Annotated in this window: 64 protein-coding genes (1 of these 64 running past the window's edge); 18 read left to right on the forward strand and 46 right to left on the reverse strand. The window is 57.3% G+C overall.

From position 1 onward, the window contains the following. Positions 1-863, forward strand: partial view of a hypothetical protein gene (locus ACYQ1A_RS09720; RefSeq protein ID WP_499361873.1) — the 3' portion only. It extends 124 nt beyond the left edge of the window; 863 of the gene's 987 nt are visible here — the last part of the coding sequence; its start codon lies beyond the left edge, outside the window; the stop codon is at positions 861-863. Positions 864-1087: 224 nt separating this feature from the next. Here ACYQ1A_RS09720 and ACYQ1A_RS09725 read toward each other — a convergent pair whose 3' ends face one another. Further along, complete coding sequence (locus tag ACYQ1A_RS09725) at positions 1088-1978, reverse strand: 2OG-Fe(II) oxygenase (protein WP_499361874.1); 891 nt, start codon at positions 1976-1978, stop codon at positions 1088-1090. Between the two features lie 237 nt (positions 1979-2215). Here ACYQ1A_RS09725 and purB point away from each other — a divergent pair, with 237 nt between their 5' ends. Then, positions 2216-3586 carry an adenylosuccinate lyase gene (purB, locus tag ACYQ1A_RS09730; protein ID WP_053939924.1) on the forward strand — a complete coding sequence of 457 codons (1371 nt, stop codon included), beginning with the start codon at positions 2216-2218 and terminating at the stop codon, positions 3584-3586. A gap of 63 nt (positions 3587-3649) precedes the next feature. Further along, a complete protein-coding gene (locus ACYQ1A_RS09735) occupies positions 3650-5140 on the forward strand; it encodes a YdgA family protein (RefSeq protein WP_499361875.1) in 1491 nt (496 codons plus the stop codon). Positions 5141-5354: 214 nt separating this feature from the next. On the opposite strand, the gene mnmA is transcribed toward ACYQ1A_RS09735, so the two are convergent. The 4 genes from mnmA to ACYQ1A_RS09755 all read right to left on the reverse strand — a co-directional run bounded on the left by mnmA (position 5355) and on the right by ACYQ1A_RS09755 (position 7894). Further along, on the reverse strand, positions 5355-6413 hold the full coding sequence (mnmA, locus tag ACYQ1A_RS09740) for a tRNA 2-thiouridine(34) synthase MnmA (protein WP_499361876.1): 1059 nt from the start codon (positions 6411-6413) through the stop codon (positions 5355-5357). Continuing rightward, positions 6410-6868 (reverse strand): NUDIX hydrolase, encoded by a 459-nt coding sequence (locus tag ACYQ1A_RS09745; protein WP_062220589.1) that lies wholly within the window; start codon positions 6866-6868, stop codon positions 6410-6412. The genes mnmA and ACYQ1A_RS09745 overlap by 4 nt, the downstream gene beginning before the upstream one ends. A gap of 111 nt (positions 6869-6979) precedes the next feature. After that, complete coding sequence (locus tag ACYQ1A_RS09750; protein WP_499361877.1) at positions 6980-7147, reverse strand: hypothetical protein; 168 nt, start codon at positions 7145-7147, stop codon at positions 6980-6982. A gap of 186 nt (positions 7148-7333) precedes the next feature. Beyond that, on the reverse strand, positions 7334-7894 hold the full coding sequence (locus ACYQ1A_RS09755; RefSeq protein WP_499361878.1) for a pseudouridine synthase: 561 nt from the start codon (positions 7892-7894) through the stop codon (positions 7334-7336). 121 nt (positions 7895-8015) lie between these two features. On the opposite strand from ACYQ1A_RS09755, the gene icd reads away from it, so the two are divergent. Continuing rightward, a complete protein-coding gene (gene icd, locus ACYQ1A_RS09760) occupies positions 8016-9239 on the forward strand; it encodes an NADP-dependent isocitrate dehydrogenase (protein WP_499361879.1) in 1224 nt (407 codons plus the stop codon). A 229-nt stretch (positions 9240-9468) separates the two neighbouring features. On the opposite strand, the gene ACYQ1A_RS09765 is transcribed toward icd, so the two are convergent. After that, complete coding sequence (locus tag ACYQ1A_RS09765) at positions 9469-9672, reverse strand: cold-shock protein (RefSeq protein WP_053939930.1); 204 nt, start codon at positions 9670-9672, stop codon at positions 9469-9471. Between the two features lie 257 nt (positions 9673-9929). Between ACYQ1A_RS09765 and clpS the strand changes: the two genes are divergently transcribed. Next, positions 9930-10241 carry an ATP-dependent Clp protease adapter ClpS gene (gene clpS, locus ACYQ1A_RS09770; protein WP_053939931.1) on the forward strand — a complete coding sequence of 104 codons (312 nt, stop codon included), beginning with the start codon at positions 9930-9932 and terminating at the stop codon, positions 10239-10241. Beyond that, complete coding sequence (clpA, locus tag ACYQ1A_RS09775; protein WP_499361880.1) at positions 10238-12505, forward strand: ATP-dependent Clp protease ATP-binding subunit ClpA; 2268 nt, start codon at positions 10238-10240, stop codon at positions 12503-12505. Before clpS ends, clpA begins: the two co-directional genes overlap by 4 nt. Before the next feature lie 104 nt (positions 12506-12609). On the opposite strand, the gene ACYQ1A_RS09780 is transcribed toward clpA, so the two are convergent. Together ACYQ1A_RS09780 and ACYQ1A_RS09785 are read right to left on the reverse strand one after the other, a co-directional pair. Beyond that, entirely contained in the window at positions 12610-14241 is a 1632-nt protein-coding gene (locus ACYQ1A_RS09780; protein WP_499361881.1) for a diguanylate cyclase, read from the reverse strand. A 2-nt stretch (positions 14242-14243) separates the two neighbouring features. After that, the gene (locus tag ACYQ1A_RS09785) at positions 14244-14639 is read right to left on the reverse strand and encodes a response regulator (RefSeq protein ID WP_499361882.1); all 396 of its coding nucleotides are present in this window, start codon (positions 14637-14639) and stop codon (positions 14244-14246) included. A gap of 191 nt (positions 14640-14830) precedes the next feature. Between ACYQ1A_RS09785 and ACYQ1A_RS09790 the strand changes: the two genes are divergently transcribed. Then, positions 14831-15481, forward strand: coding sequence for a response regulator (locus ACYQ1A_RS09790; RefSeq protein ID WP_499361883.1), 651 nt, complete (start codon positions 14831-14833; stop codon positions 15479-15481). A gap of 60 nt (positions 15482-15541) precedes the next feature. On the opposite strand, the gene ACYQ1A_RS09795 is transcribed toward ACYQ1A_RS09790, so the two are convergent. From ACYQ1A_RS09795 to ffh, 9 genes are all read right to left on the reverse strand, one after another. Beyond that, entirely contained in the window at positions 15542-16105 is a 564-nt protein-coding gene (locus ACYQ1A_RS09795) for a hypothetical protein (protein ID WP_499361884.1), read from the reverse strand. Positions 16106-16242: 137 nt separating this feature from the next. Continuing rightward, a complete protein-coding gene (locus ACYQ1A_RS09800; protein WP_499361885.1) occupies positions 16243-17067 on the reverse strand; it encodes a mechanosensitive ion channel family protein in 825 nt (274 codons plus the stop codon). Between the two features lie 78 nt (positions 17068-17145). Next, positions 17146-18072: a site-specific tyrosine recombinase XerD gene (gene xerD, locus ACYQ1A_RS09805; RefSeq protein WP_499361886.1), complete on the reverse strand. Its 927-nt coding sequence runs from the start codon at positions 18070-18072 to the stop codon at positions 17146-17148. Then, positions 18062-18577: a methylated-DNA--[protein]-cysteine S-methyltransferase gene (locus ACYQ1A_RS09810; RefSeq protein WP_499361887.1), complete on the reverse strand. Its 516-nt coding sequence runs from the start codon at positions 18575-18577 to the stop codon at positions 18062-18064. Before ACYQ1A_RS09810 ends, xerD begins: the two co-directional genes overlap by 11 nt. 96 nt (positions 18578-18673) lie before the next feature. Continuing rightward, entirely contained in the window at positions 18674-19057 is a 384-nt protein-coding gene (rplS, locus tag ACYQ1A_RS09815) for a 50S ribosomal protein L19 (protein WP_053939938.1), read from the reverse strand. Between the two features lie 4 nt (positions 19058-19061). Beyond that, positions 19062-19862: a tRNA (guanosine(37)-N1)-methyltransferase TrmD gene (gene trmD, locus ACYQ1A_RS09820; RefSeq protein WP_499361905.1), complete on the reverse strand. Its 801-nt coding sequence runs from the start codon at positions 19860-19862 to the stop codon at positions 19062-19064. A 28-nt stretch (positions 19863-19890) separates the two neighbouring features. Continuing rightward, the gene (gene rimM, locus ACYQ1A_RS09825; RefSeq protein WP_499361888.1) at positions 19891-20439 is read right to left on the reverse strand and encodes a ribosome maturation factor RimM; all 549 of its coding nucleotides are present in this window, start codon (positions 20437-20439) and stop codon (positions 19891-19893) included. Between the two features lie 5 nt (positions 20440-20444). Further along, positions 20445-20696 carry a 30S ribosomal protein S16 gene (gene rpsP / locus ACYQ1A_RS09830; protein WP_053939940.1) on the reverse strand — a complete coding sequence of 84 codons (252 nt, stop codon included), beginning with the start codon at positions 20694-20696 and terminating at the stop codon, positions 20445-20447. Between the two features lie 129 nt (positions 20697-20825). Continuing rightward, positions 20826-22169, reverse strand: a complete 1344-nt coding sequence (gene ffh / locus ACYQ1A_RS09835) for a signal recognition particle protein (protein WP_053939941.1) — start codon at positions 22167-22169, stop codon at positions 20826-20828. Positions 22170-22250: 81 nt separating this feature from the next. Here ffh and ACYQ1A_RS09840 point away from each other — a divergent pair, with 81 nt between their 5' ends. The 10 genes from ACYQ1A_RS09840 to ACYQ1A_RS09885 all read left to right on the forward strand — a co-directional run bounded on the left by ACYQ1A_RS09840 (position 22251) and on the right by ACYQ1A_RS09885 (position 32172). Then, positions 22251-23057: a cytochrome C assembly family protein gene (locus tag ACYQ1A_RS09840; RefSeq protein WP_499361889.1), complete on the forward strand. Its 807-nt coding sequence runs from the start codon at positions 22251-22253 to the stop codon at positions 23055-23057. A gap of 84 nt (positions 23058-23141) precedes the next feature. After that, positions 23142-24416: an HlyC/CorC family transporter gene (locus ACYQ1A_RS09845; RefSeq protein WP_499361890.1), complete on the forward strand. Its 1275-nt coding sequence runs from the start codon at positions 23142-23144 to the stop codon at positions 24414-24416. Between the two features lie 163 nt (positions 24417-24579). Further along, positions 24580-26289 (forward strand): type IV-A pilus assembly ATPase PilB, encoded by a 1710-nt coding sequence (pilB, locus tag ACYQ1A_RS09850; RefSeq protein WP_499361891.1) that lies wholly within the window; start codon positions 24580-24582, stop codon positions 26287-26289. A 78-nt stretch (positions 26290-26367) separates the two neighbouring features. Beyond that, entirely contained in the window at positions 26368-27597 is a 1230-nt protein-coding gene (locus ACYQ1A_RS09855; RefSeq protein WP_499361892.1) for a type II secretion system F family protein, read from the forward strand. Beyond that, positions 27597-28475 carry a prepilin peptidase gene (locus ACYQ1A_RS09860; RefSeq protein ID WP_499361893.1) on the forward strand — a complete coding sequence of 293 codons (879 nt, stop codon included), beginning with the start codon at positions 27597-27599 and terminating at the stop codon, positions 28473-28475. The genes ACYQ1A_RS09855 and ACYQ1A_RS09860 overlap by 1 nt, the downstream gene beginning before the upstream one ends. 66 nt (positions 28476-28541) lie before the next feature. Continuing rightward, entirely contained in the window at positions 28542-29159 is a 618-nt protein-coding gene (coaE, locus tag ACYQ1A_RS09865; RefSeq protein ID WP_499361894.1) for a dephospho-CoA kinase, read from the forward strand. 164 nt (positions 29160-29323) lie between these two features. After that, the gene (gene zapD, locus ACYQ1A_RS09870) at positions 29324-30082 is read left to right on the forward strand and encodes a cell division protein ZapD (protein ID WP_499361895.1); all 759 of its coding nucleotides are present in this window, start codon (positions 29324-29326) and stop codon (positions 30080-30082) included. 4 nt (positions 30083-30086) lie between these two features. Then, positions 30087-30272: a DNA gyrase inhibitor YacG gene (locus ACYQ1A_RS09875; RefSeq protein WP_062220619.1), complete on the forward strand. Its 186-nt coding sequence runs from the start codon at positions 30087-30089 to the stop codon at positions 30270-30272. 95 nt (positions 30273-30367) lie between these two features. Next, a complete protein-coding gene (locus ACYQ1A_RS09880; RefSeq protein ID WP_499361896.1) occupies positions 30368-31117 on the forward strand; it encodes a GNAT family N-acetyltransferase in 750 nt (249 codons plus the stop codon). A gap of 197 nt (positions 31118-31314) precedes the next feature. Continuing rightward, the gene (locus tag ACYQ1A_RS09885; RefSeq protein ID WP_499361897.1) at positions 31315-32172 is read left to right on the forward strand and encodes a lysophospholipid acyltransferase family protein; all 858 of its coding nucleotides are present in this window, start codon (positions 31315-31317) and stop codon (positions 32170-32172) included. Between the two features lie 16 nt (positions 32173-32188). Here ACYQ1A_RS09885 and ACYQ1A_RS09890 read toward each other — a convergent pair whose 3' ends face one another. Beyond that, entirely contained in the window at positions 32189-33013 is an 825-nt protein-coding gene (locus tag ACYQ1A_RS09890) for a symmetrical bis(5'-nucleosyl)-tetraphosphatase (protein ID WP_499361898.1), read from the reverse strand. 74 nt (positions 33014-33087) lie between these two features. Between ACYQ1A_RS09890 and ACYQ1A_RS09895 the strand changes: the two genes are divergently transcribed. Further along, complete coding sequence (locus ACYQ1A_RS09895) at positions 33088-33981, forward strand: HDOD domain-containing protein (RefSeq protein ID WP_499361899.1); 894 nt, start codon at positions 33088-33090, stop codon at positions 33979-33981. Between the two features lie 48 nt (positions 33982-34029). On the opposite strand, the gene rplQ is transcribed toward ACYQ1A_RS09895, so the two are convergent. The 28 genes from rplQ to rpsJ all read right to left on the reverse strand — a co-directional run bounded on the left by rplQ (position 34030) and on the right by rpsJ (position 48026). Continuing rightward, on the reverse strand, positions 34030-34416 hold the full coding sequence (gene rplQ / locus ACYQ1A_RS09900) for a 50S ribosomal protein L17 (protein ID WP_499361900.1): 387 nt from the start codon (positions 34414-34416) through the stop codon (positions 34030-34032). Positions 34417-34441: 25 nt separating this feature from the next. Beyond that, positions 34442-35425 (reverse strand): DNA-directed RNA polymerase subunit alpha, encoded by a 984-nt coding sequence (locus ACYQ1A_RS09905; protein ID WP_499361901.1) that lies wholly within the window; start codon positions 35423-35425, stop codon positions 34442-34444. Between the two features lie 36 nt (positions 35426-35461). Continuing rightward, positions 35462-36082: a 30S ribosomal protein S4 gene (gene rpsD / locus ACYQ1A_RS09910; RefSeq protein WP_053939956.1), complete on the reverse strand. Its 621-nt coding sequence runs from the start codon at positions 36080-36082 to the stop codon at positions 35462-35464. Between the two features lie 14 nt (positions 36083-36096). Then, positions 36097-36489 (reverse strand): 30S ribosomal protein S11, encoded by a 393-nt coding sequence (gene rpsK / locus ACYQ1A_RS09915; RefSeq protein WP_053939957.1) that lies wholly within the window; start codon positions 36487-36489, stop codon positions 36097-36099. Between the two features lie 32 nt (positions 36490-36521). Next, on the reverse strand, positions 36522-36884 hold the full coding sequence (gene rpsM, locus ACYQ1A_RS09920) for a 30S ribosomal protein S13 (protein ID WP_053939958.1): 363 nt from the start codon (positions 36882-36884) through the stop codon (positions 36522-36524). Between the two features lie 58 nt (positions 36885-36942). After that, on the reverse strand, positions 36943-37056 hold the full coding sequence (gene rpmJ, locus ACYQ1A_RS09925; protein WP_018748524.1) for a 50S ribosomal protein L36: 114 nt from the start codon (positions 37054-37056) through the stop codon (positions 36943-36945). 224 nt (positions 37057-37280) lie between these two features. Then, positions 37281-38588: a preprotein translocase subunit SecY gene (gene secY / locus ACYQ1A_RS09930; RefSeq protein WP_499361902.1), complete on the reverse strand. Its 1308-nt coding sequence runs from the start codon at positions 38586-38588 to the stop codon at positions 37281-37283. A gap of 18 nt (positions 38589-38606) precedes the next feature. Further along, a complete protein-coding gene (gene rplO, locus ACYQ1A_RS09935) occupies positions 38607-39041 on the reverse strand; it encodes a 50S ribosomal protein L15 (protein ID WP_499361903.1) in 435 nt (144 codons plus the stop codon). Next, a complete protein-coding gene (gene rpmD / locus ACYQ1A_RS09940; protein WP_053939961.1) occupies positions 39042-39227 on the reverse strand; it encodes a 50S ribosomal protein L30 in 186 nt (61 codons plus the stop codon). Then, a complete protein-coding gene (gene rpsE / locus ACYQ1A_RS09945) occupies positions 39224-39739 on the reverse strand; it encodes a 30S ribosomal protein S5 (RefSeq protein WP_053939962.1) in 516 nt (171 codons plus the stop codon). Before rpsE ends, rpmD begins: the two co-directional genes overlap by 4 nt. A 20-nt stretch (positions 39740-39759) precedes the next feature. Beyond that, positions 39760-40113, reverse strand: coding sequence for a 50S ribosomal protein L18 (gene rplR, locus ACYQ1A_RS09950; RefSeq protein ID WP_053939963.1), 354 nt, complete (start codon positions 40111-40113; stop codon positions 39760-39762). Positions 40114-40126: 13 nt separating this feature from the next. Beyond that, positions 40127-40660 carry a 50S ribosomal protein L6 gene (gene rplF, locus ACYQ1A_RS09955; protein WP_053939964.1) on the reverse strand — a complete coding sequence of 178 codons (534 nt, stop codon included), beginning with the start codon at positions 40658-40660 and terminating at the stop codon, positions 40127-40129. 12 nt (positions 40661-40672) lie between these two features. Beyond that, on the reverse strand, positions 40673-41065 hold the full coding sequence (gene rpsH, locus ACYQ1A_RS09960) for a 30S ribosomal protein S8 (protein ID WP_053939965.1): 393 nt from the start codon (positions 41063-41065) through the stop codon (positions 40673-40675). Between the two features lie 19 nt (positions 41066-41084). Further along, positions 41085-41390, reverse strand: coding sequence for a 30S ribosomal protein S14 (gene rpsN / locus ACYQ1A_RS09965; protein WP_053939966.1), 306 nt, complete (start codon positions 41388-41390; stop codon positions 41085-41087). A 10-nt stretch (positions 41391-41400) separates the two neighbouring features. Next, a complete protein-coding gene (gene rplE / locus ACYQ1A_RS09970) occupies positions 41401-41940 on the reverse strand; it encodes a 50S ribosomal protein L5 (protein ID WP_053939967.1) in 540 nt (179 codons plus the stop codon). 13 nt (positions 41941-41953) lie between these two features. Beyond that, the gene (gene rplX / locus ACYQ1A_RS09975; protein ID WP_053939968.1) at positions 41954-42274 is read right to left on the reverse strand and encodes a 50S ribosomal protein L24; all 321 of its coding nucleotides are present in this window, start codon (positions 42272-42274) and stop codon (positions 41954-41956) included. 12 nt (positions 42275-42286) lie between these two features. Then, positions 42287-42655 carry a 50S ribosomal protein L14 gene (gene rplN / locus ACYQ1A_RS09980; RefSeq protein WP_053939969.1) on the reverse strand — a complete coding sequence of 123 codons (369 nt, stop codon included), beginning with the start codon at positions 42653-42655 and terminating at the stop codon, positions 42287-42289. Between the two features lie 226 nt (positions 42656-42881). Then, positions 42882-43145, reverse strand: a complete 264-nt coding sequence (gene rpsQ / locus ACYQ1A_RS09985) for a 30S ribosomal protein S17 (protein WP_062220658.1) — start codon at positions 43143-43145, stop codon at positions 42882-42884. A gap of 2 nt (positions 43146-43147) precedes the next feature. Next, positions 43148-43336: a 50S ribosomal protein L29 gene (gene rpmC, locus ACYQ1A_RS09990; protein ID WP_053939971.1), complete on the reverse strand. Its 189-nt coding sequence runs from the start codon at positions 43334-43336 to the stop codon at positions 43148-43150. Further along, on the reverse strand, positions 43336-43752 hold the full coding sequence (gene rplP, locus ACYQ1A_RS09995; protein WP_053939972.1) for a 50S ribosomal protein L16: 417 nt from the start codon (positions 43750-43752) through the stop codon (positions 43336-43338). The genes rpmC and rplP overlap by 1 nt, the downstream gene beginning before the upstream one ends. Next, on the reverse strand, positions 43736-44440 hold the full coding sequence (gene rpsC / locus ACYQ1A_RS10000) for a 30S ribosomal protein S3 (protein ID WP_053939973.1): 705 nt from the start codon (positions 44438-44440) through the stop codon (positions 43736-43738). The genes rplP and rpsC overlap by 17 nt, the downstream gene beginning before the upstream one ends. Before the next feature lie 9 nt (positions 44441-44449). Continuing rightward, complete coding sequence (gene rplV / locus ACYQ1A_RS10005; protein ID WP_053939974.1) at positions 44450-44779, reverse strand: 50S ribosomal protein L22; 330 nt, start codon at positions 44777-44779, stop codon at positions 44450-44452. A 9-nt stretch (positions 44780-44788) separates the two neighbouring features. After that, positions 44789-45064 carry a 30S ribosomal protein S19 gene (gene rpsS / locus ACYQ1A_RS10010; protein WP_053939975.1) on the reverse strand — a complete coding sequence of 92 codons (276 nt, stop codon included), beginning with the start codon at positions 45062-45064 and terminating at the stop codon, positions 44789-44791. A 6-nt stretch (positions 45065-45070) separates the two neighbouring features. Beyond that, positions 45071-45904: a 50S ribosomal protein L2 gene (gene rplB, locus ACYQ1A_RS10015; protein ID WP_053939976.1), complete on the reverse strand. Its 834-nt coding sequence runs from the start codon at positions 45902-45904 to the stop codon at positions 45071-45073. A 12-nt stretch (positions 45905-45916) separates the two neighbouring features. Further along, on the reverse strand, positions 45917-46222 hold the full coding sequence (gene rplW, locus ACYQ1A_RS10020) for a 50S ribosomal protein L23 (RefSeq protein WP_053939977.1): 306 nt from the start codon (positions 46220-46222) through the stop codon (positions 45917-45919). Next, the gene (gene rplD, locus ACYQ1A_RS10025) at positions 46219-46839 is read right to left on the reverse strand and encodes a 50S ribosomal protein L4 (RefSeq protein WP_053939978.1); all 621 of its coding nucleotides are present in this window, start codon (positions 46837-46839) and stop codon (positions 46219-46221) included. Before rplD ends, rplW begins: the two co-directional genes overlap by 4 nt. Continuing rightward, complete coding sequence (gene rplC, locus ACYQ1A_RS10030; RefSeq protein WP_053939979.1) at positions 46839-47483, reverse strand: 50S ribosomal protein L3; 645 nt, start codon at positions 47481-47483, stop codon at positions 46839-46841. The genes rplD and rplC overlap by 1 nt, the downstream gene beginning before the upstream one ends. Before the next feature lie 231 nt (positions 47484-47714). Next, a complete protein-coding gene (gene rpsJ, locus ACYQ1A_RS10035) occupies positions 47715-48026 on the reverse strand; it encodes a 30S ribosomal protein S10 (protein ID WP_053939980.1) in 312 nt (103 codons plus the stop codon). Between the last annotated feature and the right edge of the window lie 8 nt (positions 48027-48034).

Below are 48034 nucleotides of genomic sequence, written 5' to 3' on the forward strand. Positions count from 1 at the left end.
GCACGGTGTCGCCGTTGCAAGTTGCGCCATGGCAGCCCGACCCGGCCTTGCCCGGCATCTTGCGCAGTTTGCGCGGCAGTTGGCCATGCGTGCCGTTTGGCATGACCCAGCCGCCGGCCGATCTGCCCGCCGCTTGGGCCACGCATGCCAGTGACAGCCCGTGGGATCACGGCTTTGCCGCCAATCACGAATGGCAACTGGTGGCGCGAAGTGATTCCAGCCTGACCATTGCGATTGATCTGCCCGCGTCCGAGCCGATTGCGCGGCTGGAGCAGTGCATTGCGGTGGACCCGGATGCCGCTGCGGTCAGCGTTACCTTGCTGGTGCACGCCCGCCGCGCCGTCACCTTGCCGGTGGCCTTGCACCCGACCTTTGCCGTGCCCGCAGAAGGCGTGGAAGTGCTGGGCTGCGGCTTTAGCCACATCGAAACCTATCCGGTGCCGCAAGAACCGGGGGTGTCGCGCATCGCGCCGAATATGCAGGCGCAGGGACTGAACGCGCTGCCGACTGCTGATGGCCCGCTTGATTTAACGCGTTTGCCGTTGCCGATCAAGACCGAAGAGCTGTTCCAGCTGGTCGATTGCAAACCGCCGTTTGTGTTGCGCTACCCCACCGGCACAGTGGAGCTGGAATGGGATAGCAAACAGTTGCCCGATGCGCTGGTATGGATCAGCAATGCGGGGCGTGACCATGCGCCGTGGAATGGGCGGCATTACGCCATCGGGGTCGAGCCGGCGAATAGCGTGTTTGATCTGGCACGGGTAGCGACGCCGCCGGCGGAGCATGGGCTGGCGCAACGCAAGGGCATCGCGTTTAGCCCTGAGCGCGTCACCGAAATCACGTGGCGGTTATCCGCACGATAGCGTCTTGAGAGTAGGGTGCGTTGCCCCTCGGGGGCAACGCACATTTCGGTTATGCCATGGACGGTGGATGGCCCCTTGGGGGCCGAGGCTGGCGCCTCAAAATGTGCGTTGCCCCCAGCGGGGGTAACGCACCCTACGCAGCATTCTTTTTAGATGCGGGTCGGATAACAAAACACCGCCGGTTTTGCCTGGCGGTGTTTTGTTGTAAAGCTAGTGGGCAACGCTTAAGAGAACCTGCGCTGGCGCATCCACTTGGTGGCGATCCACTTCTCGCCTTTCTCTACCGGCGCGCCGCCATGCAATGTGAGCGGGTCGACCTGGCCGCTGCTGTTGGTGTACTCAAAATACACCGCTGCGCCTTTCTTCGGCCCCACTTGCATGCCCAGTTCCGGAAAGGTGGTGGCACCGCCCTCTTCCACATCGTTCAGATACATCACCAAAGTGGAAACACGCTGGCCGCCGTTGCGCAAATGCACCTGGCTGCCCGGGTCGGTTTCGGGAAAATAATCAAAGTGCGGTTTGTATTCGCCCCCGACCTTGTAATTAAGAATCTGTAGCCCCTCGCCATTTTCTACCGGCCAGTTCATCAGCTCGGCAATACGGCGATCCAGCTTGGCAATGAACTCGGTCTCGTTAACGGTAAAGAACGTGCCAAAGCTGGTGCGATCATCAATCACCGCGTCTTTGCCCGTGGTGGGGTCGACGATGGTCGAGCGTTTAAGGCGGGCTTCGGACAAGCGTATCAGCTCATCACATTCTTCATGGCTGAGCACGTTGTCAAAAAACGCCACCACCGGCTTGGCCACGCGTTGCACCACATGGATGGCGCGGTCGTTGGTGTGGATGACGTTGCCGGGCAGCAAGCGCGGGGTTTCGTACTGATAACCGCCGCCAGCGGCTTTTTCCTTGATCGACTGCGCGCCAGGCTTGGCCGCCACGCTCGGGCGCGCCTGATTATTACTGCTGGAAAAGTGAAACACGATGGCGCTTGCGAACATCGGGTCAAAGTTCTTCTCGACCATCACATCTATCAGTGATTGCGGCGTGCAGCCACGGCCAAGGTTTTCCAGCAGCCAGTTTTGCCATTCTGGCGAAATACTGGTGATTTTCTCCATGGACTCTCCATCCTCGATCTGTTTGTGGTACGGCTTGTTGTGACGTCTTTTTAACCTGGCGATTGCCCCCTGTCACCCTCAGCCTGCGTTGCAGTACAGCAAAGCCCGCCCGGCGGCTGCACACTGTGTTCTGCCCAACACTTGCCGTGCCACCTGTAAGTGCGGCAGAGCGGCGGGCTGGCCTGTGTTAAAATTCCGGCCTTCGATTCAACCGCTTAACCGGGCATTTTCATCAAAATGGATCTTTCCGCACTCACCGCACTCTCCCCGCTCGACGGCCGCTATGAAAAACAACTGGCTGACCTGCGTCCTTTCTTCAGCGAATACGCGCTGATCAAACACCGTGTCACCGTCGAGATTGCATGGCTGAAAGCGTTGGCGGCCGATCCGGCCATCACCGAAATTGCCCCGTTTTCTGCGGCGACCATCGCCGAACTCGACCACGTGGTCGACCAGTTTTCGGTCGAGCACGCCCTCGAAGTCAAAACCATCGAACGCACCACCAATCACGATGTGAAGGCCGTCGAGTACTGGATGAAAGAACGCTTGTCCGGCAACCGGGAAATCTCGGCCGCCAGCGAGTTCATCCACTTTGCCTGCACCTCGGAAGACATCAACAACCTTTCGCACGCGCTGATGCTCAAAGGCGCGCGCGATGCCGTCACCGCGCCCAAGCTGCGCGAGATTGTCGCCAAGCTCAAAGAGCTGGCGCACGACCTGGCCGACGCCGCCATGATGAGCCGTACCCACGGCCAACCGGCCACGCCGACCACCATGGGTAAAGAACTGGCCAACGTGGCGTATCGCCTGGAGCGCCAACTGGCCCGCGTCGAAAAGATCGAAGTGCTGGGCAAGATCAACGGCGCAGTTGGCAACTACAACGCGCATCTGTCCGCCTACCCCGATGTGGACTGGGAACAATTCTGCCAACGCTTCGTCGAAAGCCTCGGCATTACGTTCAACCCGTACACGGTGCAGATCGAGCCGCATGACTACATGAGCGAATTGTTCGATACCGTTGCGCGCGTCAATACCATCCTGATCGACCTTAACCGCGACATCTGGGGCTATATCTCGCTGGGCTTCTTCAAGCAGCGCGTTAACAAGAATGAAGTTGGCAGCTCGACCATGCCGCACAAGGTCAACCCGATCGACTTTGAAAACGCCGAAGGCAATCTGGGTATGGCCAACGCCATGCTCACGCACCTGTCGCAGAAGCTGCCGATCTCGCGTTGGCAACGTGACCTGACGGATTCGACTGTCCTGCGTAATATGGGCGTCGGTCTGGGCTATGCGCAACTAGGATATGTGTCGTGCCTGAAGGGTCTGAACAAGCTGCTGGCCGATCGCCAGGCCATGCTGGATGACCTGAACGACAACTGGGAAGTACTGGCTGAACCCATCCAGACCGTAATGCGTCGTTACGGCGTGCCTAACCCGTACGAGCAACTGAAAGAACTGACGCGTGGCAAGAGCGGCATTACCCGCGAAGCGCTGGCGGTCTTCATCGAAGGCCTGGCGATTCCGGAAGCCGAAAAAACACGCCTTAAAGCGCTGACGCCGTGGACGTATATCGGTAAAGCGGTCGAACTGGCTAACAAGATCTAAAAACAGATCGTCGCCACGCGGCCAGCCTATGCTGGCCGTGTTGGTTTGCGGGAGAACATTTCGGTGAAACGTAAAGTACTGGTAGGCGGCTCTCTGGCCGTGGTCCTGCTGGGCGCGGCTTATGTCGGCAGCTCGTGGATGGCGGGGCGCTCGGTGCAACAAACGCTCGACAAGCAAAACCAATGGCTGACCAGCCTGCCGTATTTCATCGTCAAGAACCGCGATTATCAGCGCGGCTGGTTCTCGTCCACCGAGCATGTGACGCTACAGGTCAATCCGCAGCTGTATCGCTTTTTTCTGGAAAAAGAAGGCGAGCCGCTGCCGAAGTTTGAAGTGACGTATACGCAGCACATCGAACACGGCCCGCTGCCGCTGATTAGCCACTTCAATCCGCATCCGTATAAAGCGGTAGTGACCACCGAATTCAATTTCACGCCGGATACGCAAAAGTTTCTGGCGCGTTTCTTTGGCACGCAAAAGCCGATCGAGATGGAAAACCGCATCGCATTTAACGATGACGGCATCATCCATATCACCGTGCCCGCCTTCGATTACGAAGAAGCGATTTCCGGCGTCAAGGTTAAATGGCAGGGGCTGGATTCGACGCTGGATTACGGCGGCGACTTTAACCGCGTCAAATTCCTGGCCACTGCGCCGGGTTTGTCGGGCGAAGCCAAAGGTCATGCCAAATTTGATCTGACCAATCTGACGCTGACCGCCGACCACGTGCGCGGCAAAACCGGCTTGATGATCGGCACCTCGGGCACCAAGGTCGCGGCCTTCAATCTGGAGATGCAAGGCGATAGCCCGTTCAAACTGGCGCTGCAGAACTTTGAATATCAGGGCAAGCTGAGCGAAAACGGTGAGCTGGTCGATGGCAGCGCGCATTTTCTGCTCGACAAGCTGGTGCTGAACGATCAACCGTACGGCCCGGCTGAGCTGCTGGCGGAAGCGACGCATCTGCACGGCCCAACGCTGTCGCGGCTGGGCGATGAATTCAACCGCTTGCAAAAGCAGCAGCTGACGCGCGAGCAACTGTCAGCCGAACTGGTCAAGCTGGCCAAGAGCAACGGCATGCCGCTACTGACGCATGATCCCCGCCTGGCCATCAAGACGCTGGATATCAAACTGCCGGACAGCAGCATCCATCTGAATGCCGAAGTCGGCCTGAAAGGCTTTGAGCCGGGCGATCTGGACCAACCGGCGGTGTTTATGCGCAAGCTGGTGGCCAAAGCCAATTTCCACGTGCCGCGCAAAGTGGTGGCCAATATCGTGACGTGGCAAGCGCGCAATATGTTCGGCAACAACGGCAACGGCGTGTCGCAGGCCGATCTGGATTACCTGGCGGGCCAGTTTGTTGAAGGCCAGATCAACCGGATGGCGGATCAGAAACTGATCAATGTCGACGGCGACAACCTGTCGGCGGATGCCACGCTGGATGCGGGCAAGTTTGTGCTCAACGGCGTGGATGTGCCGCTGCCGTGGGAACAAGCGGCTGCGGCGGCGGGGCTGAAAACCACGCCATCGAATGCCTCGGGCGCGGCGGCTAAATAAGCGGCTGTCGTCAGACGTCGACATAAAAAAAGCGTGGCCATGTGCCACGCTTTTTTACGTATAGGGTGGGTCAAGACCCACCATTCAACGCCGCTGACAAGATTCGCGATCTTTGCGTTTTTCGCCCGGCTTTGGTTGGTGGGTCACGACCCACCCTATGCGTGGTGGATCGCCTTATGGCAAATCTGGCCATCCATACCGAGCGGCCCATGTTTTATTGGATAATGCCGCCACCCAGGCACACATCGCCCTGGTACAGCACCATCGATTGCCCCGGTGTCATCGCCCATTGCGGCTCATCAAACTGCAGCGCCACCCCGCCGTCCACATGCGTTAACGTGCACGCCGCATCTTGCTGGCGATAGCGCGTCTTGGCGGTATAACGGCCTTCCGCGGGCGTCTCGCCCAATATCCACGAGCAATCCAGCGCCAGCAAATCATGCTTCAGCAAGCTGGGATGATCATGGCCTTGCACCACGATCAGCTCGTTCTTGTCCATGTCTTTGCCCGCCACAAACCACGGCAGCCCTTCCCCGCCGATGCCCAGACCCTGGCGTTGGCCAATGGTGTAATACATCAGCCCCATATGCTCGCCCATGACCCGGCCTTCTGGCGTCACCATCGCCCCCGGCACTTTGGGTAGATAGCGATTCAGAAAATCGCGGAAGGGTCGTTCGCCAATAAAACAGATGCCGGTGCTGTCTTTCTTTTTGGCGTTGGGCAGACCAATTTCTTCGGCGATGACGCGCACTTGCGATTTCTGCAATTCGCCCAGCGGAAACACCGCCTGGCTGACTTGTGCCTGGCTTAAGCGATACAAAAAATACGTCTGGTCTTTGCTTTGGTCCGCCGCGCGAATCAGCTCGGTGCGGCCATCGGGGCGCACGCGGTTGGCGGCGTAATGGCCGGTGGCCATTTTGGCGCCGCCCAGCTCAATGGCGTAATCCAGAAAGCATTTGAATTTGATTTCGCTATTGCACAGGATGTCCGGATTGGGGGTGCGGCCCGCCGAATACTCGGCCAGAAAATAGCTGAACACGCGGTCTTTATATTGCCCGGCAAAATTGACCAGTTCGATATCGATCCCCAGCAAATCGGCCACCGCAATGGCGTCCATGCTGTCTTCCTTGATCGAACAGTATTCGTCGTTGTTGTCGTCTTCCCAGTTCTGCATAAAGACGCCGACCACGTCATAGCCTTGCTGTTGCAGCAAATGTGCAGTCACCGAAGAATCGACGCCCCCCGACAGGCCCACTACGATTTTCTGGGTCATGCCTCGCTCCGGTCGTAATCGTGTAGCAGGCTTAGCGCATAACGCTGCCCTGCCTGGTAATCGCGGATACAGCCATTCAGTAACGGACTGCGATGTTCATGCGCGCGCGCCGCCAGCTCTTCCGGCGTCAGCCACACCGCGCGCACGATGCCATCGTCGAGCGCGCGCTCGGCGTCAAAGCCGGTAATCTCGCCGGTGAAGGTAAAGCGCAGATAGGTGAGTTCAGGCCGCTCGGGCGGAGACCATTGATAGATGCCGGTCAGCGCCGTTGGCACAAAATGATGGGCAGTTTCTTCGAGCGTTTCGCGAATCACGGCATCGATCAGCGATTCGCCTTGCTCAAGGTGGCCGGCAGGCTGATTAAGCCGCAACTGGCCCGCGATCATTTCTTCTACCACCAGAAAACGGCCGTCACGTTCAATCACTGCGGCGACCGTCGTGTTGGGTTTGAACATCGTTACCACTCTGAATGCAAAGCGGAATTCTACCCGATGGTCTAACCGGATAACAGAGACAACAACGGGCAGGTCTGGCCTGCCCGTTGCCGCTGAACGCCCCAACCGAAATCAGGACGCGCTGGCTGCTGCCGCCGAAGCCTTCTTGGTCTTTTTGTGTTTAACCCGTTGCTTCTGGGTTTTCTGCACGCTATCCGGCGTGGCAGTAGTCGGCATTTCTTCGGCCAGCGCCGAACCACCAAAGCACAACACGACTAAAGCAGCGATCACATACTTCATCTGTTTCTCCTGGTTTGAATGTCCGTTTCCATGCAACGGCAGCCATCGATCATGGGTTGCGACGTCTGCCGTCAGCAATCAAATTAGGTTACATCCCGGATTACAGCAATCCGCAATACGCGGTTGAGACTCTGGCGCAACACCCGCGTCATTGACGATGGGCTTTTATGAGCGTCGCGCCGCCACTCAGCGCCGACGCGAAGCGGGCGCGGGGAGCTCACGCCACTCGCCGGGGGCCAGATTATCCAGTGTCCAGTCGCCAATCGCAGCGCGGATCAAGCGCAGCGTCGGGAACCCGACCTTGGCCGTCATACGACGCACCTGACGGTTTTTGCCTTCATGAATGCGGATCTCCAGCCAGTGCGTGGGGATATTGGCACGCTGCCGGATGGGCGGATGGCGTGGCCACAAGCCCGGCGGTTCATCCATGATGCTGACAACCGCGGGCCGCGTGACAAAGTCGCCCAGATCCACGCCCACGCGCAAAGGCTGCAAGCGGGCTTCATCGGGGGCGCCTTCTACCTGGGCCCAATACGTTTTCCACTTCTGTGCGCCCGGATCGGTGATGCGATGTTGCAGACGGCCGTCATCGGTCAGCAACAACAGTCCTTCAGAATCGGTATCCAGCCGCCCGGCCGGATAGACGTCTTTGACCGGCACATAATCGGCCAGGCACTGATGTGGCGGGCTGGGCGAAAACTGGCAGATCACGCCATACGGTTTATTCAATAAAATCAGTTTGCTCATTACGTATTGGTCCATTCAACCGGGGCGGTACTGCATCTAACCTTGGCACGCGGCAGGCTTCACGCGATAATCCCTGGTCTACACGCCGCTGAGGCGTTGTCCAACCTGTATGGGAATTCACATGAGTCACATTCAAGTACCCAAAGAGGGCGCACGGATTGTAGCCAACCTGGCTACGCCCGATAACCCGATCATTCCGTTCATCGAAGGTGATGGTATTGGTGTGGACATCACCCCGGTGATGAAAGATGTGGTGGATGCGGCCGTCAAGAAGAGCTACGGCGGTGCCCGCAAGATTCACTGGATGGAAATCTACTGTGGCGAGAAGGCTTCGCGCGTTTACGGTAATGACAATTACCTGCCCGAAGAAACCCTGGCCGCACTGAAAGAATACGTGGTCTCGATCAAAGGCCCGCTGGCCACGCCGGTCGGTGGTGGCATCCGTTCGCTGAACGTGGCCCTGCGCCAGCAGCTCGATCTGTACGTGTGCTTGCGCCCGGTGCGTTACTTTGACGGCGTGCCTTCGCCGGTGAAGCAACCGCATCTGATCGACATGGTGATCTTCCGTGAGAACACCGAAGACATCTACGCCGGTATCGAGTGGGACGCGCAATCCGATGGCGCCAAAAAGGTCATCGAATTTCTGCAGACCGAAATGGGCGTCAAGAAAATCCGTTTCCCGGACAGCAGCAGCATCGGCATCAAGCCGGTCAGCAAGGAAGGCACCGAGCGCCTGGTGCGCAAGGCCATCCAGTACGCCATCGACAACAACCGTAAATCCGTGACGTTGGTCCATAAGGGCAACATCATGAAATTTACCGAAGGCATGTTCCGCACCTGGGGCTACGAGCTGGCCAAGCGCGAGTTCGGCGGCGTTGAAATCGAAGGCGGCCCGTGGCTGCAATTGCCCAACGGCATCGTGATCAAAGACGTGATCGCAGACGCCTTCCTGCAACAGATTCTGCTGCGCCCGGCTGAGTACGACGTTATCGCTACGCTGAACCTGAATGGCGATTACATCTCTGACGCGCTGGCGGCAGAAGTGGGCGGCATCGGTATTGCACCGGGCGCCAACCTGTCGGATAACGTGGCGTGTTTTGAAGCCACCCACGGCACCGCGCCCAAGTATGCTGGCCAGGACAAAGTGAACCCGGGCTCGCTGTTGCTTTCGGCTGAAATGATGCTGCGCCATATGGGCTGGAAAGAAGCTGCCGATCTGATCATTACCGCGATGGAAGCCACCATCAAAGACAAGATCGTGACATACGACTTTGCCCGTTTGATGGATGGCGCGCAGGAAGTCAGCTGCTCGGCATTCGGTAAGGCCATTATCGAGCGCATGTAATGCTTTATCGGTCGAATTGACCGCGCTCTGAAAGCCCCGCCGCGTGCGGGGCTTTTTGTTGCATGAAAGTCGCAATCGCCGTCGGCAGAATCTGCCGTTCAGCCGGAACAATCGCAGCCGTGATTGTTTTTTTGTGGCACCGCACCATCTGCCGTAATGGAGAACAGACGGACGGCAATAAAAAAACCCCGCCGGGGCGGGGTTTTTTATAACAAACAAACGGCGCGGTTTATGCAGCCTGGATGTTTGCTGCTTGCTTGCCCTTCGGGCCTTGTGCGACTTCAAACGTCACACGTTGGCCTTCTTTCAGGGTCTTGAAGCCGGGCATATTGATCGCGGAGAAGTGAGCGAAAATGTCTTCGCCGCCTTCGTCCGGAGTAATGAAGCCAAAGCCTTTAGAATCGTTGAACCACTTGACGGTACCCGTTGCCATATTAGGTCTTTCTCCAGGATAAACAGTTAAAGCGTGCGCCCATCTCCGGGCCGGATGTTTGAAGTCAAGACCTGCACAACGGGTTAGACCGGAACTGCATGTTTACTTGTCCATCAAACGCGCATTCGTTTTACGCGACATTTACGCACAAGGTCAAGCATCTCAAAGGGCCGTTTCGCAAACTGTTGTTTCCAGGAAACGCTTGAAAAAGCGCTCCAACGGGCCAAAATGAAATCGTGAATAACGAATGGATTGTTATGGCGCAACAGCATCAGATTGAGCGGGAATTGCTGGAGAAAGAAGTCCGCAGTGGACCACCCTCCATGTATACGGTCGTTTTACTGAACGACGATTTCACGCCTATGGAATTTGTGGTCGCAGTGCTGCAAGGTTTTTTTGGAATGCAGCTTGAACAAGCGACCGTAGTCATGCTCAAAGTCCATACTGAAGGACGAGGCATCTGTGGCGTGTATCCCAAAGATATTGCCGCAACGAAGGTGGCGCAGGTGATCGAGCATGCCCGCCAACATCAGCACCCGCTCCAATGCATCATGGAGGTAAATGAATGATCGCCCAGGAACTGGAAGTAAGCCTGCACATGGCTTTCATGGAGGCGAGACAGAAGCGCCACGAGTACATCACCGTGGAGCACCTCCTGCTCTCCCTGCTTGATAACCCCTCAGCCGCTGAAGTACTGCGCGCATGCGGCGCTAACATGGATGACCTGCGTCGGCAGCTCTCTGACTTTGTCACCGAGCACACGCCCGTGGTGTCTGGCACCGGTGAGGTTGAAACCCAACCTACCATCGGCTTTCAGCGCGTCATCCAGCGCGCCATTCTGCACGTGCAATCGTCGGGCAAGAAAGAAGTGACCGGCGCCAACGTGTTGGTGGCCATCTTCGGCGAGAAAGACAGCCATGCCGTGTACTTCCTGCATCAACAGGGCGTCACCCGGCTGGACGTGGTCAACTTTATCAGCCATGGCATCAGCAAGAGCGGCCCGGTGGCCTCCACCCCGCCGCGTCAGGAACAAGGCGAAGATCACGAATCCGAAGTGGGCCCCGGCGGCGCACTCGAAAGCTTTACCCAGAACCTCAACCAGCAAGCCCTGACCGGCCGCATCGATCCCTTGATTGGCCGTGATGCCGAGCTGGAGCGCGTGGTGCAGATCCTGTGCCGCCGTCGCAAGAACAACCCGCTATTGGTGGGTGAGGCTGGCGTGGGCAAAACCGCAATTGCCGAAGGTCTGGCGCGCCGCATTATTGAAGGCGACGTGCCTGATATTCTGGCTGATGCCACCGTCTATTCGCTTGATATGGGCGCATTGCTGGCGGGCACCAAATATCGCGGCGACTTTGAGCAACGTTTAAAAGCCGTCATCAAGCAATTGTCGGAAGAGCGCAATGCCATTCTGTTTATCGACGAGATTCATACGCTCGTTGGTGCAGGCGCAGCTTCGGGCGGTACGCTGGATGCATCCAATTTGCTGAAGCCGGCGTTGTCGAATGGCACGCTCAAATGCATCGGTGCGACCACGTATCAAGAATTCCGCGGCATCTTTGAAAAAGACAACGCGCTGTCGCGTCGCTTCCAGAAGATAGACGTGGTTGAACCGACGGTTGAACAGACCGTTGAGATTCTTAAAGGTCTCAAGGACAAGTTTGAGAAACACCACAGCGTTAAATACACCGTTGCGGCTTTGACCACGGCGGCAGAACTGGCGGCCAAATATATCAATGACCGGCATTTGCCCGATAAAGCCATTGATGTGATCGACGAAGCCGGTGCGGCGCAAAAGATACTGCCCAAGTCGCGTCAGAAAAAGACCATCGGCAAAGGCGAGATCGAAGAAATCGTGGCCAAGATTGCCCGAATTCCGCCGAAGAGTGTTTCCAATGATGACAAGAGCACATTGAAAACCCTGGACCGCGATCTGAAAAACGTGGTGTTTGGCCAGGAAAACGCAATCGATGCATTGTCCAGTGCGATCAAGATGTCGCGCGCTGGCCTCGGCAATCCGCAAAAACCGATTGGTGCCTTTTTATTCTCGGGCCCGACCGGTGTCGGCAAAACCGAAGTGGCACGGCAACTCGCTTATACATTAGGCGTGGAGCTGATCCGCTTTGATATGTCGGAATATATGGAACGCCACGCCGTATCGCGTTTGATTGGCGCGCCTCCGGGCTATGTCGGTTTTGAGCAAGGCGGTTTGTTGACGGAACAAGTTACCAAGCACCCGTATAGCGTGTTGTTGCTGGACGAAATTGAAAAAGCGCATCCCGATATCTTTAACGTGCTGCTTCAGGTGATGGACCACGGCACGCTGACGGATAACAACGGGCGTAAAGCAGACTTCCGTAACGTGATTCTGATCATGACCACCAACGCGGGTGCCGAATCGCTGAACAAAGCCATCATCGGCTTTACGGCGAAGAAGGAAACCGGCGACGAAATGGCCGAGATCAAGCGCATGTTCACGCCGGAATTCCGCAACCGCCTGGATGCCACGATTTCGTTTGCACCGCTCAGCCAGGAAATCATTCTGCAAGTGGTCGAGAAATTCTTGATGCAGCTGGAAATGCAGTTGCAAGAGAAGAAGGTCGATGCGCATTTCTCGGACAAGCTGAAAGCCTATCTAGCCGAGAAGGGTTTCGATCCGTTGATGGGTGCCCGCCCGATGTCGCGTCTGATCCAGGACACGATCCGCAAGGCACTGGCCGACGAGTTGCTGTTTGGTCGCCTGGCCAACGGTGGCGAAGTGACCATCGACCTCGACGACGACGACAAAGTGGTGCTCAACATCCACGAGCAAGAAAACGTGGTGCCGGCGTAAGCGTTAAATCCGCGCCGCGCAAAAACAAAGCCCCGACCAGTGCAAACTGGCCGGGGCTTTTTTATGTTGTTTGCCCAGACGTCGCCGGGGCGATGCCCGCGCGCTTATTCGAAACTGGTAAAGACGCGATTGCGCCCCGCTTCTTTTGCCAGCGCCAGCGATTGATCGGCCCGCGCGATCAGTGCGTCAGGCGTTTCGCCTGCGCGCAACGTGGCTACGCCCGCGCTAAAGCTGAATGCCACCGACGGCATGGCAAACGGAAAGCGGATCAGCACAAAGCGGGCACGCAAAGCCTCAACCAGCGCTATGGCGTCGCTCTGGCTGGTATTGGGCAGCACCAGCAGGAACTCTTCGCCACCGTAGCGCCCGATGGCGTCGCTCGCGCGCAAGCGCTGCCGCAGCAAAGAACACAGCGCCCGTAACACCTGATCACCTGCCTGATGCCCGTATTGTTCGTTGCCAGGTTTGAAGTCATCGATATCCAGCATCGCCAGCGTCAACGGCTGGTTATTGCGTCGGCAGCGCGATTCCTCGATCTGCAGCAATTGCAGGATGGCATTACGATTCAGCGCCCGCGTCAAACCATCACGCGTCATTTGTTCGCGTAAGGCGCGGTAGCGCGCAGCGCGGCTCTGGATGGCAGTCACCAGATAATGCGGATCGATCGGCTTAGTCAGGAAATCATCGGCGCCGCGACGCATTGCCTCAAGGCGACTGGAAGCAGTCTGATCAGTCGACAAAAACACGATGGGGATGCTGATATATGCCGATTGCTGGCGAATGACGCTGGCGATTTCCAGGCCGTTCCAGCCCGGCAGATACAAATCCAGCAAGATCAACTCAGGACGGAATTCGGCCAGCTTTTCAAACATATGCACCGGGCCAGTGACCACCGCCGTATGCATGCCAGCCTCCTGCAGCACCAGCGCGTAGTACTCGGCCAGCTGGCGCTCGTCGTCGACGATCAGAACGCGATAACCGGGTTGGCGGCGCCCTTCATCCAGGCGCTGCATCAGGTCGGTCAGCTCTTCGCTCAATACCGGCTTGTGCAAAAACGCATGTGCTCCCAGACGTGCCGCAATCAATCGGGTCGAGACATCAGCGTGCTCGGATAAACACACCATGCGTGCCGGCGCGCCCGGCATGCCCGGTGCCCAGCCCGCAAAGAAATCCAGCGGCTGCGACACACCATCCAGATCAACGATCAGCAGATCGATCGGGCCTTCCGGAATCACGTCGCGCGTCATGGTGATGCTGTCGATACCGAGTAGCGATAGCTCGATCTGCATCAACTCGGCGGTGGCCTCATCCTGACTGAAGATGACGGTTTGGCGCGGGCCTTCAACGGCGGCCGGGTTACGCGCTCCTGCCAGTCCGAGCGGATCAATAAACTGCGCGGCCGCCTGAATCAGCCCGTCAAAGTACTGCCACAGCTGGGCGGCGCGGTCTTCATCCGGGCGTTCCAGCGGGGCCAGATGGGCACGGTAGAATTTTTCCAGCTCGCGCGAGGTGCGCGTCAGTTCGGGTGCGCCAAAGGTGGAACCTGAGCCGGTCAAACTATGAATCTGACGCTGCAGGTCTTCACGAGTCGTCGCATCAAGGCCCTCGGTGACAAAGGTCTCGATTTGCGCACGAATGCCTGCCAGCCGTGCCGGCAATTCGTTTTTGAACCGGACTTGCAGTTCGGCGAGGGCGGCCTGGAACTGCTTTAATTTATCGTCGCTGGCAGCTGCCACGGCTAATCCCCTTTTGTAATGGCGTTTTGCCAGATGCTGCGCACTTCGTCCGCCAAGGTCATCGGGTCGAACGGCTTCGGGATGACACCACTGGCGCCCAAAGCCAACAAGTTGGCGACTTCGGCCGGTTGGGCTTTGGCCGTCATAAAGATCGCCGGGATACCCGCCAAGGCGGGTTGTTCACGCAAACGGCCCAAGGTGGTGGGGCCGTCCATGCCAGGCATCATCACATCCAGCAAAAACAGATCGGCTTGCGCGGTCGGGGCGGCATCCAGTGCGGCCTGGCCGGATGAGCACAAAACGATCTGATAACCGCCTATCATTTCAAGCGCCATGCGCGCCACCAACTGGATATCAGGTTCGTCCTCGACGTACAGAATACGTTGCAACTCGGGCATGACGGTTATCCATCGGGGCCGCAAACGGCGCGGCGTCTACCAAGGGTAGCAGAGACATTGCCGTACCACGGGTACCAGCGGTTATCCCTGCCTGGAAAGATCGCAAATTTAGCTTATACTAACTCTGTTCCTTACATGAGTCTGTAGCCGCAGCGCCTACGCTGCTCCGATCATCTACTACTCTGCGCCCTATGCCGACCCCACACCGCATCATCATCGCCGACGATCACCAATTGCTGCGTCTGGGCATACGCGCCGTACTCGCCACTCGTAATGACCTGGAGATCGTCTCCGAGGCCGCCGATGGTGACACCGCGCTCAATGACATCATGACGATGCGGCCCGATCTGGTGGTTCTTGACATCACCATGCCCGGCAAGTCCGGGTTGGATATCCTGCAAGAAGTCCGCCTGAACGCCCCCGATATACGCGTGATGGTGCTGTCGTCACACGACGAACCGCACGTGGTACTCGATGCGCTCAAACGCGGGGCTCGGGCCTATCTGCTCAAGGACTGCATGCTGGAAGACTTGCATGCGGCGATTATTGCCGTGCTGGACGGCCATGTGTTTTTGAGTCCACAGATCGAAGCGTTAGCCAGCGCCGCCAATGACACTGGCACCGAAACGCTGACCACGCGCCAGCAAGAAATTCTGCGCTGGATCGCCTTGGGCAAATCGACCAAAGAGATTGCGCGCTTGCTTGGGATTAGTCCTAAGACGGTGGAGTTCCATCGCGGCCAGTTGATTCAGCGGCTGGGCTGTCGCGATGTGGCCAGCCTCACCTTGAAGGCCGTACGCAGCGGCCTGGTCGACCCGGCGCGCGATCAGATTTCAGCCTGAGCGCAGCGCGGGTTTGATAAAAAAGGCGAGCCGCGGCTCGCCTTTTTGCATAGCGAACGATTAGCCCTCGGGCGCCACGCCGGCATCACCGGCCAACAACAATTGCGGCACCTGGCGAAAATACCAGGGCTGCGCATGCTCCATTTGCTCGAGCAACCAGATCACGTCAAAGCGTTCGCTAGGCCAGTGCTCGGGCACGCTGACATGCTTGCCGACTATGGCACGCGCCAGACCAGGCAGCGCCTTGTGTTCCCACGCAATCAATACCGTGCCTTCGGTTTCAGTGGCCGCAATCGCCAACGCCGCTTCGTCGCCGCGACCAAATCGGGTATTGATCGGCAGACCCAGTTTGGCCGCCAGCGGTTGCAAGGTCTGCACCGCGCGTTCGCTCTCGCCCGGCTTGCGTGCCGGGCAGGCAAACAAGGCGTTGGGGCTGGCGATGCGGGCGTCGACAATCATCTCGCTCGACGGCGCCAACAAGACCGCAAGCGCGCCAGCGCGCGACCAGCCCCGCACCGACAAGGCCTCGGCATTGACGCCCCCATCGGGATTAACGCCACCTGATAACGGTGTGGCCTCCGGTTTTTCCGCATGGCGAATCAACATGATCCGGTTGGCCGACATCGTGTGCTCCTTAAGGATGGCCCCGGCCGAAAGACCGGGCGCACAGATCTGCATGGTGCCGATATGTGCGTTGTAATCGGCATCGGCAGCGCGCCTATGCCCCTGTCGGACGGCAACCCGCGTCTGGCCGCGTGGGCTCAGGCTGTCTGTTGCAGCAACACGGTTTGCGCGGGCATCGGCGCGGCAAAGCCAGCCTGGCCAAAGCTCTCGCGGATCACCCGGTTGGTCTCGAAATAGACCTGCCAATAGTTATCGTTATGACAATATGGCCGAACTGCCAAGACCGGGCCGACAAGATTGAACTCGAGGATCTCGACATCGACCGCGGGTTCGGCCAGCACATTGGGGATGGCGCTGATTTGCTGCTTGAGCACGGCGATGGCGGCAGCCGGATCGGTCGAGCCAGCCAGTTGCGCTTTCAGATCAACCCGACGATGCGGATTGACCGAGTAGTTCTGGATGCTATCGGAGAAGATCTTGTTGTTGCCCACCAGCGTCAGCACATTGTCCGGCGTGTTGATGGCGGTGACGAACAAACCGATCTCCTTGACCGTGCCGGTCACACCGGCGGCGGTGACAAAGTCGCCCACCTTGAAGGGCCGCAACACAATCAAAAACGCCCCGGCGGCAAAGTTGGCCAGCAAGCCCGACCACGCCAGGCCGATCGCCACACCGCCGGCGGCAATCAAGGCCGCAAACGTGGTGGTCTGCACGCCAAAATAACCAAGGATGCCGATCACCAACAGCACGTTCAAAGTAACGGTAATCACCGAGCCGATATAACGCAGGACGGTGGGATCAAGTTTTTGCCGCTCCAGCGACTTCTCGACCAGGCGCACCGCCAGCCCGATCAGATAACGGCCCACTACCCAAAAGGCCACCGCCGCCAGGATTTTGATGCCAAAAGCGGTGGCGTACGCCATAAAAATATCGCGGTAATGCGTGACTGAGGTTGTATCCATAACAATCGCTCCAGGGGCCGGTTTTCGTTTTTACAAACATGAGGCAAGCGCCTTAGCCTGGCACATGGTGGCGGGAACTCAACCTCGAGGATGATTGGCTTTATGTAGTGCTTGCAGCCGTGCGGTGGCAACGTGGGTGTAAATCTGCGTGGTGCCGATGTCGGCGTGGCCCAGCAGCAACTGCACCACGCGCAGATCCGCCCCATGATTCAGCAGATGGGTGGCGAAGGCATGGCGCAAGACGTGGGGCGACAGCTGCTCGGCATGGATACCTGCCGTGGTGGCATAACCCTTGATGATGTACCACGCGCCCTGGCGCGTCAGCGCATGACCGTCGCGCTGGTTGACCAACACTTGCGGCGCGTGTGAACCGGCCAGCAATAGCGGCCGGGCCTGACTGATGTAGCGCTGCAGCCATTCACGCGCTTCTTCACCCAGCGGCACCAGCCGTTGCTTGCCGCCCTTCCCGCCCATCACCTGCACATAGCCCTCGCTTAAATGCAGATCGGCAATATCCAGACTGACCAGTTCGGAAACGCGCAAGCCGGTGGCATACATCAGTTCCAGCATGGCGCGGTCGCGCAGACCGGCCGGGGTTTCGACATCGGGCGCTGCCAGCAGATTTTCCACCTGCGCTTCAGACAATCCCTTGGGCAGCGGCCGCACGCGCGGCGGAGCGGTCAAGGTGACGGTCGGGTCGTGCTGGATACGGCCATCGTTGAGCCAATGCTGGTAGAACTTGCGCAAGCTGGCCATGCGCCGCGCCAGGGTGGCGGCCTTGGCCGTGCGCGCCGCTTCGGCGAGGAAACTTTGCACATCGTCACGCTGAGCGGCCAGTACGCCACGCTCGCGTGCTTCCAACCAGATGGCCCAGATCACCAGATCGCGCCGATAACTGTCGGCGGTATTGCGTGCCAGCCCGTCCGCAAGCCAGACCTGGTCCACAAAGCGATCAATCAAAGCCTGGTTGGCTTCGTTGGCGACGGCGGCAACGTTACGCGCCACCGTGCGCTCCGGCGAACAGATCCTGCATTTCGTGCGTCAGCAGCCAGCGCTTGATCGGCAACCAGTCGCGGCCATTGCGATTAGCGTTAAAGCCACCCAGCCCATTGGCGGCGACCACGCGATGGCAGGGAATGATGATGGGGATGGGGTTCATGCCACAGGCGCCGCCCACAGCGCGCGCCACTGAGCCCACGTCGTGGGCGACATCGGCGTAGGTGCGGGTCTGGCCCACGCCGATCTCGTAGATGGCCTGCCACACGCGTTGCTGATGCGGCGTGCCGTCCGCGCGCCAGGGAATATCGAACACTACGTCTGGATCGGCAAACCAGGCATGCAATTGACTTTCCACCTCGCGCAGGATGCTGCTTTGCGTCGGCCGCAACGGCAGGTCCTGGGGCAGAAAATCCAGCCGCACCAGCACGTCGCCATCGGCGGCCAAGCCTATCGGTCCTACCGGGGTGGCAATCACGGCTTGATATTCGGGATATTGATCGGGACGGGGCATGAAGAACGCCAAAGCAGAACAGGCGTTGATGTTAACAAACACGGGACGAAAAAAAACGCGAGGACGAGCCTCGCGTTTTTATCGGAGCAGCCAGAATTATTTGGCAGCAACCGGAGCGGCCTTGCGAGCCGGCAACTTTTCCTTGATACGTGCGGACTTGCCCGAACGATCGCGGAGGTAGTACAGCTTGGCACGGCGTACATCACCACGGCGCTTCACTTCGATCGAAGCAACCAGCGGCGAGTACAGCTGGAACGAACGCTCCACGCCGGTACCAGCGGAAATCTTGCGCACGATGAACGCGCTGTTCAGGCCGCGATTGCGCTTGGCAATCACAACACCTTCAAACGCCTGCAGACGTTCGCGGTTGCCTTCCTTCACCTTGACTTGCACAACGACGGTGTCGCCAGGTGCAAATTCGGGGATGGTTTTGTCCAGACGTGCAATTTCTTCTTGTTCGAGCTTTTGAATCAGGTTCATGACCTTACTCCTTTACGAAACTTGTACCTTCTTCTTCAACGGAAGCAGCACGTTGCTCAGCAGCATGCTCGGCCTTGAATTCAGCCAGAAGACGAGTTTCTTCTTTTGAAAGCGGGCGGTCTTTCAGCAAATCAGCGCGCCGCAACCAGGTGCGGCCCAGCGACTGCTTAAGGCGCCAGCGACGTATGTTGGCATGATTACCCGAGAGCAGAACTTCCGGGACCGCCATGCCGCGGTAATCTTCGGGACGGGTGTAATGCGGGCAATCCAGCAACCCATCCGCAAACGAATCTTCTTCTGCACTGGCCGCAGTGTTAAGTACGCCGGGCAAATGTCGCGCCAACGCATCGATCAACACCATGGCAGGAAGCTCGCCCCCTGACAGCACATAATCGCCGACCGAAATTTCCAGATCGACCTGGCGTTGCAGAACGCGTTCATCCACGCCCTCGTAACGCCCACACAACAGGATCAGGCCAGGTTCCGCCACCAGCTGCAGCACACGCTGATGCGTGAGCGGCGCGCCTTGCGGCGACAGATACACCACTTTGGGTGTTAGCCCGAATGCCGCTTGCCGCGCTTTGGCCGCCGCAATGGCGTCTTCCAGCGGCTGCGGCAACATCACCATGCCCGGACCACCGCCATAAGGACGGTCGTCCACGCGGCGGTAGTTGTCATGCGTAAAATCACGCGGATTCCACGCGGCAAAATCGATGATGCCCTGCTCCACCGCGCGCTGCGTAATGCCGTGCCGCGTGATGGCGTCAAACATATCGGGGAACAGCGTAATCGCGTCGAAACGCATGCTCACTGCCGCCCCCGTTGCTGTGGCCTCAGTAGTCAAGGCCCCAATCCACTGTGATGAGTTTTGCTGCAAGGTCTACCTTGAGCACCACCTGCGCCACAAACGGCAGCAGGCGTTCTACCTTGTCATCACGCGCCACGAGCACATCATTAGCGCCCGTCTCAAACAAACGGTCGACCACGCCCAGGCTTTCACCTTGCGTATTGACGACCGCCAGACCGATCAGATCGGCCCAGTAGTATTCATCGTCTTCAGCAGCAGGCATCAGACTGCGCGGTACAGCCACCAGCGCACCTTTCAGTGCAGCGGCGATATCGCGGTCATTGATGCCTTCAAGTTGCGCAGCCAGTTTTTTGGGCTGCACATTGCCTTCGACCAATGTATACGGCTTGAACGCGCCGTCGCGTCCGATCCACCACGTTTTGTAGTCGAACAGACTGTCGGCATATTCGGTATCCGCAACCACATTAATCCAGCCGCGAATACCAAAAGCCCCGCTGATGTAACCCATCACCACCAGATCATCTGGTGTGGCAACGGATTGCGATTGCGGGGCCGTCGGTTTGATGCCAGCCATGAAGCTCAGGCAGCAGCCGGCTTGTAGCCTTTGAGCAGGCGAGCCACGGTGTCGCTGACTTGTGCGCCAACGCCAACCCAGTGGTTCACGCGGTCCAGCTTGAAGCGGACGCCTTCAGCGCCTTCTTTAGCGGACGGGTCATAGAAACCAACGCGCTCGATGAAACGGCCATCGCGACGGTTGCGCGAATCGGTCACCACGACGTTGTAGAACGGACGGTCTTTGGCGCCGCCACGGGAAAGACGAATCACAACCATGATTTGATACCCAGTTTGAAATCGGTTTACGCGAAACCAGCGAGTGTATCTGAAAAGTCAAGGCTTTACAAACCACTGCCGGCATTTATTCTGAATGCCGTTGCATCCATGGACCAGTCGGCCCGGGTTTTACATGCCTGGCAACATGCCCTTCATGCCGCGCATGAGCTTCATCATGCCGCCCTTGCTGAACTGCTTCATCATCTTCTGCGTTTCTTCAAACTGCTTCAGAAGACGGTTTACTTCTTGCACCGACACGCCTGCGCCCTGCGCGATACGGCGCTTGCGGCTGGCCTTGATCAGCTCGGGTTTGCGGCGTTCCAGCGCGGTCATCGAATTGATAATGCCTTCGATGCGGGTCACAGCTTTATCCGTCACCTGATTATTGGCCATCTCGCTGAGCTGGCCGGGCAACTTGTCCAGCAGCGCGCCCATGCCGCCCATTTTCTTCATCTGGCCGATCTGGGCTTTAAAGTCTTCCAGGTCAAAGCCCTTGCCGGACTTGACCTTCTTCATCATCTGCAGCGCTTCTTGCTCGTTGACGCTCTTTTGCACGTCTTCGATCAGCGACAGCACATCGCCCATGCCCAGAATCCGGCTGGCCATCCGGTCGGGATGGAACGGCTCCAGGCCGGTGAGCTTTTCGCCCACACCAATAAACTTGATCGGCTTGCCGGTCACCTGGCGCACCGACAGCGCCGCGCCACCGCGCGAATCACCATCAAGCTTGGTCAGGATCACGCCGGTCAGCGGCAGCGTTTCGCTAAACGCGCGCGCCACATTCACCGCATCCTGGCCTTGCATGGCATCGACCACAAACAGCGTTTCGACCGGATTGATGGCGGCGTGCACGGCCTTGATTTCGGCCATCATGGCTTCGTCGATGGCCAGACGACCCGCCGTATCGACAATCAACACATCGTGGAAATGCCGACGCGCGTAATCCAGTGCGGCCAGTGCAATATCGACCGGCTTTTGCGTGACGTCGGACGGAAACCATTCCACGTCGATCTGCGCCGCCAGCGTTTTAAGCTGTTCAATAGCAGCCGGGCGATATACGTCGCCCGACACCAGCAGCACTTTCTTTTTGTTCTCTTCTTTAAGACGCTTGGCCAGCTTGCCCGACGTGGTGGTTTTACCCGCGCCCTGCAAACCCGCCATCAGTACCACGGCGGGCGGTACGGCGGCCAGATTGAGCGCATCGTTTTGCGCACCCATCAGCTTGGTCAGTTCTTCGTACACCACGCCGATAAAGGCCTGGCCCGGGGTCAGGCTGCCGACCACTTCCTGGCCCATGCCGCGCGTCTTGACGTCGGCAATAAACTGTTTGACCACGGGCAACGCCACGTCGGCCTCCAGCAAGGCCATGCGCACTTCGCGCAAGGCATCCTGAATATTGTCTTCGCTCAGGCGGGCCTGGCCGCGCAGTGTTTTGACAACACTACTCAAACGGTTGGATAAGTTATCCAGCATAAAAACTTTCCCTGCCGGGCTCGACGCGCGAGTCGGCTCTGTTAGACTGTGAATCCCGCAATTCTAACCGATTTAGCCCCTGTGTCCTGGCTCGCTTTGATCGCTCTGTTCTTGTACCTGGCACTTGGCTGGCATTTCTGCCGCACGCGCCTGGCTGGCCGCGGCATTGTCCACGCGGGGATCGAACACGGCTTGCTGTTGCTGGGTCTGGCGCTACATGGTCTGGCCTTGTGGCCCGCCATGGCGGTTCCGCCCTTGCACTTTGGCGCAGGCGAAGCGTTGTCAGTAACCGCCTGGCTGGCCTTGCTGATCTATCTGGTCGGCCATCTGGCATTTCAACTCGAAGGCATGGAACCCCCGGTACTGGCGCTCGCCGTTGTGCTGCTGGGCGCATCGCTTTTGCTGCCGCCCGGCCATGTGCTGGCCTATCCACAAAACGGCGTTTCGCGCCTGCATTTTCTGACCGCAATGCTGGCGTATGGCTTGTTCGCCAATGCGTCCGGCGTGGCCTTGCTGATGCGGCTAGCGGACAAACGCCTGCATCATGCCAATGCCAGCCTGCTGGTGCAAAAGCTGCCGCCCCTGCTGGCGCTGGAACGTCTGCTGTTTGCCTGCGTCTGGGCTGGGTTTTTGCTGCTGACCGTGGCGCTGATTACTGGTGCCACATTCAGCGAAGAAATCTTTGGCAAGGCACTCGAATTCAATCACAAGATCGTGCTGTCGATTGCCGCGTGGGCGGTGTTTGGTGGCTTGCTGATCGGCCGCAAATTGCGCGGCTGGCGCGGTCTGGTGGCTACGCGCTGGACGCTGTTCGGCTTTGTGTTGCTGCTGTTGGGCTATATCGGCTCGCGCCTGGTGTTCGACGTAATTCTGCATCGTCCCGGCTGATCGCCACTGAACCCGCCTTTTGCCTGAAAGGTGGGTCGGCACGGGCTGTTATACTCAGGCCATTGCCATTTCCGGATTGCCGCCTTGGACGACATCCCCCTGAGTGAACTGATCATCGCCCTGGTCGTTTGCCTGCTCTCCTCTGCCTTCTTCTCTGCTTCCGAAACCGCCATGATGGCGGTGAACCGCTTCCGCCTGAATGCCCGCGTACAGCAAGGCCATCGCGGTGCCATCCGCACCCGCGGCTTGCTGGACCATACCGACCGTTTGCTGGGCGTGATCCTGCTGGGCAACACGCTGATCAACACCGCCTCCGCCGCACTATCAACCGTGATCACCGCGCGCATGTTCGGCACCAACCAATATGCATTGCCCATCGCCACATTGATTGTGGCTTTTGCGATTCTGGTGATTTCCGAGGCAACGCCCAAAGTGCTGGCCGCCAATTACGCTGATAAAGCCGCAGTGGCGTTCAGCTACCCTCTGGCCATATTGCAGAAAGTGTTTTATCCCGCAGTCTGGTTTATCAATCTGTTCGTCAACGGCTTTTTAAAGCTGACCCGGCTGTCGGGCAAAGGTCATGAACATACGCCGTTAAGCCCGGAAGAATTGCGATTACTGGTGCTGGAATCCGGCCGGTTTATGGAAAAAAAACATCAGACCATCCTGCTTAATCTGTTTGAGCTGGCCAATATCACGGTCGATGATGTCATGACCCCGCGCCACCATATCGAAGCGCTTGATCTAAGCGCCGACGCCGAAGAATTACGCCGCCAGCTTTATACCTGCCATCACACCCGTTTACCGGTCTATGACGATAATCCGGACAATATGGTCGGCATACTGCATACGCGTAAGGCCTTGTCATTGCGCGAAGAAGAAGTGGATGGCGATACCATCCGCACGCTGATTCGACCACCGTATTTCATTCCTTCCGGTACGCCGCTGTTTACCCAGCTGCAGAATTTTCAGGAAAACCGGCGTCGTATTGGCCTGGTGGTGGATGAATATGGTGAATTAGCCGGGCTGGTTACGCTGGAAGATATCCTTGAACAAATCATTGGCGAATTCACCACCAATGCGCCCAATGCCGCCTCGCGCTATGAGCCCCAGGCCGATGGCAGTTATTTGCTGGACGGCGCCAGCAGCCTGCGCGAACTCAATCGCAAACTGAAGCTGGGTTTTCCGCTGACCGGGCCGAAAACCTTGAATGGTTTGATTCTGGAATATTTTGAAGATATTCCTGATTCCGGCACCTGCCTCACCATCGCGGGCGAGCGGCTTGAAGTGGTGCAAACCCAGGACCGCAGCGTGAAGGTCATCCGCCTGTATCCGCACGTAGCACGGCGCACCGGCTGAGCTGTGGCAAACAGCCGCCTGGCGGTGTGCGCCCCTGCAACGGCTTGCCGCAGAATATGCCCCAGCGAGTAATCACTTTTGCTAGACTGCGGTGATCACGGGAGGCCCCGCGGCCCCTCTTCTCGCTGTCTTGACCTGGCCTGGTTGAATCCTTAACGAATCTATGTCTACTGCTACCGTTCCCATCTCGGGCCTTGCGCGGCTGCTGGTGCAGCATGGACGCCTGGCCGAAGCCGACGCCGAAGCGCTGCAAAGTGCCGCTGGCGATGGTCGCACCAGCTTTATCGAACGCCTGCTCACCAGCAAGAAACTGACGGCCAAAGAAGTCGCCGAGTTCAGTTCGCAGGCGTTTGGTTATCCCCTGCTCGATCTGGATCAGATCGATTTCAGTTATATCCCGCCCAATGTGCTCGACGCCAAGCTGATGCAGACGCAGCGCATTGTGCCGTTGTTCAAACGCGGCACGCGTTTGTTTATCGGGATATCTGATATCACCAACATGCAGGCGGTGGAAGAAGTCCGATTCAAAACCGGCCAGCAGGTGGAGCCTATTGTTGTCGAAGACAACAAATTGCTGGTTGTGATGAACAAGCTGGTTGAGGCCAGCGGTAGCAATTTGCGTGATCTGACCGTGAGCGAAGCTGATCTCGAAATCAGCGGCGGTGACGATGAATCGCAACAAGAGGCCGTCAATGTAGAAGTCGATGACGCCCCGGTCGTTAAATATATCCAGAAGATTTTGCTGGATGCCATTAATGCCGGCGCTTCCGATATTCACTTTGAGCCCTACGAAAAGTTTTATCGCATTCGCTATCGGCAGGATGGCGTATTGCGTGAAATCGCGCAGCCGCCCCTGGCCATCAAGGAAAAGATTGCCTCGCGTATCAAGGTGATTTCCAAACTCGATATTTCTGAGAAACGCGTGCCGCAAGATGGTCGGATGAAACTGGTGTTGTCAAAAAGCCGCGCCATTGATTTCCGGGTTTCTACCTTGCCCACGCTGCATGGCGAAAAAATTTGTATCCGGATTCTGGATCCAACGTCCGCCACGCTCGGTATCGATGCGCTGGGCTATGACCCCGATCAGAAAGAATTGCTGCTGCACGCCATTGGCCGACCGTATGGCATGGTGTTGGTGACCGGGCCGACGGGCTCGGGCAAAACCGTTTCGCTTTATACCTGTTTGAATATTCTGAATCAGCCAGGCACCAATATTTCGACCGCTGAAGATCCGGCCGAAATCAACTTGCCCGGCGTCAATCAGGTTAACGTCAACGAGAAGGCCGGTCTGACCTTTGCCGTCGCGCTGAAGGCGTTTCTGCGGCAGGATCCGGACGTCATCATGGTCGGTGAAATCCGCGATCTGGAAACCGCCGATATCGCAATCAAGGCCGCACAAACCGGCCATATGGTGTTCTCGACGCTGCACACCAACGATGCACCGACCACGCTGACGCGGATGATGAATATGGGCGTGCTGCCGTTCAACATTGCGTCGTCCGTGATCATGATTACCGCGCAACGACTGGCGCGCCGGTTGTGCCCGCATTGCAAACAGCCCGCGGAAATCCCGCATGAAGCGTTGCTGAGTGCCGGTTTCAAAGAAGAACAACTGGACGGCAGTTGGGTGACTTATCGCCCGGTCGGTTGCGATCAATGCAAAGACACCGGCTATAAAGGCCGGCTGGGTATCTACCAGGTGATGCCGATTTCAGACGAAATGAACCGGATCATCATGAAAAACGGTACGGCTATCGATATTGCGGACCAGGCACGTCTCGAAGGTGTGCGTGATCTGCGACAATCCGGGCTGATCAAGGTGCGCCAGGGTTTGACCTCGCTCGAAGAAATCCTGGCTGTCACCAACGAATAACCGGACACCGGTTTCATATAACGCCGCGCGCCTTAGTCGCGTGCGGCGACGCAGTGTTTCCAGGGAGAGCAGCGCATCATGGCCACAGCAGCAAAAGCGGCCCCGGTCAAGGTCAAGGAATATACCTATGCCTGGGAGGGCAAAGACCGGAACGGCAAGATCGTCAAAGGCGAAATGCGCGCCAGCGGCGAAGCGGTTCTTAAAACCCATTTGCGCCGCCAGGGCATCAATGTCCTGCGCGTTAAACAATTGCGCCTGCGCGCGGGCAAACGCATTACCGATGAAGACTTGACCATGTTTACCCGGCAATTGGCCACCATGCTCAAATCGGGTGTGCCTTTGCTGTTGGCCTTCGATATTGTCGGTAAAGGCCATAGCAATCCGTCGGTGACCAAGCTGCTGCTCGATATCAAATCGGATATTGAATCAGGCTCGTCCTTGACCCAGGCTTTCCGCAAGCATCCCAAGTATTTCGATACGCTGTATTGCAACCTGATTCAGGCCGGTGAGCAGGCCGGTATTCTCGATACATTGCTGGCCCGACTGGCTTTGTATAAAGAAAAAATGCTCAGCGTTAAAAAGAAGATCAAATCGGCGATGTTTTACCCTACCGCCGTGATCGTGGCCGCGTTTGTGATTACGGCCGTGATCATGATCTTTGTGATCCCTGCATTCAAAAGCCTGTTCTCCAGTTTTGGCGCCGATTTGCCCGGCCCCACCTTGCTGGTGATGGCCATTTCGGATTTCTTTGTCTCGTATTGGTGGGCCATTTTTGGCGGCATCTTTGGCGGCTTCTGGGTATTCATGAAGGCCTGGCGGCGATCAGAAGCCATGCAGATTGCCATCGACCGCTTTGTGCTCAAGTTGCCGATCCTGGGCGAAATCATGCGTAACTCGGTGATTGCGCGCTGGAGCCGCACCCTGGCCACCATGTTTGCTGCGGGCGTGCCGCTGGTTGAATCGCTCGAATCCGTGGGCGGTGCCGCTGGCAATTACGTGTATCGCCTGGCCACGCGCCGTATCCAGCAAGAAGTGAGCACCGGTACCAGCCTGACCATCTCGATGCAGAATGCCAATGTATTTCCGAATATGGTGATGCAGATGGTTTCGATTGGTGAAGAATCGGGTTCACTCGATGCCATGTTGGGGAAAGTCGCCGACTATTACGAAGAAGAAGTCGACAACGCGGTCGAAGCGCTGTCCAGCCTGATGGAACCGATCATCATGGTGGTGCTGGGTACGCTGATTGGCGGCCTGGTAGTGGCCATGTATCTGCCTATTTTCAAAATGGGCGAGGCAGTCGGTTAATGAACGAGCTCGTATTCGTGTTTCAACAAAACCCGCTGGTATTCAGCGGGTTTTTGTTGGTGCTGGGTCTGTTGGTCGGCAGCTTTCTCAATGTGGTGATTCACCGCCTGCCCATCATGATCGAGCGGCAATACCGCCAGGAATGCGCCGAGCTCGACCGGCCCGACGACTTTGAAGAACCGATGCCGCCCCGCCCGCGCTATAACCTAGTGTTGCCGCGCTCGGGTTGTCCACATTGCGGGCATATGATTACCGAGCTCGAAAATATTCCGCTGCTCAGCTGGTTGGCCTTGCGCGGCAAATGCAGCCAATGCAAGTCGCCGATCAGCATGCGCTATCCGTTCGTGGAATTGCTGACCGGATTGATGAGCGCAGCCGTCGGTTATCACTTTGGCTTTGGTATGGCCGCAGCGGGCGGCATCGTGCTGACGTGGTCGCTGATCGCCTTGTTTTTTATTGATGCCGACACCTTCTTGCTGCCCGATTCGATCACGCTGCCGCTGCTGTGGCTGGGTCTGCTCTTCAATCTGGAGGGGCGTTTTGTGCCGCTGTCCGCTGCGGTGCTGGGCGCGGCGCTGGGTTACCTGATTTTATGGAGCGTCAACAAGGCCTATCGCCTGCTGCGCGGACATGACGGCATGGGCTACGGCGATTTCAAATTATTGGCCGCACTGGGCGCCTGGTTTGGCTGGCAATGCATTCCGGCCATTGTGCTGTTTGCGTCCATCGCTGGCGTGATCATCGGGGGCTATCAGCTGTGGGCAGCGCGCCGCGGCTTCGGTCGGCCATTTCCATTTGGCCCTTACCTGGCCGCCGCGGGCTGGATGACGTTGCTCTGGGGCGGGCAAGTGCAAAACTTTATCTTTGGTCTGAGCTAATCCCTGCCCCGGCTTGCCGCCGCTGCCGTTACAATCGGCCTCTGGTTAACGGCGCGTGGCAAGCACATGAAAGTTTTCGGGCTCACCGGCGGCGCGGGCAGCGGCAAGTCGGCTGTGGCCGCACTGCTACAACAGCATGGCGCGGCCATCATCGATACCGATGTGCTGGCGCACCAGCTGTCTCAGCCCCCTTCCCTCGCACTTATCGCCATCGCTGCACAATTTGGCCCGCAATATATAAACGCCGGCGGCGAGATGAACCGGGCCGCCATGCGCGACCGGGTGCTGGCCGATCCAGCCGCGCGTGCACGGCTGGAAGCAATTTTTCATCCGCTGATTTTGCAGGCCGCCCAGCAACAGTTGCTGGCGTTGCCTTCGGAACTCTCCTATGCAGTACTAGTCGTACCCTTGCTGTTTGAAACGGCGCAATTTATTCCCTTGATTGATCTGTCCATTGTGGTGGATTGCCCCGAAGCCGTACAACGCGAACGTCTGCGATTACGCCCCGGCCTTACCGAAACCCGGATTACCCAATTACTTGCCGCGCAATGTACGCGCGAGCAGCGTTTGGCCCGTGCCGATCTGGTTCTGGATAATTCCGGCACGCTGTTGCAACTCGACGCCGCGGTCGAGCAATTACATGCGCGATTGCTGGCGTATTCGGCCAGCCCTGCAGCAACGTGATTAGCGTTATATAAAGCGAATTGTGGCTGCGTAATTGCGCAGCGCTGCCCAGCCTGATTTCAACTCTTACCCCAATCCGCAAAGGCAAACTTACTAATGGGTTTTCAAACTACCGGCCTTGCTGCAGAATTGCACATCTTTGCCTGCAAACGGCCTCACGTACCGTGATTAGCTACGAATTCCCCATCAACGAGCGCATCCGCACATTACTGCGGCTGGAAGACTTGTATGACCGCACCGCTGTGCTCGCAGCGCGCGACCATGCACTTGACCACCATATGGCGCTGACCGGGCTGTTCGAGATCATGGAAGTGGCCAGCCGCGCAGATCTTAAATCTGATCTGCTGCAGGAACTCGAACGGCAACGCCAGGCATTGGCTGCGTTACGCCACAATCCGCATATCTCTGAAGACGCCCTGGAAAGAATTCTGGCCGACATCGAAGATACCCACGGCCAATTGCTGCAAATGACCGGCAAGGTCGGGCAGTATCTGCGCGAAAACGAATGGCTGATGGCCATCAAGCAGAGAATGGCGATCCCCGGCGGGGCCTGTGAATTTGATCTGCCGTCTTATCATTTCTGGCAACAGCAAGCACCAGAGCGGCGTAAAGCAGATCTGGATCGTTGGCTGTCACCGCTGATGCCTATCCGCCAAGGCATTTCGATTGTGCTGCGTTTGTTGCGTGACTCGGCCAAGGTGTCGCACTTTACTGCGCGGCAAGGGGCGTTTCAGCAAATGTCGGGCGGTAAAACCATCCAGATGCTGCGGGTGACATTACCGACTGATCTGCCCGTGGTGCCTGAATTGTCCGCCAATCGTTACGCCATCAATATCCGCTTTATTCAGCCGTCGACCTCGGGCGAACGTACCCGCCTGGTGGAAGCTGATATTGAATTTGCCCTGAGCTACTGCAATCTATAACGCCATGACCGAACGCCTCGTAGCCTGCCCCATCTGTGGCAAACAAACCGCCTTTGCCCCCTCCAACCCACATCGGCCGTTCTGCAGCGCACGCTGCCGCGCGATCGACCTGGGCCAGTGGGCGAGCGAGGGTTATAAGGTTCCAGCCACCGAATCCACGCCGGATGAAGGCGAATATCCGCACGACTAGGGTCGGTCCGGACGTCATCTGCTGTTCAAATATTTGTCATGGTGTAGTCATCGTTGACGCTTACCTTCTGCGATTATTCGAGGAGGAAAACAACGATGCTTCAAGTACAAAGCAATCCAGCCAAAGCCCCCCGCCGTCAACTCTCCGTCGCACTGGCTCGCTCTGAAGACGACGTCCGCGCGGCGCAATCCTTGCGCTACAAAGTTTTCGCCGAAGAAATGGGCGCCCGCATCGTGACACGCGAACCGGGCCTGGATCAGGACCTGTTCGATACCTGGTGCGATCATCTGTTGGTCATCGATGACCAGACCGGTGAGGTGGTCGGTACCTATCGCATCCTGGCGCCGCATCAGGCGCAAAAACTGGGCAGCTACTACTCGGATACCGAATTTGACCTGACCCGCCTGCAGCATTTGCGCCCGCAGCTGGTCGAAATCGGCCGCTCTTGCGTTCATCCCGACTATCGCACCGGCGCCACCATTACGCTGCTGTGGAGCGGCCTGGCGGCCTATATGCGCGAACGCGGTTACAACTACCTGGCGGGCTGTGCCAGCGTTTCCCTGATCGATGGCGGCCATACAGCGGCCAGCCTGTACCGCAAGCTGACCGAGACCGCCCTCGCCCCGGTTGAATACCGTGTTTTTCCGCGCTGCCCGCTGCCACTGCAGGCGCTGGATCAAAAGCTGGACACCGAAGTGCCGGCCTTGATCAAAGGCTATCTGCGCGCGGGTGCGCAAGTGTGCGGCATGCCGGCATGGGATCCCGACTTCAACACCGCGGACTTCTTTATGCTGCTGGCAATGAACCAGGTGGACCAACGCTACGCCCGCCATTTTTTGCGCTAGATGTCCAGCCACATCGTACACGGGGATACCGCAATTGCTTACGGACTGGCGCGCAGCCTCTGGCGGTATCCTCTCGTCTCCGATTGACGACAGTCAGTAATATGACCATTTATCGCAGCCGCGGTAAGCAGCTACACTGAATTCTGATTTTTTCAGAAACCGTGCCCCGCCGGCCGTTACCGACTGCACCCGACCCCATGATTGTATTTCGCAATGCATTGAGATTTAGTCGCCTGCTACGCTTCGGCCTGCACATGGTCTACGGCTTGCTGCTGGCCGGGCTGCGCTTCGGCAAGCTGGATCAAGCTGAACGCGTGATCTACATCCAGCGCTGGTGCACCCAGCTCACGCGCATACTCGGTATCGAAGTGCGCGTGCAGGGCGTAGCGCCGGGCACCTATCCCGCCAATCACCTGCTGCTGTCCAACCATATTTCGTGGCTGGATATTTTTGTGCTGGATGCGGTGACGGTGTCACGCTTTGTCGCCAAATCCGAGATCGAACAGTGGCCACTGGTGGGCAAGCTGTGTGGTTATACCGGCACGCTGTTTATCCAGCGCGAAAAAAAGCGCGACGCAGCCCGGGTTAACAACGCCATGGTCGAAGCACTGCAAGCGCGCCATTGCGTTGCGGTGTTCCCGGAGGGCACCACCTCGGACGGCTCGAATATATTGCCGTTCCGCTCGTCGCTACTCCAGGCCGCTCTCGAAAGCCGCGCAACCATCCAGCCAGTGTATCTGCGCTACACCGATGCGCACGGCAAGCTGAATCTGTCCCCGGCGTATATCAATGACATCTCGATTGTTAAATCGCTGTGGCAGATTCTGGGTGAGCGCCAGATGCGCGCCGAGATCAACTTTCTGGCGCCGTTTCCGGCCGAGAACGTGGACCGACGCAGCCTGACCCAAATGGTTGAGGCGCGGATCGTCGCGGCGCACAAGGCGCTCAACCACGGCGAGGGCGATTTCGAGAGTCTGTTCACCGCGCCGATCGCCACCAAGGTTTGCGACGACCGCGCCGCATCTCCCTGCCCGCATGGCCATCTTGTCGCTTGAGCCCCGCGCGCAGACCTTAGCCCGCTTCGATTTCCTGATAACTGCGTAGCGCAGGTTGCTGATAAACCGCGCCACTATCGATATCCACGGCAGTGAGCTGGCCGCCCCAGATGCAGCCCGTATCGGTGGCCCAGACGTTCTCCAGCAGTTTCAAGCCAAGCGCGGACCAATGTCCGATTAGTGCACGCGGGGCCGGCGTACGCTCAGGGGCTTCGAACCACGGGTACAAGCCAGCTGGCGCGCTATCCACTTCACCCTTGAACTTGAGTTGCAGATTGAAATCCTTGTCGACAAAGCGCATGCGTGTGCATGCGTTTACAGTAAAGCGCAGCTTGTCGATTTTCGATTTTGCCTCGTCCCAATGCGCTGGCTGATTGCCGTACATTTGCTCAAGAAAACTTTTCCAGTCATTGCCACGCAACACCGCCTCGACCGCTGCGGTTTGCTCCATCGCCTTGGCCTTGCTCCATCCGGGCCAGATACCGGCATGCACCACTACCGCTACATCCAGATCGATCATCAAAGGCTGAAACCGCAGCCAGTCGCAGAATGCAGCACACTGCGGATGTGCCAGGATAGCATCTAGCGTATCGCCCGGTTTACGTTTGGAAATACCCGCTGCCACGGCCAACAAATGCAGATCATGATTGCCGAGGACCGTTTGCACACTGTCCGCATGCGTGGTCACCCACCGCAGCACCTCCAGCGACTTGGGGCCGCGATTGACCAGGTCGCCGACAAAGAAAATCCGGTCGCGAGTCGCATCGAACTGCAGCGTCCCGAGCAACAAATCGAGCTCGTCAAAGCAACCTTGTACATCACCAATCACATATCGTGCCATGCTGATCCTGTCGGGCTACGCGGCTGCTTCGTGGGCAGCCGCCGGAATATCGTACTTAGCGGGAGCGAGTAAAAATGTCAGACCAGAAATCCGTCGCCAACTGGACGGCCAGGTTAACGGGTATCGATCTGCCGGTGCTGGAGTATACGCTGGCCGAAATTGCGGCGTTGCGGGATAAACTTGATGACGTCAGCTATCACCACCTCGCTGACCTTATCCATAAAGACCCCCTGCTGACTGTGCGTGTATTGCGATATCAGCAGGCTCACCGCGCCAGCCATCAAACCCGCGACGTGGTCACGGTGGACCGCACGCTGTTAATGATAGGTACACGCGGCTTCGTTCGCGAGTTTGGCCGGGCACCACCCTTGCAGCTGGTGCTGGCCAACAAGCCCAACGCGCTCTCCGGCGCAACCGCGGCGCTGGAGCGGGCCGCCTTCGCCGCCAGGCTGGCCAAAGCGTTTAGCGATAGACGTTTTGATATCGACCCGCAGGAAGTAACCACGGCAGCCTTGCTCCACAATCTGGCCGAGATCCTGCTGTGGATAGCGGCGCCAGCCGAAGCAGCACGCATCGAAGCATCGCTGGCGGCGCACCCTGGGCTGCGCAGCCAGCAGGCACAGCTAGACGTGCTTGGCTGCACCTTGGCCGAGTTGCAGCTGGAAATCGCCAAAGCATGGCATTTGCCCGCGCTATTGCAGCATCTGATGGATCAGCAATATGCCAGCGAGCCACGCGTGCGGACCGTACATCTCGCTACCGACCTGGCCCGGCATCTGGGGCATGGCTGGTACGATCCCGCCCTCCCCGACGACTATAGCGGGGTGGCCGCGTTAATTAATCTGGATGCCGAAGCGGCCTATGCGCTGGTACTGCAGGTTGCGCTCAAAGCAGCACATGCCTGGCGTATTTATGGCGTATCACCCGCCGTGGCCACCCGCCCCCACCAGGCGCTCGACAAAAAATAAGGGCTGGCACGAATGCCAGCCCTTATAGGGACGTCAAGTCATTGGCGCTTATTCAGCGTCAACGGCCTCAACATCATCCGGACGATCCACGAGTTCGACCAGTGCCATCGGAGCGTTGTCGCCCTGACGGAAGCCGCACTTCAGGATACGCAGGTAACCACCGTTACGGGTCGCGTAGCGCGGCCCGAGGATGTCAAACAGCTTGACCACGATCTCGCGATCGCGAGTACGGTCAAATGCCAGACGGCGGTTAGCCAGGCTCGGTGCCTTACCCAGGGTAATCAGCGGCTCCGCAACGCGGCGCAGCTCTTTTGCCTTGGGCAGGGTAGTCTTGATAACTTCATGACGCAGCAGCGCATTCGCCAGGTTGCGCAGCAGCGCCTGACGGTGAGCCGACGTGCGGTTCAGTTTACGATTGGCAAGACGGTGACGCATTTGTCAATTCCTTTCCGTTGACCGCTCAGGGCTTTTCCAAGCCGACCGGAGGCCAGTTTTCGAGGCGCATGCCCAGGCTCAAACCCTTGGAGGCCAGCACTTCCTTGATTTCGTTCAAGGATTTGCGACCCAGATTCGGCGCCTTCAACAATTCTGTTTCGGTGCGCTGGATCAGGTCCCCGATGTAATAAATGTTTTCAGCCTTCAGGCAATTAGCCGAACGCACGGTGAGCTCAAGGTCGTCAACCGGACGCAGCAGGATCGGATCGATCTGCGGCGCACTCGGCTTCTCTTCTTCAACCGGCGTGCCTTCCAGGTCTGCAAACACAGACAGCTGGTCAACCAGAATACGCGCCGCCTGGCGGACCGCGTCTTCCGGCGTCAACACGCCATTGGTTTCGATATCGAGAATCAGACGATCCAGGTCGGTACGCTGTTCAACACGCGCACTTTCCACTGCGTAGCTCACGCGGCGGATCGGGCTGAACGAGGCGTCCAGTTGGATCGTGCCGATGCTACGGCTTTCTTCGCGGCCCAGACGCGCTGGTGCCGGTTGATAGCCGCGGCCCTTCTCGACCTTGACTTCCATGTTCAGCTTGCCACCCGCAGACAGGTGAGCAATGACGTGGTCGGGGTTAACCACTTCCACGTCATGCGGCACCTGGATATCAGCGGCGGTAACCAGCCCTTCGCCTTCCTTCGAGAGCGTCAGCGTTACGGCATCACGGCCGTGCAGCTTCAGAACGACGCCCTTCAGATTCAGAAGGATATCGACCACGTCTTCCTGGACGCCATCCAGCGCCGAGTATTCATGGACGATACCTTCGATCTTGACTTCGGTCGGCGCGTAGCCAGGCATCGAAGACAGCAGGATGCGGCGCAGGGCGTTACCGAGGGTATGGCCATAACCGCGCTCGAACGGCTCCATAACCACTCGCGCTTGCGCGCTGGTTTGGGCCTGCACGTCGATGATGCGCGGCTTGAGCAACTCATTAGCGAGGTTTTGCATATATTCAGTATCCCTTAGCCTTACCGGGGCTGGTTATCACTTGGAGTAGAATTCCACGACCAGCGATTCGTTGATGTCGCTGGACAGATCGGAACGCTCCGGCATGTTCTTGAAGACACCTTCCATCTTCTTCGAATCAACCTGCACCCAACCCGGGAAACCAATGCCTTCTGCCAGAGCCAGCGCTTCTTGCACACGCGCTTGCTTCTTGGCCTTCTCGCGAACGGCTACCACATCACCGGCTTTCACCTGGAACGACGGAATGTTCACCACGCCGTTGTTCACGACGATAGCTTTGTGGGAAACCAACTGACGGGCTTCGGCACGGGTAGATGCATAACCCATGCGATACACCACGTTGTCCAGACGCGTTTCAAGAATCTTCAACAGGTTTTCACCGGTCGAGCCCTTGCGACGGCTGGCTTGTTCAAAATAACGACGGAACTGACGTTCCAGTACGCCGTAGATACGACGGATCTTCTGCTTCTCGCGCAGGTGGACGCCATAATCAGAGAGGCGAGGCGTCTTAGCGCCATGCTGGCCTGGGGCTTGTTCCAGCTTGCACTTGCTGTCGAGCGAGCGACGAGCGCTCTTGAGGAAAAGATCCGTACCTTCACGGCGTGCAAGTTTGCACTTGGGTCCAATATAACGAGCCATGACTTACTCCGGGATTAGATACGACGCTTCTTCGGGGGACGGCAGCCGTTGTGCGGCACTGGAGTCACATCCGAGATGCTGGTGATCTTGAAACCGAGAGCGTTGAGTGCACGTACGGCAGACTCACGACCCGGGCCCGGGCCCTTGATGCGAACTTCGAGGTTCTTTACACCATATTCCTGGGCAACTTTACCAGCGTGCTCTGCTGCAACCTGTGCAGCAAAGGGTGTACTTTTCCGAGAGCCTTTAAAACCAGCACCGCCCGAGGTAGCCCAGGAGAGAGCATTCCCTTGGCGATCAGTGATGGTCACGATCGTGTTGTTGAAGGACGCATGTACATGCGCAATTCCTTCAGACACGCTCTTTTTGACTTTCTTACGCACACGCACTGTGTTTGCTTTAGCCATTCTAAAATCCTTTAGTTACTGCCTGCCGGTGATTACTTCTTACCGGCGATTGCCTTGCGCGGACCCTTACGAGTGCGAGCATTCGTACGAGTACGTTGACCACGCACCGGCAGACCTTTGCGGTGACGGAAACCACGATAGCAGCCAAGGTCCATCAGACGCTTGATGCTCATGGTTACTTCACGGCGCAAATCGCCTTCGACGGTGTACTTGCCAACTTCGTCGCGCAGTTTGTCGAGTTCAGCATCGCTGAGATCTTTGACCTTCTTGGTCGGCTCGATCGCAGACGCCGCGCAGACTGCATATGCGCGGGTGCGGCCGATACCGTAGATCGCTTGAAGGCCGATCACAGTGTGCTGGTGATTAGGGACGTTAACCCCAGCAATACGGGCCATACTTCTTACCCCAGGTAAAAAAGTTGCAGATTATAACGCTAAAAGCCGATTGCCTCAATCAGCCTTGGCGTTGCTTATGCCGCGGGTCGGTGCAGATCACGCGCACAACACGGTTGCGGCGAATGATTTTGCAGTTGCGGCAAATTTTCTTGACCGATGCTTGAACTCTCATCGTCTGTCCTTCCTGTCAAAATGAAATTCCGGGACCAATGCCCGGAACACGATGCAGTGCCTGGCGAATCACTTTCCGGCTGAGCCGGCCAGTCATTCATCAAGCTCCACATGTCCGATTTCGAGTGATTTTGAAGCATGCCAAAGCGACAACTTCTCAATGATCTCGACCTGCACAAGCGGCGGCAACTTGCGTCACCACCGCCGTGTTAATCAGGTAAGTACTCAGGCCGCGCCCTTGAAATTGGCTTTCTTGAGCAGGCTTTCATATTGATGCGACATCACGTAGGACTGCATTTGTGCCATGAAGTCCATCGTCACGACCACCAGAATCAACAACGAGGTACCACCAAAGTAGAACGGTACGTTCCACTTCAGAATCAGGAACTCGGGGATCAGGCAGATGACGGTGATATAAATCGCACCGATCAAGGTTAACTTGAGAATCAGCTTCTCGATGTAACGCGCAGTATGTTCGCCGGGGCGATAGCCCGGGATCATCGCACCGCTCTTCTTCAGGTTATCCGCGGTTTCCTTGGGATTGAAAACCAGCGCCGTGTAGAAGTAGCAGAAAAAGATGATCGCAGCAGCATACAGGATTACATACAGCGGCTGACCCGGGTGCAGCATGTCACCGATCGATTTGAGCCACGAGAATCGCGCATTGTTACCCGTCCACGACAGAACCGTAGCCGGAAACAGAATGATCGACGAAGCAAAAATCGGCGGGATCACACCAGCCATATTGATCTTGAGCGGCAAATGCGTACTTTGCGCTTGCATGATGCGGTTACCGACCTGGCGCTTGGCGTAGTTCACCGGCACTTTACGTTGCCCGCGCTCTACAAACACAACCGCTGCCGTCAGCAGAATCACACCCACAAACAGACCCAGTACCAGCAATACCGGCAGACCCTGGCTAGCCAGCGTCAGCGTCTTGCCAATTGCAGAGGGCACGCCCGCCGCAATACCTGCACAGATCAGGATCGAAATACCATTACCCAAGCCCCGCTCCGTGATCTGCTCACCCAGCCACATGAGGAACATCGTGCCAGTGACCAGGGTAACCACGGCCACAAACACGAATTGCGCATACGGCAGGACAACCAGATTCGGCTGCTTGTACAGCATTGAAGCAATACCAAAGCTTTGCAGGGAGGCCAGGATGACCGTCGCATAACGCGTGTACTGCGTAATTTTGCGACGACCAGCCTCACCTTCTTTCTTCAGCTGCTTCAACTGGGGCAACACTTCGGCGGCCAACTGCAAAATAATGGACGACGAAATGTAGGGCATGATCCCGATGGCAAACACGGTAAAGCGCGACAAGGCGCCACCCGAGAACATGTTGAACATGTTCAGCAGGCCCGTTTGCGAGGACTCGAACAACCGAGCCAACTCGCCCGGATTGATCCCTGGTACGGGGATGTGTGCACCGATACGGTACACAATCAACGCCCCTACCATGAACCAGATCCGTTTCTTCAGATCTGCAAACTTGCTCGCAGAACCAGCCAGAGCGGGATTCGCCACGTTTCAGCCTCTCAGCAATTACTCAGCGATGCTGCCGCCAGCCGCTTCAATAGCAGCGCGGGCACCCTTGGTTGCAGCGATGCCTTTCAGCGTCACAGCTTTTTCGATCGAGCCAGACAGAACCACTTTGGCGCCCAGAGACAGATGGGACACCAGACCGGCTTGCTTCAGAACCAGCAGATCAACTTCTGTGACCGGCAGTTTTTGCAGCGCGCCGAGGGTGACTTCAGCAGTACGGCCAGCGGTCAGCGAGGTAAAACCACGCTTCGGCAGACGACGTGCCAGCGGCATTTGGCCGCCTTCAAAGCCAACCTTGTGGAAGCCACCAGCACGGGACTTTTGACCCTTGTGGCCGCGACCAGCGGTTTTGCCCAGACCGGAGCCGATACCACGACCCACGCGACGCTTGGCGTGCTTGGAGCCAGCGGCAGGTTTCAGGTTATTCAGTTCCATTTAGCCCTCCACCTTCAGCAGGTAGCTGATCTTGTTGATCATGCCGCGGTTTTCCGGAGTATCGATCACTTCGGCAACGCTGTTGGTCTTACGCAGACCAAGGCCACGGGCGCATGCCTTGTGGCTTTCCAGACGGCCGATCAGGCTTTTAACCAGCTTGACCTTTACAGTTTTGGCGTTAGTCATTCCGCCACCCCCAGGATATCTTCAACGGTCAAGCCGCGCTTGGCAGCAATGTCCGAAGCCGTGTGCAGCTTGGCCAGACCGTCCAGCGTGGCGCGAACCACGTTGTACGGGTTGGTCGAGCCATGGCACTTGGCGGTGATGTTGTGCACGCCCATTACTTCAAACACTGCGCGCATCGGGCCGCCGGCGATAATACCGGTACCTTCAGGAGCAGGCTGCATGAAGACGGTGGTCGCGCCATGCTTACCGATTACGGTATGCGGCACGGTACCGTTCTTGAGCGGCGCCTTGAACATCTTGCGACGCGCTTCGTCCAGACCTTTTTGTACAGCAACCGGCACTTCTTTGGACTTACCCTTGCCCATGCCGATGCCACCATCGCCATCACCAACTACGGTCAGTGCGGCGAAACCGAGGATACGACCACCCTTGACGACTTTGGTTACGCGATTAACGCTAACCATCTTCTCGCGAAGGCCGTCCGTGCGATCTTCCACTTCGTTCTTAGCCATTTATATAACTCCAGACTCAATTAGAAGACGAGGCCGCCTTCGCGTGCCGCATCCGCCAGCGCTTTCACGCGGCCGTGGTATTTGAAGCCGGAGCGATCAAATGCCACATTCTGGATACCGGCAGCTTTAGCCTTCTCAGCGATGCGCTTGCCAATCGCGGTAGCAGCTTCAACGCTGGAACCGTGCTTGACTGCGGTGCGAACTTCAGCTTCAAGCGAAGACGCAGACGCGAGCACCTTGCCACCCGTTTCATCAATGATCTGGGCGTAGATGTGGCTGTTGGTACGATGCACCGACAGGCGCACCACCTTGAGCTCCGCAATCTTGGCACGGGTTTTACGTGCACGGCGGAGTCGAGTTTCGTTCTTGTCCATGATTCAGCCTCGATTACTTCTTCTTGGTTTCTTTGAGCGTCACCACTTCATCCGAGTAACGCACGCCCTTGCCCTTGTAGGGTTCCGGAGCGCGGTAAGCGCGGATATCAGCAGCAACCTGGCCAACGGCTTGCTTGTCAGCACCCTTCAGAACGATTTCGGTCTGAGTGGGGGTAGCAACCGTCACACCAGCCGGCATCTTGTGCACGACCGGGTGAGAGAAACCCAGAGTCAGGTTCAGGGATTCGCCCTGAGCCTGCGCACGGTAACCCACGCCAACCAGGGTCAGCTTGCGCTCGAAGCCCTTGGAAACGCCGGTAACCATGTTGTTGACCAGAGCACGCAACGTACCGGACATGGCACGTGCATCCTTGCTTTCGCCAGTGGCAGCGAACACAACAGCGTTGTCTTCGACCTTGACGTCCACATTGCCGGTCAGCGGCTGAGTGAGGGTACCTTGCGGGCCCTTCACCTGGATTTCAGTGGCGCTGAGCTTAACTTCTACGCCGGACGGGATAGCGACCGGATTTTTTGCTACGCGAGACATTAGTTCACCTCATCAAGCAACGAAACACAGAAGCTCGCCACCAACACCGTTGGCACGCGCTTTGCGATCGGTCATCACACCCTTGGACGTCGACAGAATCGCCACGCCAAGCCCGTTCATTACCTTCGGAATATCATCCGAGCCTTTGTATACACGCAGACCAGGCTTCGAAACGCGGTCGATGCGTTCGATTACCGGACGGCCAGCGTAGTACTTCAGCTCGATCGTCAATTCACGTTTGATTTCGCCTGCGACGCTGAACGACTCGACATAGCCTTCGTCTTTCAGAACCTGAGCGATTGCCACCTTCAGCTTGGAAGAGGGCATGGTCACCGAAGCTTTGTTCGCACGCTGAGCGTTACGAACACGAGTCAGCATATCGGCGATAGGATCATGCATTGCCATATTTCTTCTCCGCCTCCGGTTACCAGCTTGCCTTGACCATGCCAGGGATTTCGCCCTTCATGGCCAGCTCGCGCAGTTTGTTACGTGCCAGACCGAACTTGCGGAACGTGCCGCGCGGACGACCGGTCAGGGAACAACGATTGCGCACGCGAGACGGGCTGGCGTTACGCGGCAGTTGTTGAAACTTCAGACGCGCTGCAAAGCGGTCTTCTTCGCTGGCGTTAACATCGTTGATGATCGACAGCAGCTGTGCACGCTTGGCTGCGAACTTCTCGACGGTAACGCGGCGCTTTTCCTCACGATTGATCAATGAGCGTTTTGCCATGATGTTCGCCTCAATTCTTGAACGGGAACTTGAAGGCGGCCAGCAGCGCGCGCGCTTCGTCGTCGGTCTTCGCAGTCGTGGTGATGGTAATGTTCATACCACGCAGAGCGTCGATCTTGTCGTACTCGATTTCCGGGAAGATGATCTGTTCTTTAACGCCCATGTTGTAGTTGCCACGGCCATCAAAGGACTTGCCACTCACGCCACGGAAGTCACGTACACGCGGCAGCGCAACGGAAACCAGACGATCCAGGAATTCGTACATACGTTCGCGACGCAGGGTAACCTTGCAGCCAACCGGGTAACCGTCACGAATCTTGAAACCAGCGATGGACTTCTTGGCTTTGGTCACGACGGCCTTTTGACCGGTGATCGCTTCCATGTCGCCAACGGCGTGTTCCATTACTTTCTTGTCAGCGACCGCTTCACCTACACCCATGTTCACGGTGATTTTTTCGATGCGCGGCACTTCCATCACGGATTTGTAACCGAACTGTTCAACCAGTTGCGGTACAACTTTCTCTTGGTAAAACTCTTGCAGACGAGACATTTATGCGAGCCCCTTAAGCGTTAACCACTTCGCCATTGGACTTGAAGACGCGGACTTTCTTGCCGTCTTCGAGCACCTTGATCCCAACACGGTCGGCTTTGCCGGTAACCGCATTGAAGATGGCGACGTTGGAAACGTGGACAGAGAGGGTTTTCTCGACAATCCCGCCTTGCTGACCACGCATGGGATTCGGCTTCTGGTGTTTTTTCACCACATTGACGCCTTCAACCACAACGCGATCTTCATCGGGGATCATGCGCAGCACGGTACCGCGCTTGCCCTTGTCCTTACCGGTAATGACGATGACTTCGTCACCTTTGCGAATCTTGTTCATACCTGCCTCTCCTTACAACACTTCGGGCGCGAGCGAAACGATCTTCATGAAGCGCTCGGTACGGAGTTCACGCGTTACCGGTCCGAAGATACGAGTACCAATCGGTTCCAGCTTTGCATTCAGGAGAACGGCGGCATTGCCATCAAACTTGATGAGCGAGCCATCAGAACGACGTACGCCCTTGGCAGTGCGAACCACCACGGCGTTGTACACGTCACCCTTCTTGACACGACCACGCGGGGCAGCATCTTTGATGCTGACCTTGATGATGTCGCCCACAGAGGCATAACGACGCTTGGAGCCGCCCAACACCTTGATGCACATAACAGAACGCGCACCGGTGTTATCTGCAACCTCCAGCATGGATTGCATTTGGATCATGTGAAACAAACCTCCAACTTAACCCGCGAAACTTCGGCATGACCGAAGCAGTGCCCGGCAAAACCGAGCGAATCGCGACCAGTTTTGGACCCCGTACGGGGAAAACAAGCAGTAGCGCAGGCCCGAAAGACCCGTACTATTGCGACAAGGAAAAACGGGCATTGTACGCAAAGTACAATGCCCGTGCAACTACCACTTACGTTTGCCAGCGGCAAACGGCAATACCTTAGACTGCCTGACCCTTTTGCACAGAACCGGTAACAACCCAGGTCTTGGTGCGGGACAGCGGACGACCTTCTTCGATCGTCACCAGATCACCTTCGTGATACTGGTTGGTTTCATCATGCGCGTGGTACTTCTTGGAACGACGAACCACCTTGCCATACAGCGGGTGCTTAACCAGATGCTCAACGAGCACGGTTACGGTCTTGTCCATTTTGTCGCTGACAACACGGCCGGTCAGCGTACGCTTCAGTTTCGCTTCGCTCATGTTCACGCCGCCTTTTCAGCCATGATGGTACGGATGCGCGCAATGTCTTTGCGCACGCGGTTGATCTCGCTGTTTTTTGCGAGTTGGCCGGTAGCGTGCTGCATGCGCAGGCTGAACTGGGCTTTCAACAGCGCAGTCAGTTCGCTCTTCAGCTCGCCTTCGGATTTCTGACGAAGTTCAGCAGCTTTCATCATTGCCCCACTTGACGAGAGACGAAGGTCGTTGCGAACGGCAGCTTGGCCGAAGCCAGGCGGAAGGCTTCACGAGCGATTGCCTCGTCGACGCCGTCCAGTTCGTACAGTACCTTGCCAGGTTGAATTTCGGCGACCCAGTATTCCGGGCTGCCCTTACCGTTACCCATCCGCACTTCAGCGGGCTTGGTCGAGATCGGTTTGTCCGGGAACACACGGATCCACACGCGACCGCCACGCTTGATGTGACGAGTGATAGCACGACGCGCAGCTTCGATCTGACGAGCAGTCAGACGACCGCGGCTGGTCGACTTCAGGCCAAAAGTGCCGAACGCAACGCTGTTACCGCGGGTAGCGATACCGGTGTTACGACCCTTCTGGACCTTACGGTACTTGAGTCTAGTTGGCTGCAGCATTGCGAGGCCCCTTACGTTCACGCTTGCGGGTTTCTACCGGTTCTTGTGCAGCCTTTTCGCCAGGCTTCATTTCACCTTTGTAAACCCAAACCTTGATACCAATGATGCCGTAGGTGGTGCTGGCTTCAGAGGTCGCGTAGTCAATATCGGCACGCAGGGTATGCAACGGCACGCGGCCTTCGCGATACCACTCGGTACGTGCGATTTCGATACCGTTCAGACGGCCTGCCGACATGATCTTGATGCCTTGAGCACCCAGACGCATGGCGTTTTGCATGGCGCGCTTCATGGCACGACGGAACATCACACGCTTTTCAAGTTGCGAAGCGATGCTGTCGGCGATGATTTGCGCGTCAATTTCAGGCTTGCGAACTTCTTCGATATTGACGTGAACCGGCACCTTCAGGATGGCCTGAAGTTGGCCCTTCAATACTTCGATGTCTTCGCCCTTCTTGCCGATCACAACACCCGGACGAGCCGTGTGGATGGTGATCTTGGCATTCTTGGCCGGACGCTCGATCACGACACGGCTAACCGCGGCGTTTGCGAGTTTTTTCTTCAGGAACTCACGGACTTCGATATCTTCAGTCAACATCTTGCTGAAGTTCTTGCTGTTAGCGTACCAGCGTGAGCCCCAGTTCTTGGTGACGGCGAGACGAAAACCCGTCGGATGAATTTTCTGACCCATAATCGCTCCTTAGTCGCCAACAGTCAGCGTGATGTGGCAGGTTTGCTTCTCGATGCGATTGCCGCGGCCTTTTGCACGCGCGGAAAAACGCTTCAGAGACGGCCCTTTGTCCACATAGATCGTGGCGACTTTGAGTGCATCGATGTCAGCGCCTTCGTTGTGCTCGGCGTTGGCAATCGCGGACTCCAGTACTTTCTTGATCAGCACTGCGCCCTTTTTCGGGCTGAAAGCCAGGATGTTCAGAGCCTGCTCCACCGGCTTGCCACGAACGAGATCGGCGACAAGACGCGCTTTTTGTGCGGAGAGGCGAGCATTGCTCAGTACAGCGGATACTTGCATGGCATCACCTTAGCGCTTGGCTTTTTTGTCGGCGGCATGACCTTTGAAAGTACGGGTGAGTGCAAACTCGCCCAACTTGTGGCCAACCATGTTTTCGTTCACGTAAACCGGTACGTGTTGCTTGCCGTTGTGCACAGCGATCGTCAGACCGACGAAATCCGGCAGAACGGTAGAACGACGCGACCAGGTCTTGATGGGGCGCTTGTCGTTCGAAGTACGCGCAGCCTCGATCTTCTTGATCAGGTGCAGGTCTACAAACGGGCCTTTCTTGACAGAACGTGCCATGTTCAATTACCTCTTATTCGCAGGACGACGACGAACGATCATGCCATCGGTACGCTTGTTGTTACGGGTACGGTAGCCCTTGGTCGGCTGGCCCCATGGGCTAACCGGCACACGACCTTCACCAGTACGACCCTCACCACCACCGTGCGGGTGATCGATCGGGTTCATTGCGGTACCACGTACGGTCGGGCGAATACCCAACCAACGCTTGGCACCGGCTTTACCGTAAGAGCGCAGGCTATGTTCTTCGTTGCCTACTTCGCCCAGCGTTGCGCGGCAGTCGATGTGCACCTTGCGGATTTCGCCAGAGCGCAGACGCAACTGAGCGTAAGCACCTTCACGAGCCAGCAATTGAACACTCACGCCAGCCGAACGAGCCAGCTGTGCGCCCTTGCCCGGTTGCAATTCAACGCAGTGGATCGTGGAACCCACCGGAATATTGCGGATCGGCAGTGCGTTACCGGCCTTGATCGGGGCTTCAGCGCCCGACACCAGCACGGCACCAGCTTGCACGCCCTTCGGGGCGATGATGTAGCGACGTTCGCCATCGGCGTAGCACAGCAGCGCGATGTTGGCGGTACGGTTCGGATCGTATTCCAGGCGTTCAACCTTGGCCGGGATACCGTCCTTGTTGCGCTTGAAATCGATAATCCGGTAATGCTGCTTGTGGCCACCACCCTTATGACGGGTCGTGATCACACCGCGGTTGTTACGGCCGGCGGTCTTCGATTGCGCTTCCAGCAGCGGTGCGTACGGCGCACCTTTATGCAGATCAGGGTTTACAACCTTGACGACAGCGCGGCGACCGGGGGACGTCGGTTTTACTTTTACCAATGCCATTTTTCAGTCTCCTTATTGCGCAGCCGAGAGGTCGATTTCCTGGCCGGCTACAAGGCTGATATAAGCCTTCTTCCAGCTAGCACGACGACCGGTGAAACGACCCGAGCGCTTGACTTTGCCCTTGACGTTTACAACCTGCACAGCCTCAACCTTCACCTTGAACAGCAGTTCAATAGCGGCGGCGATTTCGGCCTTGGTGGCATCCGTGGATACGCGGAACACGATTTGCTCGTTCTTTTCGGCAACGAAGGTCGACTTTTCAGAGACCACCGGTGCGCGCAGAACCTGCAGCAGACGGTTTTCAGTAAATTGCGTCATGCGAACATCTCCTCGAAGGCAGCCAGCGCATCGCGGGTCAGCACTACTTTCTTGAAGCGCACGAGGCTCACCGGATCAGCCTGCGACGGCTCGAGCACCAGAACGTTGTTCAGGTTGCGCGAAGCCAGGTACAGGTTTTCGTCCAGTTCCTTCGTGATGATCAGCGCGTTTTCGAGCTTCAGGGTTTCGAGCTTCTGCACGAAAGCCTTGGTCTTCGGGGCTTCCAGCGTAAAGCTGTCAACCACCACCAGACGTTCTTCGCGAACCAGTTGCGACAGAATGGTCGCGATACCGGCGCGGTACATCTTGCGGTTAACCTTGTGGCTGAAGTTCTCGTCCGGGCTGTTCGGGAAAATGCGACCACCACCACGCCACAGCGGCGACGAAGTCATACCGGCACGAGCACGACCAGTGCCCTTTTGACGGAACGGCTTCTTGGTGGAGTGTTTAACCTGCTCACGATCTTTCTGAGCACGGTTACCGCTACGTGCATTCGCGAAGTACGCGGTCACAACCTGGTGAACCAGCGCTTCGTTGAATTCACGTGCGAACAGGGTATCGGAGCCAGCGACAGCAGCTTGCGCTTCGCCGTTTGCATTAATGACTTTCAGTTCCATCACGCACCTGCCTTCACACTGGGGCGAACGATCACGTCATTGCCCTTGGAGCCAGGGACAGCGCCCTTCACCAACAGCAGTTGACGCTCGGCATCCACACGCACGACTTCCAGGTTCTGCACGGTACGCTTGACGTTACCAAGCTGACCCGGCATACGCTTACCCGGCAGCACGCGGCCCGGATCTTGCGCTTGACCAATGGAACCCGGCACGTTGTGCGAACGGGAGTTACCGTGGGAAGCACGGTTGGAGCTGAAATGGTGACGCTTGATCGCGCCAGCAAAACCCTTACCCTGGGTAGTGCCAGTGACATCAACCATCTGACCAATAGCGAACAACTCAACGGACAGCGAATCGCCTGCTTTCAGCTCGGTGATTTTGTCAGCGGGTACACGGAACTCAACGAGACCGAGACCAGCTTCAACACCTGCTTTAGCAAAGTGACCGGCTTCCGCTTTGTTAACGCGATTAGCCTTCTTGGCGCCAAACGAAACTTGCACAGCTGCGTAGCCGTCAGTTTCGGGCGTTTTGACCTGCGTGACGCGATTGGCCGACAGATCCAGCACCGTCACCGGGATGGAAGCACCATCCTCAGCGAAGACGCGGGTCATGCCGACTTTGCGACCGACTAGACCTAAGCTCATAGTTATTTCCTTTTCAGGGCCGATTTCGATTGACCGGCAAATAACCAATTAATAAAAAAAGAAAGCTTGTCACCCAAAAGATGACAAGCTCGCGATATTAGCACTGATTTTCCTGCCCCTGCAAGCACTTAGCCTGCCAAAGCCAAAAAATCCTGCTGATTTATATGGTCTTTTCTGATTTACACCCGATCAGACCACCCCGGCCGCGTTACCGCGACCGGGGCAACTGCATTACTGCAGCTTGATTTCTACGTCCACGCCAGCCGGCAGATCCAGTTTCATCAGGGCGTCAACGGTCTTGTCGGTAGGATCGACAATGTCCATCAGGCGCAGATGAGTACGGATTTCGAACTGGTCGCGGGAGGTCTTGTTCACGTGCGGCGAACGCAGAACGTCGAAACGTTCGATTTTCGTCGGCAACGGAACCGGGCCCTTCACCACAGCACCGGTACGCTTGGCGGTATCAACGATTTCCTGAGCGGAACGGTCGATCAGCGCGTAGTCGAATGCTTTCAGGCGGATACGAATTTTCTGGTTTTGCATTTGGATGC

The organism is Silvimonas sp. JCM 19000, from assembly GCF_054652575.1.

Bases quoted from the DNA above. Each gene is read 5' to 3' on its own strand.
- rplB (WP_053939976.1), bottom strand. From the start codon at position 45,904: ATGGCATTGGTAAAAGTAAAACCGACGTCCCCCGGTCGCCGCGCTGTC.
- clpS (WP_053939931.1), top strand. From the start codon at position 9,930: ATGGCGCAACAGCATCAGATTGAGCGGGAATTGCTGGAGAAAGAAGTC.
- ACYQ1A_RS09750 (WP_499361877.1), bottom strand. From the start codon at position 7,147: ATGAAGTATGTGATCGCTGCTTTAGTCGTGTTGTGCTTTGGTGGTTCG.
- rplQ (WP_499361900.1), bottom strand. From the start codon at position 34,416: ATGCGTCACCGTCTTGCCAATCGTAAACTGAACCGCACGTCGGCTCAC.
- rplW (WP_053939977.1), bottom strand. From the start codon at position 46,222: ATGACGCAATTTACTGAAAACCGTCTGCTGCAGGTTCTGCGCGCACCG.
- rpsC (WP_053939973.1), bottom strand. From the start codon at position 44,440: ATGGGTCAGAAAATTCATCCGACGGGTTTTCGTCTCGCCGTCACCAAG.
- rpsK (WP_053939957.1), bottom strand. From the start codon at position 36,489: ATGGCTAAAGCAAACACAGTGCGTGTGCGTAAGAAAGTCAAAAAGAGC.
- ACYQ1A_RS09795 (WP_499361884.1), bottom strand. From the start codon at position 16,105: ATGTCGGCCAACCGGATCATGTTGATTCGCCATGCGGAAAAACCGGAG.
- pilB (WP_499361891.1), top strand. From the start codon at position 24,580: ATGTCTACTGCTACCGTTCCCATCTCGGGCCTTGCGCGGCTGCTGGTG.
- ACYQ1A_RS09755 (WP_499361878.1), bottom strand. From the start codon at position 7,894: ATGAGCAAACTGATTTTATTGAATAAACCGTATGGCGTGATCTGCCAG.
- rplR (WP_053939963.1), bottom strand. From the start codon at position 40,113: ATGGACAAGAACGAAACTCGACTCCGCCGTGCACGTAAAACCCGTGCC.
- rplV (WP_053939974.1), bottom strand. From the start codon at position 44,779: ATGCAAGTATCCGCTGTACTGAGCAATGCTCGCCTCTCCGCACAAAAA.
- rplC (WP_053939979.1), bottom strand. From the start codon at position 47,483: ATGAGCTTAGGTCTAGTCGGTCGCAAAGTCGGCATGACCCGCGTCTTC.
- trmD (WP_499361905.1), bottom strand. From the start codon at position 19,862: ATGCGTTTCGACGCGATTACGCTGTTCCCCGATATGTTTGACGCCATC.
- rplN (WP_053939969.1), bottom strand. From the start codon at position 42,655: ATGATCCAAATGCAATCCATGCTGGAGGTTGCAGATAACACCGGTGCG.
- ACYQ1A_RS09810 (WP_499361887.1), bottom strand. From the start codon at position 18,577: ATGCCCCGTCCCGATCAATATCCCGAATATCAAGCCGTGATTGCCACC.
- clpA (WP_499361880.1), top strand. From the start codon at position 10,238: ATGATCGCCCAGGAACTGGAAGTAAGCCTGCACATGGCTTTCATGGAG.
- ACYQ1A_RS09885 (WP_499361897.1), top strand. From the start codon at position 31,315: ATGATTGTATTTCGCAATGCATTGAGATTTAGTCGCCTGCTACGCTTC.
- rpsE (WP_053939962.1), bottom strand. From the start codon at position 39,739: ATGGCTAAGAACGAAGTGGAAGATCGCACGGACGGCCTTCGCGAGAAG.
- coaE (WP_499361894.1), top strand. From the start codon at position 28,542: ATGAAAGTTTTCGGGCTCACCGGCGGCGCGGGCAGCGGCAAGTCGGCT.
- rpsD (WP_053939956.1), bottom strand. From the start codon at position 36,082: ATGGCTCGTTATATTGGACCCAAGTGCAAACTTGCACGCCGTGAAGGT.
- ACYQ1A_RS09790 (WP_499361883.1), top strand. From the start codon at position 14,831: ATGCCGACCCCACACCGCATCATCATCGCCGACGATCACCAATTGCTG.
- rpsP (WP_053939940.1), bottom strand. From the start codon at position 20,696: ATGGTTGTGATTCGTCTTTCCCGTGGCGGCGCCAAAGACCGTCCGTTC.
- purB (WP_053939924.1), top strand. From the start codon at position 2,216: ATGGATCTTTCCGCACTCACCGCACTCTCCCCGCTCGACGGCCGCTAT.
- rpsM (WP_053939958.1), bottom strand. From the start codon at position 36,884: ATGGCCCGTATTGCTGGGGTTAACGTCCCTAATCACCAGCACACTGTG.
- mnmA (WP_499361876.1), bottom strand. From the start codon at position 6,413: ATGACCCAGAAAATCGTAGTGGGCCTGTCGGGGGGCGTCGATTCTTCG.
- rimM (WP_499361888.1), bottom strand. From the start codon at position 20,439: ATGGCTGGCATCAAACCGACGGCCCCGCAATCGCAATCCGTTGCCACA.
- ACYQ1A_RS09895 (WP_499361899.1), top strand. From the start codon at position 33,088: ATGTCAGACCAGAAATCCGTCGCCAACTGGACGGCCAGGTTAACGGGT.
- ffh (WP_053939941.1), bottom strand. From the start codon at position 22,169: ATGCTGGATAACTTATCCAACCGTTTGAGTAGTGTTGTCAAAACACTG.
- ACYQ1A_RS09745 (WP_062220589.1), bottom strand. From the start codon at position 6,868: ATGTTCAAACCCAACACGACGGTCGCCGCAGTGATTGAACGTGACGGC.
- rplD (WP_053939978.1), bottom strand. From the start codon at position 46,839: ATGGAACTGAAAGTCATTAATGCAAACGGCGAAGCGCAAGCTGCTGTC.
- rplX (WP_053939968.1), bottom strand. From the start codon at position 42,274: ATGAACAAGATTCGCAAAGGTGACGAAGTCATCGTCATTACCGGTAAG.
- ACYQ1A_RS09800 (WP_499361885.1), bottom strand. From the start codon at position 17,067: ATGGATACAACCTCAGTCACGCATTACCGCGATATTTTTATGGCGTAC.
- ACYQ1A_RS09765 (WP_053939930.1), bottom strand. From the start codon at position 9,672: ATGGCAACGGGTACCGTCAAGTGGTTCAACGATTCTAAAGGCTTTGGC.
- ACYQ1A_RS09890 (WP_499361898.1), bottom strand. From the start codon at position 33,013: ATGGCACGATATGTGATTGGTGATGTACAAGGTTGCTTTGACGAGCTC.
- ACYQ1A_RS09875 (WP_062220619.1), top strand. From the start codon at position 30,087: ATGACCGAACGCCTCGTAGCCTGCCCCATCTGTGGCAAACAAACCGCC.
- rpsN (WP_053939966.1), bottom strand. From the start codon at position 41,390: ATGGCAAAACGCTCATTGATCAATCGTGAGGAAAAGCGCCGCGTTACC.
- ACYQ1A_RS09860 (WP_499361893.1), top strand. From the start codon at position 27,597: ATGAACGAGCTCGTATTCGTGTTTCAACAAAACCCGCTGGTATTCAGC.
- rpsJ (WP_053939980.1), bottom strand. From the start codon at position 48,026: ATGCAAAACCAGAAAATTCGTATCCGCCTGAAAGCATTCGACTACGCG.
- rplS (WP_053939938.1), bottom strand. From the start codon at position 19,057: ATGAACCTGATTCAAAAGCTCGAACAAGAAGAAATTGCACGTCTGGAC.
- rpmJ (WP_018748524.1), bottom strand. From the start codon at position 37,056: ATGAGAGTTCAAGCATCGGTCAAGAAAATTTGCCGCAACTGCAAAATC.
- ACYQ1A_RS09855 (WP_499361892.1), top strand. From the start codon at position 26,368: ATGGCCACAGCAGCAAAAGCGGCCCCGGTCAAGGTCAAGGAATATACC.
- rpmD (WP_053939961.1), bottom strand. From the start codon at position 39,227: ATGACTAACGCCAAAACTGTAAAGGTCAAGCTGGTTAAAAGCCTGATC.
- rplE (WP_053939967.1), bottom strand. From the start codon at position 41,940: ATGTCTCGTCTGCAAGAGTTTTACCAAGAGAAAGTTGTACCGCAACTG.
- ACYQ1A_RS09905 (WP_499361901.1), bottom strand. From the start codon at position 35,425: ATGCAAAACCTCGCTAATGAGTTGCTCAAGCCGCGCATCATCGACGTG.
- rplF (WP_053939964.1), bottom strand. From the start codon at position 40,660: ATGTCTCGCGTAGCAAAAAATCCGGTCGCTATCCCGTCCGGCGTAGAA.
- rpsH (WP_053939965.1), bottom strand. From the start codon at position 41,065: ATGGCAATGCATGATCCTATCGCCGATATGCTGACTCGTGTTCGTAAC.
- icd (WP_499361879.1), top strand. From the start codon at position 8,016: ATGAGTCACATTCAAGTACCCAAAGAGGGCGCACGGATTGTAGCCAAC.
- rpsS (WP_053939975.1), bottom strand. From the start codon at position 45,064: ATGGCACGTTCTGTCAAGAAAGGCCCGTTTGTAGACCTGCACCTGATC.
- rpmC (WP_053939971.1), bottom strand. From the start codon at position 43,336: ATGAAAGCTGCTGAACTTCGTCAGAAATCCGAAGGCGAGCTGAAGAGC.
- ACYQ1A_RS09785 (WP_499361882.1), bottom strand. From the start codon at position 14,639: ATGCCCGAGTTGCAACGTATTCTGTACGTCGAGGACGAACCTGATATC.
- ACYQ1A_RS09880 (WP_499361896.1), top strand. From the start codon at position 30,368: ATGCTTCAAGTACAAAGCAATCCAGCCAAAGCCCCCCGCCGTCAACTC.
- rplP (WP_053939972.1), bottom strand. From the start codon at position 43,752: ATGCTGCAGCCAACTAGACTCAAGTACCGTAAGGTCCAGAAGGGTCGT.
- rplO (WP_499361903.1), bottom strand. From the start codon at position 39,041: ATGGAACTGAATAACCTGAAACCTGCCGCTGGCTCCAAGCACGCCAAG.
- ACYQ1A_RS09725 (WP_499361874.1), bottom strand. From the start codon at position 1,978: ATGGAGAAAATCACCAGTATTTCGCCAGAATGGCAAAACTGGCTGCTG.
- rpsQ (WP_062220658.1), bottom strand. From the start codon at position 43,145: ATGAGCGAAGCGAAACTGAAGCGTACGCTGACCGGCCGTGTTGTCAGC.